Source organism: Ligilactobacillus ruminis DSM 20403 = NBRC 102161, from assembly GCF_900113455.1.
GTDB lineage: Bacteria > Bacillota > Bacilli > Lactobacillales > Lactobacillaceae > Ligilactobacillus > Ligilactobacillus ruminis.
Genome location: NZ_FOPI01000009.1, coordinates 1 through 56,821, shown reverse-complemented (window position 1 = coordinate 56,821; position 56,821 = coordinate 1). Strand labels below are relative to the sequence as shown.

61 protein-coding genes, 1 other RNA gene and 2 pseudogenes (1 of these 64 cut by a window edge) are annotated in these 56,821 nt (G+C 43.3%); 52 read left to right on the top strand and 12 right to left on the bottom strand.

Annotated elements, in window-relative coordinates; genetic code table 11:
* The 16 genes from BMZ95_RS03660 to BMZ95_RS03585 all read left to right on the top strand — a co-directional run.
* On the top strand, window positions 1-572 hold the 3' portion of the coding sequence (locus tag BMZ95_RS03660) for a phosphate ABC transporter substrate-binding protein PstS family protein (RefSeq protein ID WP_046921945.1). 316 nt of this gene lie to the left of the window's left edge; 572 of the gene's 888 nt are visible here — the last part of the coding sequence; its start codon lies beyond the left edge, outside the window; its stop codon occupies window positions 570-572.
* Window positions 559-1,476 carry a phosphate ABC transporter permease subunit PstC gene (pstC, locus tag BMZ95_RS03655; protein ID WP_046921946.1) on the top strand — a complete coding sequence of 306 codons (918 nt, stop codon included), beginning with the start codon at window positions 559-561 and terminating at the stop codon, window positions 1,474-1,476. The genes BMZ95_RS03660 and pstC overlap by 14 nt, the downstream gene beginning before the upstream one ends.
* Complete coding sequence (gene pstA, locus BMZ95_RS03650; RefSeq protein WP_014073922.1) at window positions 1,477-2,370, top strand: phosphate ABC transporter permease PstA; 894 nt, start codon at window positions 1,477-1,479, stop codon at window positions 2,368-2,370. It begins immediately after the preceding gene.
* A gap of 13 nt (window positions 2,371-2,383) precedes the next feature.
* A complete protein-coding gene (gene pstB / locus BMZ95_RS03645; protein WP_014073921.1) occupies window positions 2,384-3,184 on the top strand; it encodes a phosphate ABC transporter ATP-binding protein PstB in 801 nt (266 codons plus the stop codon).
* Between the two features lie 8 nt (window positions 3,185-3,192).
* Window positions 3,193-3,948 carry a phosphate ABC transporter ATP-binding protein PstB gene (pstB, locus tag BMZ95_RS03640; protein ID WP_014073920.1) on the top strand — a complete coding sequence of 252 codons (756 nt, stop codon included), beginning with the start codon at window positions 3,193-3,195 and terminating at the stop codon, window positions 3,946-3,948.
* Window positions 3,949-3,970: 22 nt separating this feature from the next.
* Window positions 3,971-4,633 (top strand): phosphate signaling complex protein PhoU, encoded by a 663-nt coding sequence (gene phoU, locus BMZ95_RS03635; protein ID WP_014073919.1) that lies wholly within the window; start codon window positions 3,971-3,973, stop codon window positions 4,631-4,633.
* 568 nt (window positions 4,634-5,201) lie between these two features.
* Window positions 5,202-6,068, top strand: coding sequence for a class II fructose-1,6-bisphosphate aldolase (gene fba, locus BMZ95_RS03630; protein ID WP_014073916.1), 867 nt, complete (start codon window positions 5,202-5,204; stop codon window positions 6,066-6,068).
* A gap of 170 nt (window positions 6,069-6,238) precedes the next feature.
* Window positions 6,239-6,628 carry a DUF2712 domain-containing protein gene (locus BMZ95_RS03625; RefSeq protein ID WP_046921947.1) on the top strand — a complete coding sequence of 130 codons (390 nt, stop codon included), beginning with the start codon at window positions 6,239-6,241 and terminating at the stop codon, window positions 6,626-6,628.
* A gap of 69 nt (window positions 6,629-6,697) precedes the next feature.
* Window positions 6,698-7,390, top strand: coding sequence for a hypothetical protein (locus BMZ95_RS03620; RefSeq protein WP_046921948.1), 693 nt, complete (start codon window positions 6,698-6,700; stop codon window positions 7,388-7,390).
* 133 nt (window positions 7,391-7,523) lie between these two features.
* A complete protein-coding gene (locus tag BMZ95_RS03615) occupies window positions 7,524-8,222 on the top strand; it encodes a hypothetical protein (protein WP_143454945.1) in 699 nt (232 codons plus the stop codon).
* 2 nt (window positions 8,223-8,224) lie between these two features.
* A complete protein-coding gene (locus BMZ95_RS03610) occupies window positions 8,225-8,965 on the top strand; it encodes a hypothetical protein (protein ID WP_046921950.1) in 741 nt (246 codons plus the stop codon).
* Window positions 8,962-9,711 (top strand): hypothetical protein, encoded by a 750-nt coding sequence (locus BMZ95_RS03605; RefSeq protein ID WP_041820070.1) that lies wholly within the window; start codon window positions 8,962-8,964, stop codon window positions 9,709-9,711. Before BMZ95_RS03610 ends, BMZ95_RS03605 begins: the two co-directional genes overlap by 4 nt.
* Window position 9,712: 1 nt before the next feature.
* Window positions 9,713-10,360 (top strand): ABC transporter ATP-binding protein, encoded by a 648-nt coding sequence (locus BMZ95_RS03600; RefSeq protein WP_046921951.1) that lies wholly within the window; start codon window positions 9,713-9,715, stop codon window positions 10,358-10,360.
* Window positions 10,350-10,856 carry a hypothetical protein gene (locus tag BMZ95_RS03595; RefSeq protein ID WP_046921952.1) on the top strand — a complete coding sequence of 169 codons (507 nt, stop codon included), beginning with the start codon at window positions 10,350-10,352 and terminating at the stop codon, window positions 10,854-10,856. Before BMZ95_RS03600 ends, BMZ95_RS03595 begins: the two co-directional genes overlap by 11 nt.
* 188 nt (window positions 10,857-11,044) lie before the next feature.
* Window positions 11,045-11,512 (top strand): Dps family protein, encoded by a 468-nt coding sequence (locus BMZ95_RS03590; protein ID WP_014073909.1) that lies wholly within the window; start codon window positions 11,045-11,047, stop codon window positions 11,510-11,512.
* A 12-nt stretch (window positions 11,513-11,524) separates the two neighbouring features.
* On the top strand, window positions 11,525-11,761 hold the full coding sequence (locus tag BMZ95_RS03585) for a cytochrome b5 domain-containing protein (protein WP_046921953.1): 237 nt from the start codon (window positions 11,525-11,527) through the stop codon (window positions 11,759-11,761).
* 58 nt (window positions 11,762-11,819) lie between these two features.
* On the opposite strand, the gene BMZ95_RS03580 is transcribed toward BMZ95_RS03585, so the two are convergent.
* A complete protein-coding gene (locus BMZ95_RS03580) occupies window positions 11,820-12,338 on the bottom strand; it encodes a DUF1836 domain-containing protein (protein ID WP_046921954.1) in 519 nt (172 codons plus the stop codon).
* Window positions 12,339-12,599: 261 nt separating this feature from the next.
* Here BMZ95_RS03580 and trhA point away from each other — a divergent pair, with 261 nt between their 5' ends.
* The 4 genes from trhA (at window position 12,600) to BMZ95_RS03560 (ending at window position 14,961) form a co-directional block, all read left to right on the top strand.
* Window positions 12,600-13,229: a PAQR family membrane homeostasis protein TrhA gene (gene trhA, locus BMZ95_RS03575; protein ID WP_046921955.1), complete on the top strand. Its 630-nt coding sequence runs from the start codon at window positions 12,600-12,602 to the stop codon at window positions 13,227-13,229.
* A 130-nt stretch (window positions 13,230-13,359) separates the two neighbouring features.
* On the top strand, window positions 13,360-13,698 hold the full coding sequence (locus BMZ95_RS03570) for an ArsR/SmtB family transcription factor (RefSeq protein ID WP_046921956.1): 339 nt from the start codon (window positions 13,360-13,362) through the stop codon (window positions 13,696-13,698).
* A 50-nt stretch (window positions 13,699-13,748) separates the two neighbouring features.
* Window positions 13,749-14,429, top strand: a complete 681-nt coding sequence (locus tag BMZ95_RS03565) for a ribonuclease H family protein (RefSeq protein ID WP_014073904.1) — start codon at window positions 13,749-13,751, stop codon at window positions 14,427-14,429.
* Between the two features lie 52 nt (window positions 14,430-14,481).
* Entirely contained in the window at window positions 14,482-14,961 is a 480-nt protein-coding gene (locus BMZ95_RS03560) for a universal stress protein (protein ID WP_003691723.1), read from the top strand.
* A 954-nt stretch (window positions 14,962-15,915) separates the two neighbouring features.
* On the opposite strand, the gene BMZ95_RS03550 is transcribed toward BMZ95_RS03560, so the two are convergent.
* Genes BMZ95_RS03550 through trpX form a run of 3 tightly spaced genes read right to left on the bottom strand, consistent with a single transcriptional unit; the run spans window position 15,916 to window position 18,562 of the window.
* Window positions 15,916-16,680, bottom strand: coding sequence for an ABC transporter ATP-binding protein (locus BMZ95_RS03550; RefSeq protein ID WP_046921957.1), 765 nt, complete (start codon window positions 16,678-16,680; stop codon window positions 15,916-15,918).
* Window positions 16,677-17,573 carry an ABC transporter permease gene (locus BMZ95_RS03545; protein WP_046921958.1) on the bottom strand — a complete coding sequence of 299 codons (897 nt, stop codon included), beginning with the start codon at window positions 17,571-17,573 and terminating at the stop codon, window positions 16,677-16,679. The genes BMZ95_RS03550 and BMZ95_RS03545 overlap by 4 nt, the downstream gene beginning before the upstream one ends.
* Complete coding sequence (trpX, locus tag BMZ95_RS03540; protein ID WP_046921959.1) at window positions 17,570-18,562, bottom strand: tryptophan ABC transporter substrate-binding protein; 993 nt, start codon at window positions 18,560-18,562, stop codon at window positions 17,570-17,572. The genes BMZ95_RS03545 and trpX overlap by 4 nt, the downstream gene beginning before the upstream one ends.
* Window positions 18,563-18,970: 408 nt before the next feature.
* On the opposite strand from trpX, the gene BMZ95_RS03535 reads away from it, so the two are divergent.
* The 4 genes from BMZ95_RS03535 (at window position 18,971) to BMZ95_RS03510 (ending at window position 23,895) form a co-directional block, all read left to right on the top strand.
* On the top strand, window positions 18,971-20,362 hold the full coding sequence (locus tag BMZ95_RS03535) for a L,D-transpeptidase family protein (protein WP_046921960.1): 1,392 nt from the start codon (window positions 18,971-18,973) through the stop codon (window positions 20,360-20,362).
* 832 nt (window positions 20,363-21,194) lie between these two features.
* Window positions 21,195-21,564: a transfer-messenger RNA gene (gene ssrA, locus BMZ95_RS03520) on the top strand.
* A 100-nt stretch (window positions 21,565-21,664) separates the two neighbouring features.
* Complete coding sequence (locus tag BMZ95_RS03515) at window positions 21,665-22,396, top strand: response regulator transcription factor (protein ID WP_046921962.1); 732 nt, start codon at window positions 21,665-21,667, stop codon at window positions 22,394-22,396.
* Window positions 22,393-23,895: a sensor histidine kinase gene (locus BMZ95_RS03510; RefSeq protein ID WP_056990444.1), complete on the top strand. Its 1,503-nt coding sequence runs from the start codon at window positions 22,393-22,395 to the stop codon at window positions 23,893-23,895. The genes BMZ95_RS03515 and BMZ95_RS03510 overlap by 4 nt, the downstream gene beginning before the upstream one ends.
* A 234-nt stretch (window positions 23,896-24,129) precedes the next feature.
* Here the strand turns inward: BMZ95_RS03510 and BMZ95_RS03505 are convergent, their stop codons facing one another.
* The gene (locus tag BMZ95_RS03505; RefSeq protein ID WP_014073891.1) at window positions 24,130-26,334 is read right to left on the bottom strand and encodes an LTA synthase family protein; all 2,205 of its coding nucleotides are present in this window, start codon (window positions 26,332-26,334) and stop codon (window positions 24,130-24,132) included.
* Window positions 26,335-26,584: 250 nt separating this feature from the next.
* Here BMZ95_RS03505 and BMZ95_RS03500 point away from each other — a divergent pair, with 250 nt between their 5' ends.
* The 3 genes from BMZ95_RS03500 (at window position 26,585) to BMZ95_RS03490 (ending at window position 29,872) form a co-directional block, all read left to right on the top strand.
* Window positions 26,585-27,448, top strand: a complete 864-nt coding sequence (locus tag BMZ95_RS03500; RefSeq protein WP_014073890.1) for a GRP family sugar transporter — start codon at window positions 26,585-26,587, stop codon at window positions 27,446-27,448.
* A 174-nt stretch (window positions 27,449-27,622) separates the two neighbouring features.
* Window positions 27,623-28,975, top strand: coding sequence for a glucose-6-phosphate isomerase (locus BMZ95_RS03495; protein WP_046921964.1), 1,353 nt, complete (start codon window positions 27,623-27,625; stop codon window positions 28,973-28,975).
* Between the two features lie 195 nt (window positions 28,976-29,170).
* On the top strand, window positions 29,171-29,872 hold the full coding sequence (locus BMZ95_RS03490; RefSeq protein WP_404802668.1) for a CPBP family intramembrane glutamic endopeptidase: 702 nt from the start codon (window positions 29,171-29,173) through the stop codon (window positions 29,870-29,872).
* Window positions 29,873-30,412: 540 nt separating this feature from the next.
* Here BMZ95_RS03490 and BMZ95_RS03485 read toward each other — a convergent pair.
* Entirely contained in the window at window positions 30,413-31,366 is a 954-nt protein-coding gene (locus BMZ95_RS03485) for a Gfo/Idh/MocA family protein (RefSeq protein WP_014073886.1), read from the bottom strand.
* 165 nt (window positions 31,367-31,531) lie between these two features.
* On the bottom strand, window positions 31,532-32,269 hold the full coding sequence (locus BMZ95_RS03480; protein ID WP_046921965.1) for an MIP/aquaporin family protein: 738 nt from the start codon (window positions 32,267-32,269) through the stop codon (window positions 31,532-31,534).
* A gap of 278 nt (window positions 32,270-32,547) precedes the next feature.
* Here BMZ95_RS03480 and cbpB point away from each other — a divergent pair, with 278 nt between their 5' ends.
* From cbpB to BMZ95_RS03465, 3 genes are all read left to right on the top strand, one after another.
* Window positions 32,548-33,048 carry a cyclic-di-AMP-binding protein CbpB gene (gene cbpB, locus BMZ95_RS03475; RefSeq protein WP_014073884.1) on the top strand — a complete coding sequence of 167 codons (501 nt, stop codon included), beginning with the start codon at window positions 32,548-32,550 and terminating at the stop codon, window positions 33,046-33,048.
* Window positions 33,049-33,071: 23 nt separating this feature from the next.
* On the top strand, window positions 33,072-33,779 hold the full coding sequence (gene dapD / locus BMZ95_RS03470) for a 2,3,4,5-tetrahydropyridine-2,6-dicarboxylate N-acetyltransferase (protein ID WP_014073883.1): 708 nt from the start codon (window positions 33,072-33,074) through the stop codon (window positions 33,777-33,779).
* Window positions 33,780-33,844: 65 nt separating this feature from the next.
* Window positions 33,845-34,984, top strand: a complete 1,140-nt coding sequence (locus BMZ95_RS03465; RefSeq protein WP_014073882.1) for an N-acetyldiaminopimelate deacetylase — start codon at window positions 33,845-33,847, stop codon at window positions 34,982-34,984.
* Between the two features lie 102 nt (window positions 34,985-35,086).
* Here the strand turns inward: BMZ95_RS03465 and BMZ95_RS11115 are convergent, their stop codons facing one another.
* Complete coding sequence (locus BMZ95_RS11115; RefSeq protein WP_046921966.1) at window positions 35,087-35,308, bottom strand: hypothetical protein; 222 nt, start codon at window positions 35,306-35,308, stop codon at window positions 35,087-35,089.
* A 148-nt stretch (window positions 35,309-35,456) separates the two neighbouring features.
* Complete coding sequence (locus BMZ95_RS03455) at window positions 35,457-36,347, bottom strand: mechanosensitive ion channel family protein (RefSeq protein WP_046921967.1); 891 nt, start codon at window positions 36,345-36,347, stop codon at window positions 35,457-35,459.
* 142 nt (window positions 36,348-36,489) lie between these two features.
* On the opposite strand from BMZ95_RS03455, the gene BMZ95_RS03450 reads away from it, so the two are divergent.
* Window positions 36,490-36,900, top strand: a complete 411-nt coding sequence (locus BMZ95_RS03450; protein WP_014073878.1) for a DUF948 domain-containing protein — start codon at window positions 36,490-36,492, stop codon at window positions 36,898-36,900.
* A 21-nt stretch (window positions 36,901-36,921) separates the two neighbouring features.
* Window positions 36,922-37,419 carry a hypothetical protein gene (locus BMZ95_RS03445; RefSeq protein WP_014073877.1) on the top strand — a complete coding sequence of 166 codons (498 nt, stop codon included), beginning with the start codon at window positions 36,922-36,924 and terminating at the stop codon, window positions 37,417-37,419.
* A gap of 510 nt (window positions 37,420-37,929) precedes the next feature.
* Here BMZ95_RS03445 and BMZ95_RS11580 read toward each other — a convergent pair.
* Together BMZ95_RS11580 and BMZ95_RS03435 are read right to left on the bottom strand one after the other, a co-directional pair.
* Window positions 37,930-38,046, bottom strand: a pseudogene (locus BMZ95_RS11580) (transposase); the annotation flags it as partial.
* Between the two features lie 73 nt (window positions 38,047-38,119).
* Window positions 38,120-39,223: a M24 family metallopeptidase gene (locus tag BMZ95_RS03435; protein ID WP_014073875.1), complete on the bottom strand. Its 1,104-nt coding sequence runs from the start codon at window positions 39,221-39,223 to the stop codon at window positions 38,120-38,122.
* Window positions 39,224-39,515: 292 nt separating this feature from the next.
* On the opposite strand from BMZ95_RS03435, the gene ccpA reads away from it, so the two are divergent.
* The 20 genes and pseudogenes from ccpA to BMZ95_RS03325 all read left to right on the top strand — a co-directional run bounded on the left by ccpA (window position 39,516) and on the right by BMZ95_RS03325 (window position 56,503).
* The gene (gene ccpA / locus BMZ95_RS03430; RefSeq protein ID WP_014073874.1) at window positions 39,516-40,523 is read left to right on the top strand and encodes a catabolite control protein A; all 1,008 of its coding nucleotides are present in this window, start codon (window positions 39,516-39,518) and stop codon (window positions 40,521-40,523) included.
* 59 nt (window positions 40,524-40,582) lie between these two features.
* Complete coding sequence (locus tag BMZ95_RS03425) at window positions 40,583-41,095, top strand: VanZ family protein (protein WP_014073873.1); 513 nt, start codon at window positions 40,583-40,585, stop codon at window positions 41,093-41,095.
* Between the two features lie 80 nt (window positions 41,096-41,175).
* On the top strand, window positions 41,176-41,907 hold the full coding sequence (locus BMZ95_RS03420; RefSeq protein WP_014073872.1) for a YebC/PmpR family DNA-binding transcriptional regulator: 732 nt from the start codon (window positions 41,176-41,178) through the stop codon (window positions 41,905-41,907).
* A 140-nt stretch (window positions 41,908-42,047) separates the two neighbouring features.
* Window positions 42,048-42,962 carry a ribokinase gene (rbsK, locus tag BMZ95_RS03415; protein ID WP_046921968.1) on the top strand — a complete coding sequence of 305 codons (915 nt, stop codon included), beginning with the start codon at window positions 42,048-42,050 and terminating at the stop codon, window positions 42,960-42,962.
* Between the two features lie 478 nt (window positions 42,963-43,440).
* Complete coding sequence (gene comGA / locus BMZ95_RS03400) at window positions 43,441-44,427, top strand: competence type IV pilus ATPase ComGA (RefSeq protein WP_014073869.1); 987 nt, start codon at window positions 43,441-43,443, stop codon at window positions 44,425-44,427.
* Window positions 44,381-45,427: a competence type IV pilus assembly protein ComGB gene (gene comGB / locus BMZ95_RS03395; protein ID WP_046921969.1), complete on the top strand. Its 1,047-nt coding sequence runs from the start codon at window positions 44,381-44,383 to the stop codon at window positions 45,425-45,427. Before comGA ends, comGB begins: the two co-directional genes overlap by 47 nt.
* A complete protein-coding gene (locus BMZ95_RS03390) occupies window positions 45,427-45,753 on the top strand; it encodes a prepilin-type N-terminal cleavage/methylation domain-containing protein (RefSeq protein ID WP_014073867.1) in 327 nt (108 codons plus the stop codon). Before comGB ends, BMZ95_RS03390 begins: the two co-directional genes overlap by 1 nt.
* A complete protein-coding gene (locus BMZ95_RS03385; protein ID WP_003691643.1) occupies window positions 45,750-46,205 on the top strand; it encodes a type II secretion system protein in 456 nt (151 codons plus the stop codon). Before BMZ95_RS03390 ends, BMZ95_RS03385 begins: the two co-directional genes overlap by 4 nt.
* Window positions 46,206-46,321: 116 nt before the next feature.
* Window positions 46,322-46,756, top strand: coding sequence for an IS200/IS605 family transposase (tnpA, locus tag BMZ95_RS03380; RefSeq protein WP_074786419.1), 435 nt, complete (start codon window positions 46,322-46,324; stop codon window positions 46,754-46,756).
* The gene (locus BMZ95_RS03375; RefSeq protein ID WP_074786416.1) at window positions 46,753-47,922 is read left to right on the top strand and encodes an RNA-guided endonuclease TnpB family protein; all 1,170 of its coding nucleotides are present in this window, start codon (window positions 46,753-46,755) and stop codon (window positions 47,920-47,922) included. Before tnpA ends, BMZ95_RS03375 begins: the two co-directional genes overlap by 4 nt.
* A gap of 171 nt (window positions 47,923-48,093) precedes the next feature.
* Window positions 48,094-48,381, top strand: a complete 288-nt coding sequence (locus BMZ95_RS03370; protein WP_014073864.1) for a hypothetical protein — start codon at window positions 48,094-48,096, stop codon at window positions 48,379-48,381.
* Window positions 48,374-48,850 carry a hypothetical protein gene (locus BMZ95_RS03365; RefSeq protein ID WP_014073863.1) on the top strand — a complete coding sequence of 159 codons (477 nt, stop codon included), beginning with the start codon at window positions 48,374-48,376 and terminating at the stop codon, window positions 48,848-48,850. Before BMZ95_RS03370 ends, BMZ95_RS03365 begins: the two co-directional genes overlap by 8 nt.
* Window positions 48,828-49,142: a CobD/CbiB family protein gene (locus tag BMZ95_RS03360; RefSeq protein WP_014073862.1), complete on the top strand. Its 315-nt coding sequence runs from the start codon at window positions 48,828-48,830 to the stop codon at window positions 49,140-49,142. Before BMZ95_RS03365 ends, BMZ95_RS03360 begins: the two co-directional genes overlap by 23 nt.
* 79 nt (window positions 49,143-49,221) lie before the next feature.
* Window positions 49,222-50,229, top strand: a complete 1,008-nt coding sequence (locus BMZ95_RS03355; RefSeq protein ID WP_046921971.1) for a class I SAM-dependent methyltransferase — start codon at window positions 49,222-49,224, stop codon at window positions 50,227-50,229.
* A gap of 117 nt (window positions 50,230-50,346) precedes the next feature.
* On the top strand, window positions 50,347-51,720 hold the full coding sequence (locus BMZ95_RS03350) for an amino acid permease (protein ID WP_046921972.1): 1,374 nt from the start codon (window positions 50,347-50,349) through the stop codon (window positions 51,718-51,720).
* 459 nt (window positions 51,721-52,179) lie between these two features.
* Window positions 52,180-53,763, top strand: a complete 1,584-nt coding sequence (gene asnB, locus BMZ95_RS03345; RefSeq protein WP_014073861.1) for an asparagine synthase B — start codon at window positions 52,180-52,182, stop codon at window positions 53,761-53,763.
* Window positions 53,764-53,843: 80 nt separating this feature from the next.
* A pseudogene (locus BMZ95_RS03340) lies at window positions 53,844-54,446 on the top strand (metallophosphoesterase).
* 54 nt (window positions 54,447-54,500) lie between these two features.
* Complete coding sequence (locus BMZ95_RS03335; RefSeq protein WP_014073860.1) at window positions 54,501-55,097, top strand: YutD family protein; 597 nt, start codon at window positions 54,501-54,503, stop codon at window positions 55,095-55,097.
* A 21-nt stretch (window positions 55,098-55,118) separates the two neighbouring features.
* Window positions 55,119-55,892, top strand: a complete 774-nt coding sequence (locus BMZ95_RS03330) for a TIGR01457 family HAD-type hydrolase (protein WP_014073859.1) — start codon at window positions 55,119-55,121, stop codon at window positions 55,890-55,892.
* Entirely contained in the window at window positions 55,877-56,503 is a 627-nt protein-coding gene (locus BMZ95_RS03325; protein WP_014073858.1) for a TIGR01906 family membrane protein, read from the top strand. Before BMZ95_RS03330 ends, BMZ95_RS03325 begins: the two co-directional genes overlap by 16 nt.
* A gap of 56 nt (window positions 56,504-56,559) precedes the next feature.
* On the opposite strand, the gene BMZ95_RS03320 is transcribed toward BMZ95_RS03325, so the two are convergent.
* Window positions 56,560-56,821: IS3 family transposase (locus BMZ95_RS03320; protein ID WP_143454944.1), on the bottom strand; the 262-nt coding region annotated here is incomplete at its 5' end.

The window sequence follows — 56,821 nt, the reverse complement described above, 5'->3', positions numbered from 1 at the left end:
TGGGGCTGGCACCTGTTACGAATAAGGAAGCAGGCATCACGAAACTTACGATGGAGCAGCTTCGCGGGATTTTTTCAGGAAAATACACGAACTGGAAACAGGTCGGAGGTAAAAATCTGGCAATCGTTTTGATCAATCGCGCGCAAGGTTCAGGAACAAGAGCAGCGTTTGAAAGCGCAGTGATGGGAAATGAAAAGATGGCCAAGGCACAGGAACAGGAATCAAACGGGACCGTTTCAAAGATGGTCGCGCACACGCCTGGAGCAATCAGCTATTTGTCATTTTCATATATTTCAAAAGACGTGCTCGGAATCGCAATTGACGGAGTGAAACCGACTGCCGGAAACGTTCAGACGGGTGAATGGAAAATCTGGTCGTATGAACATATGTATACTTACGGCAAACCAAATGAACAAACAAAGAAACTGCTTGGTTATATGAAATCAGATTACGTGCAGAAGAATCTGGTCAAGGCACTGGGCTACGTGTCGATTTCTGAGATGAAGGTCAAAAAAGATTCAAACGGCAAAGTCGTGCCGGTCAAAGAAGGTGAGCGGAATGGATCCGATTAGAGATAAAATATTGAAGCGTTCGAAGGAATCGAACCAGGATGTAATAGGAAAGATTTTGAGTTATGCGGCAATCATTTTGATTTTAGCGGTGGTTGTTTCAATTTTTGCATTCGTGTTTGCAAAAGGAATTGCGACATTTACGGAAAATCATGCGAGTTTAAAGGACTTCTTGACGGGAACCGACTGGAATCCGAACGTCAAAGGCGAAGACGGCAAGCCGCTTGTCGGGGCTTTGCCGATGATCGTCGGATCGTTTGCCGTTACGCTTTTGGCGGCGCTCTTTGCAACACCGTTTGCAATCGGGACGGCCCTTTACATGACGGAACTTTCGTCAAGCAAAGGTCGCGCGTTTATGCAAAGCGTCGTTGAGCTTTTGGTCGGCATTCCTTCCGTCGTTTACGGGTTTATCGGCTTAACCGTCGTCGTGCCGTTCGTGCGCAGTCACTTTGGCGGGTCGGGCTACGGCATTTTGTCGGGGGCGTTCGTTTTGTTCGTAATGGTTCTTCCGACGATCACGTCGATGACGGTCGACAGTTTGAAAGCCGTGCCGAAGCATTACAAATCCGCTTCGCTTGCTCTTGGTGCAACCGAGTGGCAGACGATCTGGCGCGTTATTTTGAGGGCGGCTCTTCCCGGCATCATGACGGCCGTCGTGTTTGGGATGGCGCGCGCATTCGGTGAAGCTTTGGCGGTTCAAATGGTCATCGGCAATGCCTCGCTTTTGCCGACGAGTCTGACGAATCCGGCCTCGACTTTGACCAGCGTGCTGACGATGGGAATCGGCAATACCGTCATGGGAACGGTCGCAAACAACGCATTGTGGTCGCTTGCTTTGGTCTTGCTTTTGATGTCGTTGTTCTTCAATATTTTGGTAAGAATGATTTCAAGAAAGGGGAGAATGTAATTGAATCCAAAAAAGACAAATACGCTTGCGTTGCTGATGATTCGCATCATCGCAGTAATCGTCGTCGTGATTTTGGCATTCTTGATAGGAAGAATTTTGATTCAAGGACTGCCGCACATCTCCTGGAAGTTTCTGACGACGTCATCCAAGGCCTTTACGTCCGGGGGAGGCATCGGCATTCAGTTGTTCAATTCGTTTTATCTGCTGATTTTGACTTTGATAATTTCGTTTCCGATTTCGCTTGGTGCTGGCATTTTTTTGGCTGAATATGCACCGAAAAATGCACTTACGAACGTCATTCGCATGGCAATCGAAATTTTAAGCTCGCTCCCTTCGGTCGTGGTCGGCCTCTTCGGCTTCCTGCTGTTTGTCGTTCAGTTCAAGCTCGGCTTTTCGATTTTGTCCGGTGCAATCGCATTGACGTTTTTCAATCTGCCTTTGCTGACGCGAAATATTGAAGATTCTCTGAATTCCGTGCCGAAGCTTCAGCGTGAAGCAGGGCTTGCACTTGGCCTGTCAAAATGGCATACCGTGATCAAGGTCATCTTGCCGGAAGCAATTCCCGGCATCGTCACCGGCATCGTTTTGTGTGCCGGCAGAATCTTTGGCGAAGCTGCGGCTTTGATTTACACGGCAGGACAAAGTGCAACGAGCGTCGACTTTACGAAATGGAATCCGTTCGATGCGTCAAGTCCTCTGAATCTGTTCAGACCGGCGGAAACTTTGGCCGTGCATATCTGGAAAATCAATTCTGAAGGCATCATGCCGGATGCGGAACAGATTTCGGCCGGATCCTCGGCCGTTTTGATCATTGCCGTCTTGATCTTCAACTTATCGGCACGTTTCTTGGGACAAAAGCTTTATCAGCATTTGACGGCGGCAAAACAGGGGTGAGAAGATGGATGCTTTGAAATATGACTTAAAAGATACCTATATTGTGCGGTTCAATCAAAAAGAAACCGAAATTGCGATGACGACGAATAATCTGCAGGTTTTCTACGGCAATAAGCAGGCCTTCTTTGACGGCAATATGCAATTTCCGAAAAACAGGATCACTGCTTTAATCGGAGCTTCCGGTTCAGGCAAATCCACGTTCCTGCGCAGCCTCAATCGAATGAACGACGACGTGGCGCGCGTCGAAGGTCAGATCATGTATCGCGGAATCGACATCAATTCAAGAAACATCAACGTTTACGAAATGCGAAAACACGTGGGCATGGTGTTTCAGCGTCCGAATCCTTTTTCAAAATCCATTCGCGACAACATCACGTTTGCGCTGAAGGAAAAAGGCTTGAAAGACAAGGTCGAACAAGACCGAATCGTTGAAGAAAGCCTGAAAGGTGCGGCTTTATGGGATGAGGTCAAAGACGATCTTGACAAAAGCGCCTTGGCCCTTTCAGGCGGGCAGCAGCAGCGCTTGTGCATCGCACGCGCAATTGCGATGAAACCGGATATTTTGCTGATGGATGAGCCATGCAGCGCGCTCGATCCGATTTCGACTTTAAAAGTTGAGGAAACGATGCTGAAATTAAAGGAAAGATACACGATCATCATCGTGACTCATAACATGCAACAGGCCTCAAGGGTCAGCGACTACACTGCATTTTTCCATATGGGACACGTGATCGAATACGACAAGACGAAGCATATCTTTACGAATCCGGCAATCAAGGCGACTGAAGATTATGTTTCCGGAAACTTCGGGTAGGTGGAATTATGAACGAAATTATTACGACAAAAGACGTTCATCTGTACTATGGCAAAAAAGAAGCGCTGAAAGGCATCACGCTTGATTTTCCGCAAGGCGGCATTCACGCTTTGATCGGTCCTTCCGGTTGCGGCAAATCCACGTATCTGCGCTGCTTGAATCGAATGAACGACATGATTGAAAACGTCAAGATCACTGGCGACATCAGGCTTGACGGAAATGACATCTATTCGCCGCAAACCGACACGGTTACGCTCAGAAAGCGCGTGGGCATGGTGTTTCAGCAGCCAAATCCATTTCCGTTTTCAATTTATGAAAACATTGTCTACGGGTTGAGGATTGCAGGCATCAAGGACAAAGAGGTTTTGGACGAACGCGTTGAAACAAGTCTCAAACAGGCGGCAATCTGGGATGAGGTCAAAGACGATCTGAAAAAAAGCGCCATGGCTCTTTCAGGCGGGCAGCAGCAGCGCATTTGCATCGCACGCGTGCTTGCCGTCAGACCTGAAGTGATTTTGCTTGACGAACCAACGAGCGCGCTTGATCCTGTTTCAAGCAGTTTGATCGAAGAGATGCTCTTGAAGCTCAAAGAAGAGTATACTTGTATCATAGTGACTCATAACATGCAGCAGGCCTCAAGAATTTCTGACACGACGTCATTTTTCTTGAACGGCGAGCTGATCGAAACGGGGCTGACCAAGAAAATTTTTGTGACGCCGGACAACAAAAAGACCGATGATTATTTAAGCGGACGTTTCGGATAATAATTGAGGAAGGGAGAAAAATATGCGACATATAGACACTCAAATCATGGCTTTGAGACAAGAATTCATCACGATGGGTCTTGAAGTTTTGGAAGCAGTCAAAAAAACGGTTACGGCTTTTGAAGAAGGCAACGAAAAACTTGCGCAGGAAGTGATCGACCACGATGAGGTCATCAACGGCAAAGAAACTCACCTTGAAAAGAAATCTGCTCAGGTAATTGCCTTGCAGCAGCCGGTGACGATGGATCTGCGCGAAATCATTTCGATTTTGAAAGCAAGCGCCGACTTGGAACGTCTGGCCGACCATGCCGTCAACATTTCTGAAACGGTGCTTGATCTGAAGCTTCACGAAAGAAACGAACAAATTGACGAGCTGTTGACGAGGATGGGCGAAAACGTCGCCAAGATGCTGCAGGATATTTTGGATGCGTATACTGAAGTCGATGACGGACATGCCGTCGAAATTGCCGAGAGGGATGCGACAAACGACGAAATCTATTCAAAGGTCAACACCTTATCCGTCAAGCTGCTCCAAACAAGCCCGGAAAATACGGGCGAAGGCATCGATTATCTGAAAATTGCGAACAGGCTTGAACGCATCGGTGACTACATTACGAATATTGCCGAGTGGATCGTTTACACGAAACGCGGAAAGATCGTTGAATTAGGCAAAAAAGATATTTGAGAAAACAGGCTTGCAGATCGGGCAGGCCTTTTTTGATAAATACAGTGATGCATAACTAATCTGAGTCAAGACCTCATTCAGATTTACGGACAAAGCCCTCATTTTTAGCGATATGTCCGTAAACGGCTTGCCAAATGCAGTGCCTGCTTAATCAGCGTACCACGGACATCATCTCCTTTTGGTCATTTTGATGCATGGAAATTCCCCCTTTTGGTTGTTAAAAAACTCCCCCGTTTCCTTAACGTTGCCTTGAGAACGACCTTTTGGCTGTTAAAAAGCGCATATCCAAACTCCAGGACGATTTGCGATTAACCGCAAAGCCATCCAGGGGCAATTTGCGGCATGATTTTCCTCCAGCCTTTTGTTTTGGTCAGAAGCTCTGCATTTGACAAGCACGACCAAAATCGGGCGGTTGTGAGATGATTCGGACAGTTTGAAAATTGTAAGTGCTTTTCAATGATAATCAGTGAAAATTCATAAAAACAGGTGCTTTGATAAGGGGAAATGTGTTAAAATGAGAGTGTACTCAGAAGAGTAATTTTACTGAAATCTTTTAGGAGGCTGTTTTATGTCATTCGTAAACGGTAACGCAATCTTTGGTGCAGCTCGTAAAGGCCACTACTGTGTTGGTGCTTTCAACACAAACAACTTGGAATGGACACGTGCTATTCTCAAGGGTGCTCAAGAAAAGAACGTTCCTGTTCTTATTCAAGTTTCTATGGGCGCTGCTAAGTACATGGGCGGCTACAAGCTTGTTCGCGACTTGGTTGCAAACGAAATGGAAGCTATGAACATCACGGTTCCTGTTGTTATGCACTTGGACCATGGTAACTACGAAGCTGCCAAGGAATGTATCGAAGCTGGTTACTCATCAGTTATGTTCGACGGCCATGATCTTCCGCTTGAAGAAAACTTGGCTAAGACAAAGGAAATCGTTGAATTGGCACACGCTCACGGCATGTCCGTTGAAGCTGAAGTTGGTTCAATCGGTGGTACAGAAGACGGCATCACTGGTGCAGGTGAACTTGCTTCCGTTGAAGACGCTAAAAAGATGGCTGCTACAGGCGTTGATTACCTTGCATGTGGTATTGGCAACATCCACGGCAAGTATCCAGCAGACTGGGCTGGCTTGAACTTCGATCGTTTGAAGGAAATTGCTGATGCACTTCCAGATATGCCACTTGTTTTGCACGGTGGTTCTGGTATCCCACAAGAACAAGTTGAAAAGGCTATTTCTTTGGGTATCTCCAAGCTTAACATCAACACGGAATGCCAATTGGCATTTGCTGATGCTACACGCAAGTACATCGAAGCTGGCAAGGATCAAGAAGGCAAGGGTTACGACCCACGTAAGCTTCTTGCACCTGGCACACAAGCTATCACAGATACAGTTGAAGAAATCATCGGCTGGATGGGTACACCATCAATCGACTAATTCTTTAGTTGATATGAGGAAAAGGGTCGCCTTTGGGGCGGCTCTTTTTTTGTGGGGAAAATTAGTAAAATTTGATATTGACAGCATAAATTAATCGAAATATAATTCAATTGTTAGATGTATTTCTTTTTTGGAGAATGTATTGAAATGAAAAAATAGGTTTAAAATTAATGATTTTGCTAACAATGTTGGTTGCGGCATTCGAAATTAGCGCAGGCGATTTGATTTCTGCTAATAATCACTCTGATACTCGGTTCTCCAGATATAATCCTGGTGATGGTGGCAATTTAGCTACTGGAGCGCGTAAAAAAACGGATGCAAGTTCAATGTATACTTACAATGACAGGTCTGACGGACCATATGTTGCAATGGCATATGCAGCTCGTGGACCTCGGGATATTAATAAGGCTAAAGGATTTTATAAGGCATACAAAGTTAGAAAAGGACAACGTGTGTATGTTAAAAATTTAGTCTACGAAAATGGGTATAGATATGGTGGCTTGTTAATTTCGCCATATTGTGGACATGTAAATATGCTTTGGAGTCCGGATAGCATTTAGTTAACTTGTAATCAGCAAGAGATACACCTAACATTTACTTGAAATTTAATCGCATTGGGGGGAATACCTGTGAGAAAAAAATACACGACTTTTACCATCATAGCTTTGTCGGCTTTCGTTTTGGCATTTGCTTTTGTCAGAAACGGGAATTTTTTGAATGATTTGTTGCCTGAAAGCAAGGCAAGCTATGGTAAAAAAGTTAAGCTTTCTAAGAATGTCAGGTCAAAGAGAAGAGGGGATTTTCTTGAAGTTGAGACCGATGATATGAAAACCGTCAAGATGAATGAATCTTATCAAAATGACGGTGTAGAATACCGAGTTCTTTCGGCTGTATCCAGCAAAAAATTAGTTAACATCGAACGAACGGACAGGAAATATTATTATGATGAGAAAATTTCGATGGATGCAAATAACAATTTGGTTGGTGATGATTCATACGTAACGTTGGAAATTTTAGCTAAAAATAAAAATAATCGTGATTATACTTTTCATCTTCCTAGTGCGCAGTTAAGGGTCAAAGGCGGCAAGGACACAATAGAAGATTACGAGGCAATGTTGATGAATCCCTTTGATGAGATGGGACATCTTAAGCTTGAGCACGGCAAGGAAAGAAAATTTTATATCGCATTTGTCGTTAAGGATACCGAGTTGAAAGATTATCATGACAGGTTGTGTCTGTTGATTGACGGAAAAGGCCAGCTGATAGGGGACTCAAAGCATTTAACGGAAGTTGATTTGAGAATTGACAAGGTGAAGGGGTAGTATTTTGGGAGCAATTTTTAAAGTTGATTTAAAGCGAGCATTTTTATCCAGGGGGTTTTTGATTGCAATTTGGGGTGGATGCATTTTATGCGTCTGGCAGTTTGCTGAAAGAATTCCCAGCATGTTGTTTATTATGAAACAGGTTGTTTCTGGAAATTCAGGGTATGATTCGCCCGATGTGCTTTATGGCAGTTGGCTTGGCGCGGCGTGCGGAGATGTTCAGAACAATTACTTTTTTTTGATTTTACCGCTTCTTGCAGTGCTTCCGATCGGGAGCAATCTTTATCAAGATATTCAAACAGATTATTTAAAACAATTGGAACTTCGAGTCAAAAGGAAACAGGTGCTATTTGCTAAGTGGCTGGCTGCTTTTGTTTCGGGAGCGGTTACCGTAACGTTGCCGCTTTTATTGAGCTTGTTGCTGTATATGAGTTTTTTGCCGGTCACAAAAATGTATTCTGGCGGAACGGCGGCATTAATGTTGGGGATATCGGATACCGATGCGATTGCGAACGTTCTTCTCCCTGAGCACCCGATGATTTATACGTTGTTTAGTTTATGTTTGATATTCATGATATCAGGTTTGTTTGCAGCTTCGTCGTTAATAACGGCATATGTTTCCGAGTATCGGGCGGTTGCACTGACGTTGCCGTTTGTTTTGAATTTGGCAATACTGACCGTATTCAAATCAGTCGGATGGTACGAAAAAAGCTTTACGGCATATATTCAGCCAGGTGGGACGGGGGCCATAGGTTTAGTCACGAACGTGATGACGATATTATTCTTATTGATCACCCTTCTTCCCGTTTTTTTCAGGTTGGGGGATGATTGATTTTGAAAAAATGCAGAGCAGAGACGTTGCTTATTTTTTTGAACGTCCTTTTGACGATTTTTTTTGAATTAAACAGTATCAAGAATTTTCAAAGTTATGAATTGAGCTACAGTGTTGCGGATGGGCTCGTTTCATGTTTGAACGTCCGCATTATCGGCATGTGCGGGATTTTATCAGCGATTGTTGCTGAGATAGTCATTTTTAAAAATGATTTCAAAATAAACTATGCAATCAGAAACAAGAGCCGGCAAAAAATATTTTTGAAACAGGTTTTAAGATTATTTTGGTTCAGTTTCTTTTCAACGCTTGCGGTCTATACGGCAACAATTTTGCTTTATTTGTTTTACAGCAACGTTCTGATCGATTGGAGCTATGGATCAAGCGTTTTTTACGCAACGATCAAACACGTTTCTCATGCAGATTTCTTGCTTGTTTTGGTGATGACCGTTTTTTGCTATTTTGTGGTGCTTTTTTCATTATTGTCAGTATTTTTGATGTTGCGTTGGATTTTCAAAAATTATCTTTGGGGATTTTTGATTTTTTTGATGATGATTGCATATGATTCTATCGTAATCGAAAAAGATCGTTTGATTTTTTCGGCAACGAAGCTGGTTTCTTATTACTCAAGCTGGAATAAGCCGTTCATGATGATAGCGGAATGGTTGTTTTTTATGACAGTATTGGTGATGGGCGTGTTTTTCTTCAGCAAATCGAGGTTCGTTAACAGGGGGGAACTTTGTTGATCAAGAAGTTTACATATGATTTGAGAGGTATTTTTTTGCAAAATCAAAAGTGGCTCATGATTACGTTGATGATAACTTTTTTGGTCTCGCTCGATGATTACGGCAACAAAGGAACGGCGGCAATTCTTGAGTTTTTCAGAGGAATACCAATCTACTGGAGAAATGACCTGCCGTTCTGTTTGATTTTAACTTTTTATCTCATTTTATATTCGGCAGTGCTTTATCTGGCAAAGGAAAGCAACGACAGCAAAACAAACGTCTTGCTGCATTTTTCAAGCAAGAAAATTTGGATTGAAAGCAAGCTTTTTTGTTTGACGATTTATGCGCTTGGCGATTTGGCGATGATTTATTTGGGATTGTTTTCTTTTTCCTTTCTTTTCCCCAAAAGGATTTCTCAAGGTAATTTGGCTCAAGCGATACCGCAACCAGAAATTATCAAATATCTTTTTATAACGGTTCCTGTCTGCTTGTGCTTTTTGCTTGCAATCGGAATTTTGGCATATTATCTCATTAATTTTGCTTCATCGCTGATGATAATGTTTTTGATTATAATAATGTCATTTTTCAAATTTTCTGAATGGAACCCGTTTACCTTTTTCATGTTGCAAAGAAGCACGTTCGTATCAGTTTCAGGAGTGAATTTTACAAAATCGTGGGTATTTATCGTGCCGCTTTGTGTAATTTATGTCGGGTTGATAATATTTGCCGATAAATTGGAGATTTTAAAAGAAAAAAAGAGGGATTAAGATGGAAATAGAGTTGTCAAACGTTACCAAAACAATAAAAAAACAACAAATTTTACGCGGCATAAATTTTAAACTGCAATCCGGAAACATTTATGGATTACGTGGCAAAAACGGTGCCGGAAAGAGCGTGCTGTTGAAATTGATTTGTGGAATCGATACGCCGACCGAGGGCGAAATCAGAATTGACGGCCAGGTTCTCGGGAAAGACATATCTTTTCCAAAAAGCGTCGGGGCACTGATTGAAAGCCCGAGCCTGATTGAAAATCAAACGGCGATGGGAAATTTGAAATCACTTGGCGCCATCAAGAAGATTGCGACTCAAGAACAGATGGAATCTTTGCTGCAATATTTTGGACTTGATCCAAAAGACAAGAAGAAAGTCAAGAAGTATTCGCTTGGGATGCGGCAGAAGCTTGGCATCATCATGGCGTTGTTTGAAAATCCGGAGCTGATTATCTTGGACGAGCCGCTTAATGCGCTTGATGAGCAAAGCAGCCAGCTGTTGTTGGAACTTGTAAAAAAATACAGAGCGGACGGCAGCTTGATTATTGTAGCATCTCATGATCGAGAAGAACTTGATTATTTATCGGACGTTGTTTTGGAGTTAAAAGACGGCAAGATAAAGGCAGGTCAGACAAATGAAAGCTAAAAAAATAATGGCAGGGTGCCTGCTTGTGTTATTCTGTATGATTTTTGCAAATATCCTGCGCGTCAATCTTTCGTATAAAGAACCGCAAAGACTTGACTATAAACTGAACGAAAAAGTTTCATTGGAAAACGGCGCAAGCATGAAGGTTGAATCTTTTAAATTTTTGAATACTGCAGAATATGAACGCTACATTAAGAAGAATTTTCCGAATGAAACAGTTGAAGGCAAGGAGGGCGTTAAGGCCATTTTAGTCAAAGTCAAAGAGCACGGAAAAATTTCTGGGGCAGGTGATTTGAAACAGATGCAGCTTAATGCCGGAAATTTTCAAAATGCATCGGCAATCGAATTTAACCAAACCAAAAAAGATATTTCAACGTATATTTACGAAATTCCCTCGTCCTTGATGACAAATGATCATTTCAAAAATGCTTCCAAATTGAAGTACCGGCTTGTAGTAAGATGTTATCCAAAACAAATTTTTGTCAATTTGAATTAAGTTGATTGTAATCCTCGTTGTTGAATGGGGATTTTTTTGTTGATAAACATGCATTTACTGTCAAAACTGAAAATGGTTCAGACTCTGCATTTTACAGACGGAAAGTCAAAATATTTGCTAGACCAGCGGTTGACAATTATAATGAAGGTGTAGTTGTAACCGATGTCACAAAAAATGAGGTGTTTAAGATGAAGTATCAAAAGACAAAAGAAGTTTTGAATCAATTAGTGGCCGATCTGAGTCAGATGGCAATGGTCATTCATCAGACTCACTGGTACATGCGCGGGACGAACTTTTTGAAGCTGCATCCTTTGATGGATGAGTTCATGGATGAAATCAACGCTCAGCTCGACGTGATTTCGGAGAGACTGATTACGCTTGACGGGGAACCGTTTTCGACTTTGAGAGAAATGGCCGATCATACGGGGATCAAAGATGAGAAGGGAACTTTTGGAAAAGGAACGCCGGAGCGCTTGGCAACGCTTGTCAAAGATTATCGCTATCTGGAAGAGCTTTATCAAAAGGGAATTGAAGTTTCTGATGAAGAAAAAGATTACAGCACTCAAGATATTTTCATCGGATTCAAGACTGAGATTGAAAAGAAGATTTGGATGATTCAGGCCGAATTGAATGAAGCTCCTGAAATTGACGCATAGAGGTGCAATATTATGAAAGAAAAAATTTTCACTGAAAAAGAGCTTGGAAAATATGACGGGCAAAACGGAAATCCCGCATACGTAGCAATTGACGGAGTCGTGTACGACGTGACTAACGTTTCGGCTTGGAAGGACGGCGTGCATCACGGAAACAAGGCTGGCCAGAACTTCAGCGAGATCATCAGGAAATCACCGCATGGCAAAAAGGTTTTGGATAAATTAGAAAAGGTCGGAAAACTGGCGGATTAAAAATTTTTCGAGCCAAGGAATTTGTGCAAAAAAATAGCTCTGTGCCTCGAGCACGGAGCTATTCGTTTTTTGATGACATGATTTTTTGACTGACCAACCGGTAAATAACGGCTCTGGCAGCCAGTTCCTCTGAAATTGAAACACATTCAAGCTTAGTTGCCGGCATTTTGATCGAAATCGAATCGTTTCCTGAATAAAGCGCATGCAGCGTTTGATTGAACCGATTGGAAAAATTGTCATAGGCAATTTGAACGCTTTCTTCATCACAAATGACTCTTTCGATACAGTTTCGAATCGTTTCGAGCGGATAGGTCGTTTTCAAAAGGCTGATGACGATCAGTTCAGCAATGTGTTCAGCCCTGTAACGCTTTTTTTCCGGGCGAGACATCAGTCCTTTTTTGACGTAGCTGTTGATCATTGAAGAGGTCAAAGGCGTTTCTGAAAAACACGCAAGATAGCGATTGCCGAGGCTGACGAGCTGTTCCATATAAAGCTCGAAGTCCGGGAATTCCTCCCATTTGGGCAGATGATGGTCGTCAAGATCGGACAACCAAAGTTTGATGTCAAAGTTTTCCATCGTTTTAAAACCTCTCGTTTGGCATATGAGCCTAATGAAAATTATATCATATTCGGGATTTTGATGTCAGCCGAATTTAAGGTTCTTTTCTTGATAAATGCAGTGAAGAGAGGCTGCTGATCTTTTTTGGGAGACGTGTTTTGGATGATTTTTGAGATCTTTTAATGGAAGCAAAAGTTGACCTAGAATGCCAATCTAGTTATAATCAATTTGTAGTTTATGATTGTGCTGAAAATGGGTGAAAAAGAAAGGGTGATGACAGTGGACAGAAAGCAACGGGTCATTAATGAAGTATGGAGTGCCATTACGCATGGCGTGGGGGCTGCGCTTGGAATCTGGATGCTTGTCTTATTGATCTTGAAAGGGGCTGAGACGCATGATTTGAAGACGATTATGGCGTTTATCGTATACGGAACAAGCATGCTGCTTTTGTATTTATTTTCGACTTTGTTCCATTGTCTGTATTTTACGAAAGCAAAACGGGTCTTTCAAATATTCGATCACAGCGGAATTTACCTGATGATTGCGGGAACCTATACGCCGTATTGTCTGCTTGCGATCAAGGGCAGCTTGGGGTATGCTTTGTTGTTTGTGGTCTGGGTGCTTGCGCTCGCAGGCATCGGTTATCATATTTTGGCAAGAAACCGTAAGCAGGTCGTTGAAACGATCATTTACGTCGTCATGGGATGGATGTGTGTTTGCGGTTTCAGACCGATGTACCTGTCGCTTGGCAAAAACGGACTGCTGCTCCTGTTTTTGGGCGGGGTCGTTTACACGCTGGGGGCTTTGGTATATAGTATAAAGGGCGTTAAATATGCGCATGTCTGGTGGCATATGCTGGTAATGATCGGCTCCGGATTGATGTTTTTGTCAATTTACTTTTACTTATGATTCACAGGAATGAGTAAATTTCAAAAGGTTGATGTAAAAGGGTTGTAAACGTTTGCTATTCTTTTATTTTAATGTTATTCTATATATGGATGAAGAGATAGGAAAGTGCCTTTTGAAAGGAGTGGTTTCTATGCCAACAGTTCAATTAACGCCCAACCAAAGTGTTGCTTTAGATAATTTTACCAATGAGTTTGAAGTAATCAACGCATTGGCGGATCGCAATCGTCAACGGATTATCGTTCTTTTGTGTGAAAATTTGAAGGATGGTTTGACTGTGACTGAGATTACGGACAGAATGTCGATCACTCAGCCGGCTGTATCCCATCACCTGAAAATTTTGCGTGAGGCAGGCTTAGTTAATTTTAAGAAGAACGGCTTGCAAAGCGTGTACTTCGTTTCACTGGATGAACCACTTTCCCAGCTTGAAACCGTGATTCATGATTTGAGAACGAAAATTACGGAAGAATAGATTATTAGGGCAAGATTTGGTCTTGCCCTGCTTTTTTTGGAGGAATTTTTTTGGCAGGAAAGTTTTATGCAGTTGCATCAGGCAGAAAGACCGGCATTTTTAAGACTTGGGCCGAGTGTCAGGCTCAGGTAAAAGGTTTTTCCGGTGCAAGATACAAGAGCTTCCAAACTTTGGAAGAGGCACAGCGGTTTGTTGACGGCAAATCCGAGCAGAAGCTAAAAACATCAGGTGCTGAAGCCAGCACTGGATTTAAACCGGAAATCGTAATTTATACTGATGGAGGTTCCCGGAATCACGGCAACAGGCTCGGTCAGCACGTCAAGTCGAATGACAAGGCCGCGTGGGCTTTTTTGGCTGTAAAAGGCGAGCGGGAAGTGGCAAAATCTGGCAGCGAATACGGTGCGACGAATAATCGCATGGAAATCATGGCCTTCAGAAACGCGCTGATGTGGCTTGATTATTATCGATTAAACGACAAACGTTTGCTGTTCGTGCTTGATTCGAAGTATGTGCTCGATGCTGTGACGAAACGCTGGCTTTTTTCATGGGCCAAAAAGGGATGGAAAACAGCCTCAGGAGAACCCGTCAAAAATCGTGAACTTTGGGAAGAAGTCCTGGAATTGCTCAAAAAGTTCAAGAATGCAAAGTATGTCTGGACCAAAGGCCATGCAGACAATTACGGAAACAATAAAGTTGACCGGCTGCTGAACGAAGAAATGGATAGAATGTAATTGATTTTGTGCTATAATAAAATCGTATTCAAACATTTAAGGAGTGATTATTATGGGCGAAAAGCTGAATGGTGATTTTGAAATCGAACCGAAAATCTTTACCAAGATTTTGGTGGCCGTTGACGAAGATGATTCGCAATCATCCATCAACGCATTCAACTATGCCGTGACAACGGCTAAACGCTTGAATGTTCCCTTGGGAATCGTTTCGATTCTTGAAGTCGGTGATTTCAACATTTTTGATACGTTGAGTCCTGAAGTTTTGGACGAAAGACGCGCACAGGTTGCTGATGACCTTGCTGGCTACGTCAATAAGGCACGCTCTTTTGGCGTCAAAGACGTAACGGCATATTCGGGCGAAGGCAAACCGGGCGTCGTCATCATCAATGATATTTTGCCGGACGTTAATGCTGATTTGCTTGTTTGTGGTTCCAAGACAAAGCCTCTTACAGGTCGCAAGAGGGTCTTCTTGGGATCACAAGCCAGCTATATGTCTCAAAATGCTCCTTGTTCCGTAATCGTTGTAAGATAAGGAACATTTGGATGATCAATGCGGAATTTTCGCGGATGAAGCGGAGATTCCGCTTTTTTGCATTGAAAATGCAGAGCAGGTTGATGCGATGTCGTTGCATTGCATCGGGAGAAGGAACGTGGAAAGCATTATTTGTTCTGATTTCGGTTCCGTGCGGGTTTGATTTAGGCGTGGGAGTAGACAAAAATTGAGAGAAGGGCTGAGTTTTTGTCTACTTGTGGCGTCGCGGGGGCCGGATTTTGAGTTGGTGGTAGACAAAAATTGAGAGAAGGGCTTTGTTTTTGTCTACTTGTGGCGTCGCGGGGGCCGGATTTTGAGTCGGTGGTAGACAAAAATTGAGAGAAGGGCTTTGTTTTTGTCTACTTGTGGCGTCGCGGGGGCCGGATTTTGAGTCGGTGGTAGACAAAAATTGAGAGAAAGGCTGAGTTTTTGTCTACTTGTGGCGTCGCGGGGACCGGATTTTGAGTCGGTGGTAGACAAAATTCGGTAGAAAAGCCCGTTTTTGTCTACTTTGGGAGGCGCGGGGGCCGGATTTTGAGTCGGTGGTAGACAAAAATTGAGAGAATGGCTGAGTTTTTGTTTACTTGTGGCGTCGCGGGGGCCGGATTTTGAGTCGGCGGTAGACAAAAATTGAGAGAAAGGCGTTGTTTTTGTCTACTTGTGGCGTTGCGGGAGCCGGATTTTGAGTCGGTGGTAGACAAAATTCGGTAGAAAAGCCCGTTTTTTGTCTACTTTGGGAGGCGCGGGGACAAGCATCTGCGGGCAGCCAGTAAGCCAGTCTTGGGCATTGATTGAGCAAGAGATACGCAGTGCCGTATTTGACAAAAAGTTTGTTTTCATGCATCAAAATTAAAAAATGCCGGACAAAATCTGTCGTCTTGCGACTTCCTTTGTTCGGCATTTAATTTATTTCAAGAGGAAAACGTGGCTTTTTTCAGCCCGTTGCCAGTCGATTCAATTAGTAAAAAATTTCAAAATCTCATCTTCCGTCAAATTGTCTTTTTCTTTGCCGCTTTTATCAAGCACGATTTTGCCGTCGTTTAAGATGATCATGCGATTGCCGTATTTCAAAGCGTCTTTTAAGTGGTGCGTGATCATGATGCATGTCAGCTGTTTTTCTTCGATCGTGTTTTGAGTAAGCTCCATCAGCTGCTGGCTCGTTTTGGGATCAAGCGCTGCCGTATGCTCGTCAAGCAGCAAAATTTCAGGATTGCCCATCGTGGCCATCAAAAAACTCAAAGTTTGTCTTTGTCCGCCCGAAAGGTCGCCGGTGAAAGTGTTGAGCCTTTCTGAAAGCCCGTTTGGCAATTTTTTGGTCAGTTCGCTAAATTCAGGGAGCGCATTGTTCAGACCGCGCAGTTTCAAGCGGCGCTTTTGGCCGCGACGCTTTGCCAAAAGAAGATTTTCTGCCACCGTCATTCGTGGTGCCGTGCCTGCTTTGGGATCTTGGAAGACCTGCGAAATGAAGCGGGCGCGTTTGACGACTGAAAGTTTCGTGACGTCGTTTCCGGCAATTTTGAGCGAGCCGCTTCTTGGGGAAAGCGAACCGTTGATGACGTTTAAAAGAGTTGATTTGCCTGCCCCGTTCGTTCCCAATAAAGTAATGAAGTCGCCTCTTTTGACGTTTAGGCTGATATTTTTTAAGATTTCTTTTTCTTCGGAAGTTCCTTCATTGACGCAGGTCGTGACGTTTTGCATTTCTAAAATATTTTCGCTCATGGGCGCTCGACTCCTTTTTTCAAAATGATGCTTGTTTTGAATTTCTTTTCAAATAACGGAAGCGACAGGCAGATTGCAAGCACGAGCGCGGAAATCAGCTTGAAATCGTTCGTGCCGAATCCGAGTTTCAAAACGATCAGCAAAACGAAACGGTATAAGATGCTTCCGATGACGACGGCAATCAGGCGAACCGTCAAGCTGAGGTTTCCGAATGCGACCTCGCCAATGATGATTGCGGCAAGGCCGATGACGATCGTTCCGATGCCCATGTTGACGTCCGCATAGCCGTTGTTTTGCGAGATGATGCCGCCACAAAGCCCGATCAAGCCGTTTGAAATCATCAAACCGAGGATTTTCATGTCGTTGGTATTGATGCCTTGCGAAAGTGCCATTTTTTCATTGTCGCCGGTTGCGATCAGCGACTGTCCCAGCTCTGTATTTAAAAAGAGGGCAATCAAGATGATGACGATGACGGAAAATGCAGTGCCGACAAAGACCGACGGGAAGTTTTCAGGAAGGCTGGTCAAGAAGCTGCAGGAAAAAAGCGTCTTCTTGTGCAGCAAGCCGACCGTGGCCTTGCCCAAAACGCGCAGGTTGACGGAGTAGATGCCCGTCATGACGAGGATTCCCGAAAGAAGAATCGGAATGTGCAGCTTAGTATAAAGCAATCCGGTGACAAGCCCGGTTAAAAGTCCTGCAAAAAATGCGAGCAAGGTGGCTTCGGCCGGGCCAAGGCCATGAGTGATCGCGCTGACGCAAACGGCAGCACCAAACGGGAAGGTTCCTTCGACCGTCATATCCGGGAAGTTCAAGATTCTGAATGTGATGAAAAGGCCGATTCCAAGCAAACCCCAAATCAGGCCCTGTCCGATTGCTGATACGATTAATGTCATTTGATGATGCTTCCTTTCTTTTGTGCTTGATTCAAAGCCGTCTTGGGAATGTCTAAGCCGAGTTCTTTAGCGTGCTTCAAATTGATGTGCGTTTGTCCGAGTTTGACATAGCGAAGCGCCATGTTGCCAGGCTTTTTGCCATCGAGAATTTCCGCAGCCATCTGCCCGGTCAGTTTGCCCAATTCGTACTGGCTGACGCTGACGGTGGCAATGCCTCCGTGCTTGATCATGGACGTGACTGAAGGAAAGACCGGAATTTTTTTTGCATCGGTGTTCTTGACAACGGTTGAAAAGCCGGAGGCAACGGTGTTGTCCGTCGGAATATAGACGGCTTCGACTTCAGAGGCCATGGTCGAGCTTACCTGGTCGATGTCGTTTGTCGAAGTAATCGTGTAGTCCTTGACCTTGATGCCTTCTTTTCTGGCCAATTGTTTGAATTCTTTGAATTCGGCAGTCGACGAGTCGTCGCTTGAAGTATGCAGACCGCCGATGACCTTGACGTTTGGCATGATCGTCTTGATAAGTTTGACCTGCTGGTTGACCGGTTCCTTGTGAATGACGCCCGTAATGTTTGCACCGGGATGTTTGATGTTCTTAACGAGTCCGGCACCGATCGGGTCGCTGATGGCGCCCATGACGACGGGCGTTTTGCCGTTGGCAACATTGGCGAGCGATTGAGCTGCCGGAGTTGCGATGCCGATCATGACGGCCGAATTTTCATTTTTGAAACGATCGCTCATCGTTTTCAGGCTGCTTTGGTCTCCTTCCGCATTCTGATAATCGAGCTTGATCGTTTTGCCGGGCACGTAGCCGTTTTCCTTCAAGGCGTCCACGATGCCGTGATGAATCGAATCAAGGGCGGGGTGCGTCATCAGCTGAAGGATGGCAACGGTCGGTTTTTCCTGTTTGGTTTCCTGCTTGCTTTCGTAAAGGAAGGCATAGCCTAAAAAAATAACGAGTGCTGAAATTGCTGCGATAAGTCTTTTCATATTGTTTTTCCTTTCTTGATAAAATTCAGTTCGTCAGATCGGTCTGCAGAAAAAAATAAAACCCTGCATTTTCCATGCAGGGACAAAAAAATGCCTGCATGAACGTGTTAATCCATGCAGGCTATGCTGAAGAAACCGGCACAGATACGATCTGACGAGGTCGTATCTGCACAGACAGAAGCAACTTCAATTACCGGCTTTGCCAACGAGTATTCAAGTTGATTACTGATTCTGTCATAACTGTTCTTCCTTTCCGTTGATGTTGGTTCAATTATAGTTTGGTTAAATTACAATGTCAAGCATTAATTCAAATTTATCTTGTTTAATGAAAACCTGCAACTTGATATGAATGTGTGTTTGTTATATTATGGTACTTGTAATATTTCTGTAATAATTAAGGAGATATATATGGATAAGAGTACAAAAAAACTCCAGATAGGACTGTGGTCGATTGTCGCAGCGCTTGTGGTCGGCCTTTGCTGCATGTGGTATTATCAGGCGCATCATTTCAATGAGAATGTGACGATCAACGGCATCAGCGTGGGAAAAATGACGGCAAAAGATGCTGCCGATCACTTGAAAAACGTTACGCTGGATAACACGGTTTATGTTGGAAACGATGTGATGTATCGCGGCCAAAAGACTTCTGCAGGTTTTTCTTCAAAAGACGATGGCAAGATCGAAAAAATTTTGAAGAAACAATTTACGTTCGTTCCGTCTTCGGTTCAAAAAAATTACGAGGTTGCCCCAAGCAACGTCAGCGATTATCGAAAGAAGGAATTGAAAAAGAAAGTCAAGGACGCTTTGACCAAGGCAAACTTGAAAAGAAAAGCCGCGATCGACGCATATGCCGTCATGAAGGACGGCAAGGTTTCGATTGTTCCGGCAGAAAAAGGAACGCAGTACGACGTGCCGAAAATCATGAAGGAGTATGACAAGCATCTTGCTGATTCGACTCTGCATTTAAAAGAAAGAATCTTGCAGCCATTGGCGGCATCAAGCAAGGTTGTTCAAGCAGAAAAGCAAAAGCTCGATTCGCTTGCCAAAAAGGAGACGACCTATAACGTTCAGGGCAAGACTTACGAAATGAAGGCTGCCGAGCTGTTGAATTCCGCACGCGTCATCAACGGAAGATACAGCTATGACGACACGGGACTCAGAAACAAGATTGATGAAATCAATGCGGCACAGGCAACGCTCAACAAGCCGCTGGCGTTTAAAACGACCGGCGGAAGCACGGTCAGCGTTCCGGCCGGGACTTATGGCTGGGAAATCGGCAAGGATGATGCGGTCGACAGCATTGAAACTGCTTGGCAAAACGGCACCAAAGAAATCAAGGCCGAAAAAGACATTTATGGCAAAGGATACTATACTTACGGAACGGGCTATGCGACGGCGCAAAATGGCGGAATTGGCGGAACATATGCCGAAGTTTCGATTTCGGAACAAAAGGTCTGGTTGTACAAAAACGGTCAGCAGGTTTATTCAGCGGACTGCGTGACGGGCAAGCAAAGCGCTAACGAAGGGACTCCGCGCGGCGTCTGGTACATAATGTACAAGCAAAGCCCGTCGGTTCTCAAGGGCAGCGAATCCGGAAAAGAAAACTATGAGGTCAAAGTCAAGTACTGGGCACAGTTTACCAGCAGCGGCTGCGGTTTCCACGATGCTTCGTGGCGCAGGAACTGGGATAAGAAAGCCTATATCAATGACGGGTCGGGCGGTTGCGTAAATCTGAAGGCTGATCAGGCCGCACCAATCTATAATCTCTTGGAGGTTAAAGAACCGGTCATCGTGTACTAAAAAATTTTGATGAATCGTTCGGACGTTTGGCGAAGATTTCATGGCGACGTCAGAAATAAGCAAAAAGAAAAGAGGCTGGGGAAAAAGTTCTGTTTTCCGCTTGAATTAAACGAAAAGACGAATGAAGGAGGTCTGGTTGAGACTGACTTTGTTCGTCTTTTTTAATTTTCAACGAAAAAACTGCTTTTTTCAAGCGGCAGTACTGCTCAACCAATCTATCCAAGATTTCACTCAAATTTACGGACAAAAGCTGCTTTTTGGAACGTTTGTCCGTAAAACCGGGTCCGAAACGAAACGTCTTAATTTTTAAGGACAACCGGCCATTTTTGTCCATTTTGTCCGTAATCGCCTTTTTTCGAGCAAGCTAATCACTGACAAAGGCTCCATTTTCATCGATGTATCCGTAAACGACGGTGATTTTGCCAACTGCAGCTCCTGTTCAATCAGCATGCTGAGCCATCAGGCAAAGTTACCACCAAATTATTTTTGGATATTTCCATCATGTCAGTTGCTTGTCACGCATACGCAAAACGCAGGATTAGATTTGCGCTTAATTGCAAATCATCCGGGGGTTTAATTTGAGGCAGATTTTTTCCAAGCCTCTTTTTTGATTAAAAGATATCTGTTGGCGCAAGTAGTTGTTTGAACCAATGTAAAAGAATAAGTAATTATTTTGATAATTTTTTTATGAAAATGAAGATGATTTATCTTCTTTTTGAAATTTGGGAAATTCGTGGAAATATTTTGTTGAGTTTTAAGTATAAATATGCTATTTTTGAATTTAAATAGCTTTCATTTATTGACATTTTATGCTATGATGAAGTTAATCAATGGGGATGTTTAGGATTCGACAGGTATAGGTCGGGCTCAAGTTGCGTCTGGTAGGTTGCGTCTACCCTAAAACGCTCAGTTAAATATAACTGCAAAAAATAACAACTATTCTTACGCTTTAGCTGCCTAAAAAACAGCGGGCGTAGATTCGCCCAGCATCGTCCATGTGCTGTCAGCGAGTCTTAAATTAAGTGGACTTACGCTCAAGGCTCCCATCTGAAGCCAAGAGAAGAGAATAATCAGGTTAGTCAATCGTGTGTGCCTGGTTGCACGGCTTTGCTATTGATGAAACTTAAATAGTGTGACTATGGGCGTAGAAGCTTGAGTTGCGATATGCTTGGACGCGGGTTCAATTCCCGCCATCTCCATATGACGAACGTCGACGATGTGCAACTGACTGTATGTTGTCGTCGTTTTTATTTAAAAAAGTGTGCAATAATAAATTTTTACACGTGGGGAGCGGTTTTATCTATGAAATTGTTAATGATAGAAGATAACAAGTCAGTGTCAGAAATGATGTCGATGTTTTTCCGAAAGGAGAAGTGGGACGTTGAATATGCTTATGACGGACTTGAGGCAATTGACATTTTCAAAAAAGATCCGGAAAGCTGGGATATGATAACGCTTGACCTTAATTTGCCAGGAATGGACGGACTTCAGGTCAATGCCGAATTACGAAAGATTTCGCCAACTGTTCCGATTATTATTTTAACCGCCAGGGATTCCGAATCGGATCAGGTTTTGGGACTTGAAATGGGCGCTGATGACTATATCGTCAAGCCGTTCTCACCGATTACGCTGATTGCAAGAATCAAAGCGCTTCATCGTCGTGCAGAGATGCCACCGCTTGGAAAGAACGGCATCGTGGCTGAAGAAAGCAATGACGGCTACGATGTTGTGACGTCTCATTTCAAACTCAATTCAAAAACACGCGAAGCATATCTTTCCGGCAAGCCAATCAACGATTTGACGCCAAAGGAATTCGATCTGCTCAAGACGCTTGCGCAAAAGCCGCGTCAGGTATTTTCAAGGGATCAGCTGCTTCAATTGGTCTGGGATTATGAATATTATGGGGATGAAAGAACGGTTGATGCCCATATCAAGAAACTGAGACAAAAGATTGAAAAAGCTGGTCCGCAAGTTATTCAAACGGTATGGGGAGTTGGATATAAATTTGATGATTCTGGAGTAGCTGATAAATGAAAATGTTTTATCAGCAGTTCTTGGCATTCTTCTTAATGATTACCATTACGCTGCTTACTTTGGGCATGACCTTTTTGGGGCTTTCTCGTTCCATGTTTTATCAGGATACCTGGGACAGATTACAAGATTATGCTTATGCGGTCAAGACTCAAGCAATGGACATCAGACAGGGAAAAGATTCAAAAGTCGTTGTCGATAAGAAAAAACTTGTGATTACGGAACAGATGCTTGCCGGGCGTCACATTAAAATCAGGATCTATACGGAACCTGATAAGCTCATTTTTCCTGATTCCAAGAAAGCAACGACCAAGATCAGTTCTAAATGCTGGTCCAAATTGAAAAGAGGCCAGTCCGTTCGAGCAAAAACGAGCGATTCGCGAGGATTTTTCAAGGACTCAAATCGTCAGCTGACAAACATCTATGAACCGTATCTTGACATCAAAGGGAATTTGAGGGCGGTCGTTTCGGTTGGAACCGTGATGAACGGTATTGAGGAAAACTTAAAAGAAATTAAACAGAATCTGTTATATGCGTTCTTTACCGCAGTCGTGTTGGGAACGATCGTCAGTTTTGTCTTGACGCATTATTTTACGAACAGAATCACTAAGATTCAACGAGCCACAAGACAGGTTGCCAACGGCGATTTTGATGTGCAGATTGATACATGTCATCATGATGAGTTGGATGATTTGGCTGAAGACTTTAACCTGATGACCCGGTCGTTAAAAGAATCTCAAGTCGAAATCGAGCGTCAGGAACAACGAAGACATGAACTGATGGCAAATGCAGCTCATGAAATGAGGACGCCTCTGACGACGATCAATGGTCTTTTGGAAGGGATGGCATATGGCGCATTGCCGGAAGAAGATCAAGAACAATGCATTAATTTGATGAGAAAAGAAACGACGCGTTTGATCAGGCTTGTGAATGAAAATCTTGATTATGAAAAGAGCAGGTCAGGCGAGCTTGTTTTGGCCAAGACCAATTTCGATGCGACGTCAGCCATTAATGACGTTGTCAGTCAGTTGCATAAAATGGCCGGAGACGTTGGCGACAGGTTCATCGTCAAACTTCCTCCGTTGCTTAACGTTTATGCCGATAAGGATCGTTTCATTCAAATCATCACGAACATCGGAAAGAATGCCGTGCAGTTCACAAGAGACGGCACGATTACGATTTCCGGAGAGAAGCATGGCAACGATACGATGATCAGCATTGCTGATACCGGAATCGGGATGACCGATGAGGAAATCAGCAGTATGTGGGAGCGATATTACAAGGCAGATCCGTCGCGAAAGGTTGCCAAATATGGCGAATCAGGCATCGGCATGGCCATCGTTCACCAGCTTTTGCAGCTTCACCATGCCAAAGTATGTGTTGACAGCGCACCGGGCAAGGGAACGACGTTTACCTTGCTGTTTCCTGGCGAGGCGATTGCAAGCGATGGCAGCGATCAGCCGCAAGATGGCGGCAGCGTCGTTGTTGACAGTTGCGATTGAGATTTTGAGGCAAGTCCTTCTTGATTAAACGAAATGCTGGACAAGGGAGTAGATTTAAGACTGCTTTTGTCCGGCATTTTTTCAATTTTGATATCTGGGAACAGACTGCATTTAAAAAAGCCGGACGAATTCAGTCGCAAATCGACCGAATTCGTCCGGCTTTTCGTTTAACTCAAGGGATAAAAGAGACTTTTTTCCCAGACTCTTTTAAACTGAGGCATATTTATTGTCAAATTATTTGGTTGAGGTTGCAACGCTCGTGTCTGATGATGCCGAGGACGACGAAGATGATGCCGCCGAAGGCAAATCCTCAGATGATGCTTTTTTATTTGCGCTTTCAAGGTTGGCTTTTTCAAAATCGCTGTTATCGACTTCCGGAGCATCGGTTTCATAATCGTTTAAAGTAGATTTGTCACCGTTTTGATGCCATAAGCTCTTGGAATTGTTGCCAAGAGTCTTTTCCAAATCTAAAAGCTTGCCATAGCAATTTTTGTAATTGTAGTCTGCCGGATTTACCGGCGTGAAACCTTCAGGAACGTAAAAACGCAAAAGATTTTGATTGTTGAGCGAGTCTGACAGCGCGAGTTTTTCGCTGACTTTCTTTTGAGCTCGGTCAATTTTTTCTTTGACTTCATCAGTCGGGTGGGTGACGACGTTGCCGGTTCCGTTTTCGTAAATGGTATTTCCGATAACGGTATAATGTGGAGTAATGAAGTTTTCATTGCGAAAGGCCACCGTTTGACTATGATCGGTTGAGAACAGGTCGGAACCAAACATCAAGTACTTTTTGGTGTCAATGCCGACAAGGTGAAGAAGCGTCGGCAAAACATCAATTTCACCACCATAGGTATCAAGAACCTTGCCGTCCGTCATGCCGGGAATGTGGATCATAAACGGCACGCGCTGAAGCTGAGCATTATCGTAGTCGCTCCACGTCGAACTGGATTTTCCAAGCAAAGGAGCAAGTTTCAAGTTGCGCGAATTGGAGATTCCGTAATGGTCGCCGTAAATGACGATGACGGAATTTTCGTACAGGCCTGATTTTTTCAGATAATCGAAGAATTCTTTAACGGCCTGGTCAAGATAATGCGCAGTCACGAAGTAATTGTCGACCGAACTGTCACCGGTATCGGCAGCCTTGAACGTTTTGTTTTGCGAATCAATCACGAACGGAAAGTGGTTGGAAACGGTAATGAACTTCGCATAAAACGGCTGCTGCAGATGTTCAAGATATTTAACGGAATCTCGGAAAAGCAGTTTGTCTTTGACACCGTACTCGGTCAAATTCTCCGAATCGGTATCATAATAGCTCGCATCAAAGAAATTTTGGTAGCCAAAGTTTTTATAAACGTTGTCGCGATTCCAAAACGAGCCTGAATTTCCGTGAAATACAGCGGAGGAATAGCCGCTTTGCTGGTTCAAGATGGCTGGTGCCGCTTCAAAGGTGTTGTCCGTTCCCAAAGCAGAGAACAGCGATCCTTGCGGCAGCCCGAATGCGCCCGTTTCAAGCATCGTTTCCGCATCCGAAGTTTTTCCTTGACCGACCTGGTTGAAGAAATTTGAAAAACTGTAGGTTTCCTTTCCGTTATACAAACTGTTTAAAAACGGCGTCACGGATTTGCCATTGAGTTTGTAGTTGATCAAAAACTGCTGAAAGCTTTCAAGGTGGATCACGATGATGTTTTTGTTTTTGGCAATTCCGAACATGCTTGGGTTAGGATGCGCATAATTTTTTTGCGTATAGGAAATCACCTTGCTCAAATCCGAGCTGTCAGCATTTGATCTTGCCTGGTTGTTTTTGGCTGTCTTAAGTCCGTCATAAACGGTAAACGTATCGATTCCCAAATACTTTACAAGATAGTTGCGGTCGAACGTTCTCGTCAGAAGCTGCGGACGATCGATTTCTCCAAGCGTAATGTTCAGCATCAAAAAGAATAATGAAAACGACGTCATGGCGACAGCCTGTTTGCGGACAATCGGGCGTTCGTCAAGTTTGATTTTTTTAAGCAGGAGCAAGATCAAAACAACGATCAGATCCCCGATAATGGCAATATCCTGTGGTTTAATCATTGAAAATGAACTCGTGCTCAAGCCTTGAGAAACGGATGAGTAGCCGAAGATGACGTTGATGGTCATGAAATCGGTGAATTCACGGTAATAAATAACGGAAATCAAAAGAAGCACTGAATTTGCCGTATAAAGCAAAAACAAACACAGATATGCCGGCAATGTTCGCTTAATGTAAAGGGCAATCGAAAAAATCAGCAGAGTCGTCGCAATCGGGTTTATCAATAAAACGAAATATTGATAAATTCCGCTGACCCCTAAGTGGAAGTCGACCAAGTAAACAAAGATTGTTTTGGCCCAGAACAGGAATGCGCAGAGCGTAAAAAAGCCCCAGCGCGTATTCATGAAATTTCTAAATTTTGTCCAGCTCACAAACGCAAACCGTCCTTTCTTTGAGTCTAAACCTAAGATACAATTTTACTCCTAATATTTCGGGATAGTCAATCAAACGCTGATATCTTAGAAAATAGTTAACTTTAAAATCAGCCAGGAAAAGTTGATGATAGGAAAACTCATCAAAAGCACATAGACTTTCAAGAACATAATCTTGAAAATTAATAGATGTTATTGTTAAAATGTTATAGCAAAGAGAATTTTTTATATAAGAGAGGTAAAGAGAATAATGTGGATTGCACTTGTTCCCATGCTTGCATGGGGAAGCATAGGACTTGTCAGCGGAAAGATGGGCGGCGACGCTCATCAGCAGACGCTTGGAATGACGTTTGGCGCATTGATTTTTGCCATCGTCACGACGATTTTTTCATTTCAGCATTTTTTGCAATATAACTCGTTTAAGCTTTGGGCCGTCGGAATCGTTTCCGGACTTTGCTGGTGCTTGGGGCAAAACAACCAATTTAAGGCAATGAAGGCCATCGGGGTTTCTAAAGCAGTTCCGATTTCGACCGGTGCGCAGCTTGTGACGACGACAATTGCAGGCGCTATTTTTTTCCATGAATGGACGACGACAAGACAGCTCGGATTCGGTTTTTTGGCGCTTTTGTTCTTGGTTTTGGGCGTCGTATTTACGTCTTTGCGCGACAAGAGCAAAGCTGACGATGACGGAATCAAAGAAGATCGAACGGAAGGGGCAAAGACCATAATCATTTCGACGATCGGTTTTTTGCTTTATACCGTTGTGGTAACGCTTTTTAGCGTCAATACCCAGGCAATGATTTTGCCGCAAGCGGTCGGAATGGTTCTTGGCGGCTTCATCTTTTCATATCGCAAGAACTCGTTTGAAAAACCGATGTACAAAAACATGCTGACGGGACTTTTCTGGGGTGCCGGCAACTTTTGCATGTTTCAGGCAACGACATTGGTCGGACTTGCGATCAGTTTTTCGCTTTCCCAATCCGGAATCGTAATTTCGACGTTTGGTTCGATTTTCCTGCTTGGCGAAAAGAAGACCAAAAAAGAAATGGGTTATGTCACGATTGGATCGATTTTGGTAATCATCGGAAGCATCATTTTAGGGATGCTTAAATAATGGCATTTTAATTTTATGCTGGATATGTGAACACTGGATTTGACATAAACTTTACAAAAAATTATAAGGATTTTTAAGTAAAAATCTTAAGATATCGGCGATTTTTACTTTTAAAAATCGAATAATATAGTATAATTGTAAGCGTAGATAAAATTTAAAAGGAGAGACTGGATAATGGCACATATTTCATTTGATAGTTCAAATTTGAAGAAGTTCGTTCAAGATAATGAATTGGGCGAAATGCAGGCAATGGTCACGGCTTGTGACGAAGAATTACGCAAAGGCACGGGTGCCGGCGCAGATTTTCGCGGTTGGCTCGATCTTCCCGTTGATTATGACAAGGAAGAATTCGATCGCATCAAGAAAGCTGCCAAGAAGATTCAATCCGATTCCGAGATTTTGATCGTTATCGGCATCGGTGGCTCATACTTGGGCGCACGTGCCGCAATTGAATTTTTGAATCATCAATTCTATAACCTGCTTCCTGCTGCAAAGCGCAACGCACCGCAAATTTTCTTTGTCGGCAACTCAATTTCCGGTTCATACGTTCACGACTTGCTGGATCTTGTTGATGACCAAGACTTCTCCGTCAACGTTATCTCCAAGTCCGGCACGACAACGGAACCTTCAATCGCATTCCGCGTCTTCAAGGAAAAGCTTATTGAAAAGTATGGCAAGGAAGGCGCAAAGGAACGCATCTACGCAACTACGGATCGCGCTCGCGGCGCTCTTAAGACGGAAGCGGACGCAGAAGGCTACGAATGCTTCGTAATTCCGGATGACGTCGGTGGTCGTTTCTCTGTTCTTACTCCGGTTGGCTTGTTGCCGATTGCCGTTTCCGGTGCAAACGTTGATGATTTGATGAAAGGTGCTGCAGACGCACGTGCCGACTATTCAGACTCCGACCTTGAAAAGAATGAAGCATATCAATATGCCGCATTCCGCAACATTTTGTATCGCAAGGGCTACACGACAGAAATCCTTGAAAACTACGAACCATCTTTGCAATACTTCTCCGAATGGTGGAAGCAATTGATGGGCGAATCAGAAGGCAAGGATCAAAAGGGCATCTATCCTTCTTCAGCAAACTTCTCAACGGACCTTCATTCGCTTGGACAATACATCCAGGAAGGTCGTCGCAATTTGATGGAAACTGTTATTCACGTTGACAACCCGACGCATGATACGGACGTTCCAAAAGAAGCAGAAAATCTTGACGGCTTGAAGTATCTTGAAGGACGCACGATGAACTTTGTCAATGACAAAGCTATGCAGGGCGTTGTTTTGGCACATACGGACGGCAATGTTCCTAACATGATCGTCAATATTCCTGATCAAACTGCCTACACGCTTGGCTACTTGATCTACTTCTTTGAAGTTGCTGTCGGCATTTCCGGCTACTTGAACGGGATCAATCCGTTCAACCAACCAGGCGTTGAAGCATACAAGAAGAACATGTTTGCTTTGCTCGGTCGTCCCGGCTATGAAGAATTGACGAAAGAACTCAATGCTCGTTTGGATAAATAAGCATTTGTTCAAAAATGACTAAGATAAACAACCAAGGTTTCGACCTTGGTTTTTTTTTTGTTGTTTTGTGCGCGGTTACGGGCAAACCGGAAAAAATTGGTATTTTACGTAAATTTGGCAGCATGTTCGCTACATATCAAGCGATATGATATAATTGAAAGAAACATCAAATCTGATCGGAAAAAGGTGATGCGATTGAAAAATGCAGTGGCTAAAATAGAACTTTATGGTTGGCGCGCAATCAAACTATGCTTAATGTTAGGATTGATCGAGCTGCCGCAATTTGCGCTTTCTTTGCCAAAATTATTGCTTAAATACGTCAATGGGCCAATCGTCTATATTTTGACTTGGATGATTTTTATCGGAGGATACGTCGCAGTGACGTTTATTCTGTTTACGTATTTGCAACGACGACATCCTGAAAGAAAGATCATTTGGAGACCAAAGGGAAAAGAAATCAACACGATCATCATCGGATTCATCGTTCTGATGTCTGCCAAGATGATCATCGGATCTTTTATGACGCAGCAAACCGCAAACGATGCAGCAATTGAAAAGCTGTTCAAAATTTCGGTGAATACGAGTTTTGTGATGTTCTTTATGACTGCTATTGCTGCTCCGGTGGTTGAAGAATTGGTGTTCAGGGGATTTTTGATGGATTATTTCTTCACCGATCAGCCGATTTTTGCAATTTTATTGAGCGGATTGATTTTCGGATCGATTCATTCATCGACGAATTTCATCAGCTGGCTGATGTACGTGGTGATGGGAATTATTCTGGCGGCAACGTACAACAAGGAAAAAAATCTGGCAGCCAATATTTCGCTGCATTTCTTAAACAATTTGCTTCCGTCAATCGTTTTTCTGTTGTCCAGTCTGCATCAGATGCTGAAATAAAAGAGATTGAAAAAACTATGTCTCAATTGAAAATCCGGATGATTTGCAATTAATTGCAAATTCAATCCGGTTTTTTCGTATGCATCCCAATTTTTATTCTGTGATGGAATCAACTAAAAAGAGTCTGTCGGCAAACTCTTGGAGCACTGATTTAGCGGCGCTTCATTTGGCAAAATACATGTATCAAAAAATGCCGGACAAATCCAGTCAAAGTCGACTGCATTCGTTCGGCATTCAGTCAACCACCATCGGCTAAAGTCGATGGCTTGTGAGCAGACACCCTTATATTGAGTATCTGAACTACAATTTGCATAGATACAGATGGTTTGACCAAACAGCCGTAGTTGTTTGGTCAGTGACTATCCAATTACCAATGCCTTTTACATTCCCAGGTTGCCATAGGAATGATATATCAATAGTTGTTAGATATTGGTTCTTAGTGATGCAGTTACTAAGTCAATTACTAGCTACAAGTGTTATATCATAGTGAGCCTATCCATCCCATGACTAAAGTCACGGGATGGATAGGCATAATTAAAATCAGTTAAGCGGATCGCCATACCATTGGCTATAAAGGCTGCTGATGATTTCAACGGTTTTGACCGTGATTTTTTTCGTGAGAACCGGACTTGACGTTTTTTGGGAAGAGATGCAGTCCGAAACGTGGTTAAGCACGTTGATGCCTGCATCAAGCTCATTTTGGTTCGTCAAGCGTTTGGTTACGTTTGGCGTCATCACGATGACGGCGTCCGGATCAAGGTAATTTTGAATGACGATTTTGCCATTTGTACCGACGATCGTCAATTTGTCGTCAAGGTCAAAGTCAAGACTGATGACGTTGTTGACCAAAACGTTTCCGCAACGAAAGTTCAAAGTGCAGCGGGTATCTGCTTCGCCGACCTTGTTGACGCCAAGTCCTGACCAGTCAGTCGGTTCAGTCTCCAAGAGAAACGGAATCAAGGTGAGCGGATAAGCTCCTCCGAGGTTTAATGCTCCGCCTCCTCGTTCAAGCGAGCGCGTCCAAGCAGCATCATATGGAAGGTGGGTGCGACTTTCAACGTAGCAGATTGTTCCGATTTCTTCATTTGCAATCATTTCTTTGATACGGGCATAAGCCGGCAGAAAAACTGTCTGTTGTGCTTCCATCAAAAAGCAGCGCTGTCTTTCAGCAAGCAGAAACAATTCGTTTGACCCGACTTTGTGTTTGGTGAATGGGCTATCGATCAAAACGTGCTTTTTGTTTTCAAGCGCAAGTTTTGCTCCTTCATAGTGATTTGCGTTTGATGTCGGAACAAAAATTGCATCAACGTCGGGATTTTGGCAAAGTTCCGAATAGCTTTCAAAAACCGGGACATTGATGAGATTTTGCTTTGCCTTTGTTTTTTCGCAGGCAAGCGCAACGATTTCACTGTTCGGATTCGACGCTACCGCTTTGACGAACCAGCTCGAAGATTCAATTGGACCCAGGATACCATAACGAATTGACACGGTCATCACCTTCACTTTCAGTAATCATATTAATATTGTAGCAGAATTTTAACAGAAATTATAGCAAAACCCAGTCATCACCATGTTGAAATGCAGAGAAACGGCAGTACTGCATTTAACAAAAAAAGAGACCGAGAAAAAATCTCGATCCCAGATGTCTGAATGTTAACATTAAAGTCCGAAGATAGCCTTATAAAGCAATGCACCGCAGATGCCGGCCAAAATAGGCGCAACGACCGGAATCCATGAATAATCCCACTGTGAGCTGCCTTTGTGCGGAATAGGCAGGAATTGGTGAACCAAACGCGGCGCAATGTCACGAGCAGGGTTCAACGCAGGACCTGTCGGGCCACCGAACGAAGTAACGATAACCATTACCAAAAGTCCGATGCCGATGAAGCCAGCGCCTTGGTTGCCGTGTTCAAAGACTGGCGAGTGCGTGATTGCAAGAGCACCGAAGACCAGGGTAAACGTTCCAAAGAATTCGTTGACAAAACCGTTGAGCTTGTTGCCCGTAGCATCGCTCGTCGAGAACGTGCCCAAAATGGCATCGGAATTTTCCGTCATGTCATAGTGAGGCTTGAAACAGATCCATACGACCAATTGACCAACTGCAGCCCCGATTAATTGTGCTGCGATATATGGAAGTACTTCGTGCCACGGGAATGCGCCCGCAAAAGCCAAGCCAAGAGTAAATGCCGGGTTGATGTGGTTGCCTGAAACAGAGCCAAACATCAACGCAGGAATCATAACGGCAAAACCGTAACCGACAGAGATCGTGATCCAACCGCTTTTTGTTCCCTTCGTCCCCTTTAACTCAACGTCGGCAACCGAACCGTTGCCCAAAATAATCATGATAGCCGTGCCGAAAAATTCAGCGGCAAGTCTTGTTGCTAATGAAAAAGTCATTTCATCCTCCAAAATTTATAAAAAATAAGTGATACACTCTAACAATAATAATCATAGAAAAAACTATTGTCAATAAGGTTTTCAATGATTTTCAACAATTTTTGGCGAAAAATTTAAGAAAACGGAAAAGCATAATTAATATGCAATAAGATTGCCGGCTCTTTTGCATAAGGAAAAAGGCACTAAAATTATATCTTTACTAAGAATTCTCGTTATTGATGTTATTTTCGCCAAAATAAACTACAATGGTAATATAAACGAATTTGGGATGTGAAATTATGATCGCAAAAGCTGCACAGAGGATGATCGAAGAACGTGAATCCAAATTCCTGATTCCTTCTGAAATCGTTGCAAACGTTCAGGAAGACAATCACTTGGATCACGCTTTTCTCGTGCTTACCAAGGTCAAATATGCCAAGATTCCCGTTTTGGACAGCGAACAGCACTTCAAGGGCTTGCTTTCCTTGGCAATGATTACGGATACGATGCTTGGACTCAACGGAATCGATCCGAGCAGACTCAGCAGGATGAAAGTCAAAGAAGTGATGCAAAAAGACGTTCCGGTAATCACCTTGCCTTATAACATTGAAGAAATCATGCATCTTCTCATCGATCAACCTTTTTTGGTGGTCGTTGATGACGAAGGGTGCTTTACCGGAATCGTAACCCGTCGTGAGATCATGAAGAGCGTCAACTACATGATTCACAATCTTGAAAAACAATATTTGGTTGATGAAAAAATAGGCACAAAAGCAGATTTAAGTTATAATGATAAGTAAATGATGCAAAGGAAGTGGAATTGATGCCAAAATTAGATGCACGTGACATCATCAAAACAATTGCCGAATCAAAAAAGAAGACTCCCGTCAAGGTCTACGTCAAAGGTGACCTGGCCTCGCTTGAGGTTCCTGAAGAGCTCGATGCTTATTTTGGCGACAAGGCCGGCGTTTTGTTCGGCGACTGGAAAGATGCGGAAAAATTTTTAAAGAATCATTCTGAAATTACCGGATATCACGTTGAAAACGACGGACGCAATACCGGCGTTCCGTTGCTTGACAAGAAAAAATTCAACGCTCGAATCGAACCGGGCGCCATTATTCGCGATCAAGTCGAAATCGGTGACAATGCAGTCGTCATGATGGGGGCCGTAATCAACATCGGCGCAGAAATCGGACCGGGCTCGATGATCGACATGGGTGCCGTTTTGGGCGGACGCGCAATCGTTGGCGCAAACTGCCACATTGGTGCGGGAACCGTGCTTGCCGGCGTGGTCGAACCACCTTCTGCTCAACCGGTCGTTATCGAAGACGACGTTTTGATTGGTGCCAATGCGGTTGTTTTGGAAGGCGTTCGCGTCGGCAAAGGTGCCGTTGTCGGTGCCGGTGCCGTCGTGACGAAAGACGTTGCGCCGCATACGGTCGTAATGGGGATGCCCGCAAGGAAAGTCAAGGACGTTTCCGAAGTTAAAGAAGACAAGATCGAACTTGTCGATGATTTGCGCAAGCTCTGATATTTTTGAAATGCGGCCCCTGCAATGGGGCTTTTTTAGATATTTATACGGAAAAGGTGACGAAGATGGCACTTTCAGAAAAAGAATTAATTGAAATCAGAAGAAAATTGCATCAGATTCCTGAAATCGGAATGGAAGAATTTGAAACGCAAAAAATACTTTTGGCAATTATTGAAAAATTTCCACATGATTTCATGAAAATTAAAACATGGAAAACAGCGATTATCGTGCATTTGACAGGATCAAAAGGACAAACAACGATCGGATACCGGACGGATATCGACGGATTGCCGGTTGAAGAAAAAACCGGCTTGCCGTTTTCATCAAAGCATAAGGGGCGGATGCATGCTTGCGGACATGACATTCACATGACCGTCTGCCTGGGTATTTTGAGCTATTTTGCAGAACATCAGCCGAAGTGCGACATGACGTTTATTTTTCAGCCGGCAGAAGAAAATGCAAGCGGCGGCAAGCAGCTTTACGAAAGCGGGGCGCTTGACGAATGGATGCCTGATGAAATTTACGCATTTCATGACAACCCGCAGCTTCCGGCGGGAGCAATCGGCTGCTGCATGGGGACTCTTTTTGCCGGAACCTGCGAAATTCATGCCAAGTTCATCGGAAAGAGCGGACACGCTGCATTTCCGCATCTTGCAAACGATATGGTCGTTTGCGGCGCTCAGTTCGTAAATCAGATTCAAACGATCGTCAGCCGCAACATTGATCCGATTGAATCGGGCGTCGTGACTCTTGGTCACTTTGAAGCGGGAACGACGGGCAACGTGATTGCCGGATCATGTCAAATCGACGGGACGATTCGCGCTTTGACTCAAGTCAACAATTTGAAGATTCAAAAACGCGTGCGCGCGATTGCAGAAGGCGTGGCCAAAAGTTTTGACTGCGAGCTTGAACTTGATCTGCATCAGGGCGGATATCTGCCGGTTGAAAACAACGATGAAACGACGAAAAACTTTATTTCATACATGAAAGAAAATAAAGACGTTGAATTCATCGAAACAAAGCCGGCCATGACGGGCGAAGATTTCGGTTTTTTGATTTCCAAGATTCCGGGAACGATGTTTTGGCTTGGCGTAGATTCGCCTTATTCGCTGCATTCAGAACATCTTGCGCCAAAAGAAGAAGCGATTCAAAAAGGCGTCAGTGCCATGATCGGTTTTCTTGAAGATCGTCAGCGGCAATTATAAAAATAGGCTTTTGATTAAATGCTGGACAATACGGTCGATTTGTGACTGATTTTGTCCGGCATTTTTTAAACACAGTGCTGCTCAACTAATCCAGCCAAAATCTCATGCAAAATTACGGAAAAAAGCCGCTTTTTGGAGCATTTGTCCGTAAAATCGGGTCCGAAACGTCTGAATTTTTACGGACAAACGGCTGGTTTTGCCCATTTTGTCCGTAATCGCCATGAGCAAGCCATTTATGGACAAATGCTCATTTTTATCGACGTGTCCGTAAACGGCAGTGATTTTGCCAAATGCAGCGCCTGATAAATCAGCACGCTGAGCCATCAGTCGAATTTACCGCCAAACTGTTTTGGGGTTATTTTCATCTTGGAAGGCGATTGTCATGCATACGCAAAAAACCGGATCAGATTTGCGATTGATTGCAAATCTGATCCGGTTTTTCGATTGAGGCATCGTTTTTCAACAGAAAAAGCTATTTTGTCAAAGAAAGCGGTGACGTCGGGATATTGAAGCCATGTTCTTTCAAATCGTCGAGATAGCGATCGCGCAAGGTGCGTGAGATGGCATACTGGGCACCATTTTTGGCGTATGCGACGACGCGCAGGACAAGATCTCCGGAGCCGAGGTCAACTGTTCCGAGAATTTGCGGCATTTTAGTCAGATCTTCCAGTGTCGGAACGAGTTCTTCGTTTGCATCCGCAATGATTTTTTTCATTTCGTTCACGTCTTTTGAAGGATCGAGCCGAATATCGACCAAAACGCGCATGTCATTGCGAGACATGTTGCTGACAATGGTAATGCTTCTGTTTGGGATGAAGTGAAGCGTTCCGTCATAGCCGATGATTTGAGTCGTTCTGAGTCCGATTGCTGAAACAGTTCCTTCAATCGTGCCGATTTTGACGTCATCGCCAACTGAATATTGCTGTTCAAGCAAAATGAAAAATCCAGTGACGACATCGCTGACGAGTCCTTGGGCGCCAAGGCCCAAGGCAACGCTGACGATTCCGGCGCTGGCTAGAAGCGTGCTGACAGGAACGCCAAAGATGGACAAAACTGCATACAGGTAGAAAAATAAAATGCAGTAGTGGAAAATATTTTGACTGAGAGTATAAATCGTTTCGAGTCTTCCTCGAGAAACGGTGCTGCTTTTGGCACGAGCTCCGGCAAAGCTTCTTTTGATCAGCTTTTTGCCGATTGAATGAATCAAGAAGAACAAAACCGAAATTACAGCGAGGGAGAAAATGGTTGAAAGAAAGCTTGAAATCATCTTGTTCCAGTCGAAATTTTCAATGTAGTTTGTCAGAATATGCGTATTTTTATCAGCAGAATTCGTAAGTTTAATGTCTGCAAGAAACGAAAACATCACGTGCACCTCATTTCAAGTTAGTTCACTAGCCATTATATCAAAAATAGTTAAGTTAAACCTAAGCAAGGCCCAAATAAATTGAAGTTTTGACCAATGAATGATATTCTAAAGACATAAGAAATGTTAAGGAGGGTTTGTGATGGCGATTACATTTGGGCAAATAGCGGGTTTGATTGCCGCAATTGCATTTGCCGTTTTAGTTGTCTTCATGTGTCGCGTGCTGGCGCACTTGGTTCAGACCGTAAAAGAAATGAATAAAACCGTTGAACTTTTGACGCAGGACGTTGACAAGCTTGCCAACAACGTTGACAGAATTATGGATAAGACTAACACGTTGATGGAAGATGTAAATTCAAAGTCCAAGAAACTTGATCCGCTTTTCCAAACTGCGGCTGAACTAAGCGAAAGCATCGCTGATCTTAATCAGGCCACGAGAAAAACTGCGGAAAAAATTTCTGAATCGGCATCTGGTGCCGGCAAAGTAGCCTCTGCATTTAAAATGGGCAAAACGGTGTTAGGCTTTGTTTCTCGTCACCTCAACAAAGATTAATTCAGAATAGGAGCGATTCATATGGGTAAAAAAATGCTGCTTGGACTCGGTGCGGTTGCAGGCGCTTGTTTCATGGTTTCCAAAAAACTGACTGAAGAACAGCGCGAAAAGATTGCAATGAAAGTCGATGAGATCATTTTGGACGGGCGCGACAAGGCCCTCAAGTATGACTGCTATGCGCGCGAATTCATTAAAGAAAATGATTTTGGCGGTTTGAAGGATCGAATCATCGAAAAGACCAAAAAGTACGCAAGCGACAACAAGTCGGTCGATGATGCGCTTGAATCATTGAAAAGGGCCACGAAAGATCTGAAAGATCATCTTGAAGAAACCGGCAAAAATTTGAAAGATTTGGCCGACGTTGAAACAGAAGACGTTGAAATCGGATATGACGAGCCGGAAGACGACTGGAACGACGATATCGTCATCAACGGCAATACGGACTCTGCATTTGGCGAGGCTAAAAAAGCCGGCGATGAAAATGCGACGATAACTTTTTATCCGCACAAAAAAGATTAAAAAAGAGACTGGAAAAACCCTGCCTCAAATTTAAAACCCGGCTGATTTGCAATTAACTGCAAATCAGCCGGGTTTTTGGGTCTTTGTCAAAATGGTGTTGATGACCTCGAAAACTTCACTTCAGAAATGGAGTGGAGCTTTTTTGTTCCCGTCGGTTTCTTCTGTGTTTTTTCAAATTGGTACAGTTACGTATCAACACCGCCTGCGTTTCCGCTGGCGTGGATTCATGTATGAATTCCTGCCGTTGATTCGCAAAGCTCGAACGCGCTGCGACCTAACTGGGTTTCACCTCGCAGCCCGTTCCGCCCAGGTACTCTCACTTGGCAGGCTCGCCTGCTGGCGTTCGAGCAGGCCTGGTGCTCGCGGGCTAAGCGCTCGGTTCAACACCTTGTCTCTGCCTCGCGCTCCACGACTTTTCCCGGTTGCGGTTGACATCACAATGCTTACCCGCCGGAAACTACGGTTGGAGGAAGTGTATTCAGAGAGGCTGTCTCAAAAACACTTCCAGCGTCAGCTTCTGATCAGCGCAATGCGTTTTCTGAAGTTATCAAGATTCCTGAATCCAAAGCAACTGCGTTTCAGACTCTTGATTCTGCGGTTTATTCCTTCAACCGAACCGTTGGAGAAATCATACTCGAAGAACAGCTGTCATGTTCTTCTTCAAGATGAAAACGGGACTTTTTTCCCAAGCTCTTTTTGACTAGTCAAGTTCAATGACGCGCAGTTCTTTTGACGTATGCGTAAACGGATCGCAACCGGTGTCCGTAATGTGAACGCAGTCTTCGATGCGGACGCCCGAAAATCCGGGAACGTAAATTCCGGGTTCGATTGAGAAGCACATCCCAGGCTCCAGGACGAGATCATTTCCTTCCATGATTGACGGGAATTCGTGGTCGCTTTGTCCGATGCCGTGTCCTAAGCGGTGAATGAAGTACTGACCGTAGCCGGCTTTGTCGATGACGTCGCGTGCGACTTTGTCCAATTCGGCAGCAGTAATGCCCGGTTTAGCGGCATCTTGTGCGGCAAGCTGAGCTTCTAAGCAGACGTCATAAATTTCTTTCGAACGATCATCGATTTTGCCAAAGGCAACGGTTCTTGAAGCATCTGACATATAGCCTTCAGAAACGACGCCAAGGTCAAAGAGGCAAAGCTCGTTTGGCTTGATCAGATCTTTTAACGGAGCTCCGTGAGGGTCGGCAGCATTTGCACCGCTTTGAACGATCGTATCAAAACTCATATGCATGATGCCTGCTTTCATCATCGCATATTCGATTTCGGCAACGACCTGTTGTTCCGTTCGTTTGGTCGAAAGTGCGGCAAAACCGGCTTCAAATGCTTTGTCGGCCCAGTCTCCGGCAACGTGCAGCTTTTTGATTTCGTCAGGCGTCTTGATAAGTTTTTCGCGTTCGATCAACGGAGAAAGGTCACCGACGAATTCTGCTTCATTAAATTGCGTCTTGATTGCTTCATAGCGCGCAACGGTCAGATTGCTCTTTTCAATTGCCCATTTCTTCGGATTCTTGCCGAGGTCTTCGATGTGTCCTTTAATAAGGGCGAACGGATCTTCATGATCCAGGTAGCCGTAAACCGGGTACTTCCAACCGGCTTTCTTAACTGATCCGACTTCAAGTGCCGGAGCAAAGATAAACGGATCTTTATCCGGGAAAATAAACAGCGCCAAAACACGTTCAATCGGGTCGCTTGAAAAGCCCGAAAAATATTCAACGTTCTTCCAGTCGCTGACATAAGCGATGTCATAGTTGTTTTGTGCCAACCAATTTTGAACAGTTGTGATGTGTGACATAAAATCTCTCCCTTAAAATTTAAATATAAACAACCTAATTATAGCACAGCTGGCTTTCTTCAAAGCATCAAGCACGGACTTTTTGCGCGGATTTTTTCAGAAAAATACAGTGCTTTTTTAAACGGTCAGTTTGAAACAGCGTATGGACGATTTCAGAAAAACCAGGTGAAAATATAATGAAAACTTATGAAAAACATCTTTGAAACGCTTGCAATTATAACAAAACTCTGTTAAATTAAATATCGTTAGACTGAAAACATATATGAAAATATATTTAAGGAAAGGGTTCACCATGGAAAAGCAAACAATTACAATTTATGATGTTGCTCGCGAAGCAGCCGTTTCGATGGCAACAGTGTCACGTGTCGTTAACGGAAATCCCAACGTCAAGCCTGCAACTCGCAAAAAAGTTCTTGAAGTAATCGATCGTTTGGATTATCGTCCCAATGCCGTTGCACGCGGTTTGGCAAGCAAGAAGACGACGACGGTCGGCGTGATTATTCCGGACGTGACGAACGTTTATTTCTCTTCTCTTGCACGAGGCATCGATGACGTTGCTGCAATGTACAAGTACAATATTATTCTTGCCAATTCTGACGGCAATGAACAAAAAGAGATTCAAATGCTCAATACTTTGCTTGCAAAACAAGTCGACGGCATCATCTTCATGGGCAATAATTTGACTGATGAACTCCGCACGCAGTTTGCGCGCTCAAAGACACCGATCGTTTTGGCTGGTTCGGTCGATCCGAAAGAAGAAGTCGAAAGCGTTCATATCGACTACGTTGCTGCAGTCGAAGAGGCTGTCAACGATCTCGTAAATCACGGCAACAAGCGAATCGCATTTATTTCGGGTCCGCTTGACGAACCGATTAACGGTGAGTATCGTCTCAAAGGGTACAAGAACGTTTTGAAGTCAAACGGCATCGAATTTGACGAAGAGCTTGTTTTTGAAACTGACAGCAGCTATCGTTCCGGTGAAGTTTTGTGGCCAGCGCTTTCTTCTGCAAACGTAACGGCTGCTTTTGTCGGCGACGATGAACTTGCCTGCGGCGTTTTGAACGGTGCAAAAGATGCCGGCGTCAAAGTTCCTGAAGAATTTGAAGTCGTTACGAGCAACAACTCCAAGCTTACGGAAATCGTTCGTCCGCAGCTTTCATCGATTACGCAGCCGCTTTATGATATCGGTGCCGTTTCCATGCGTCTGTTGACGAAGATGATGAACAACGAAGAAGAAGAAGGAGCACAAAAGACTGTCGAGCTTCCTTACGGCTTCATCAAACGCGCATCAACGAAGTGATTGAGCAAAGAGTTCAAGACTGGAAATTTTTCCAGTCTTGTTTTTGAACGGTGAAAGTAATGAAAATTAAAGTGCAAAAACAAGACGCGTTCATCATTCTTGCATTCGTCATGATGCTGATTTTGTTCATTTCATCATCAATGACTTATCATCAGCAGACTTCCGTGCCGTTTTTAGAGAAGTATTTGACGGGAAAGCCTTTTGAAACTTTTTTGGAACGTTTTTCGCTCGATTATTCCGGTTCTGAAATCAGCATTCAAGCAGTCGGCTATTATAAGTTTCTTGAATTTTTCATCAGAAAAGGAGCACATTTCGGAACGTACTTTCTTTTAGGAAGTTTTCTTTATCTGGGAATCAAAGATCGCATGAACGTAAAGTGGTTGGCAGCATTTTTGTGCGTGTTGGCTTCCCTTGGATATGCGGCAACCGATGAATTTCATCAAATGATTACCGGTGACAGAACACCGCTTTTTCAAGACGTGATGCTTGACGGAACCGGGGCTTTATGCGGCATTCTGCTCTGCATTTTATGTGAGCTCATCTATTTACGGGTCAAAAGAAAAGAGAATTGAGTTGCGCCAATGATGATGATTTGGTAAGATTACTTTGGTGCATAGGCACCATTTAATATATTCGGAAAGAGGTATTACAAATGTCAGGACATTCAAAATGGCATAACATCCAAGGCCGTAAAAACGCCCAAGATGCAAAACGTGGAAAGATTTTCCAAAAGTTATCACGAGACATATACATGGCGGCAAAGAGTGGCGGTCCTGACCCAGACGCTAATCCGCAATTGCGCTTAGTTATGGATAAGGCCCGTGCCGCCAATATGCCAAAAGACAATATCAAGCGTGCTTTGGACAAGGCAACTGGTGCAAACGGCGCAAACTACGAAGAAATTACTTATGAAGGATATGGTCCTGCAGGGGTTGCCATTTTGGTACACGCTTTGACGGACAATCGCAACCGTACAGCTTCTGCAGTTCGTGCAGATTTCAACCGCAACGGCGGAAATCTTGGCGAAACAGGCTCCGTTGCGTTCATGTTTGATCGCAAGGGATACATCGCGATTGATCGCGAAGACCTTGACGTCGACGAAGATTCAATGCTCGAAGATGCTCTCAATGCCGGTGCCGATGATCTTCAAGCTTCAGAAGAAGTCTTTGAAATCTATACGGATCCTCAAGCCTTTGAAGACGTTCGCAACGAACTTCAAAACAAATATGATCTTGATACGGCTGAAATTACGATGGTTCCGCAAAATACGGTACCGGTTCCGGCAGACAAGGTTGAACAGCTTCAACGTCTGATCGATCGTCTTGAAGATGAAGACGACGTTTCTGAAGTCTTCACTTCTGCCGAATTCCCGGATGAAGACTAATTAATAAAAATAATAAAAAGTCGAGGATTTCCTCGGCTTTTTTGTTTAAAGCAGCGTTTAGATCCGTGAATGCTGCTTTGCCAAATAACGCAAAATGTTATATGCTAGTAAAAGGTTTTAACATTAACGGAGGAATTAAGATGGTGAATAACGTTACGGTTTTGGGAAGTCTGAATGTCGACACGATATTGAGAATTGCTCGCTTGCCTAAGCCCGGTGAAACGATGCCGATGTCTGACAAAAATAATGCTGGTGGAGGAAAGGGCGCAAATCAGGCGATTGCCGCTGCACGTTGCGGAGCATCCACTGCATTTATCGGCAAAATCGGAGACGATGAAAACGGGAAAATGATGCTTGGGCTGCTGAACGAAAGCAACGTTTCAACTGAATACGTCGAAACTTCAAGCGAAGGAACCGGGCAGGCCTTCATCTTGCTGCAAGATTCAGGTGAGAACAGCATCTTGATTTATGGAGGTGCAAACCAGACAATTTCTGACGAAGATATTGAAAATGCGCGTGAAGTCATCTGTTCGGCAGATTTTTTGGTGACTCAGTTCGAAACGCCGATTTTGCCTGCTGCCAAAGCATTCGAGATGGCTAAAGAATCCGGAGTCGTGACGATTCTTAATCCCGCTCCGGCTAAACAGGTTCCGCAAGAGCTTTTGCAGCATACTGACTTGATTACTCCAAACGAAACCGAGGCTGAAATTTTGACCGGCGTTCACGTGGATAATCCGGCTTCGCAGCACGAAGCTGCCGTCAAGCTTCAAGAACTGGGCGCAAAAAACGTGATTATCACGTTGGGATCGAAGGGCGCATTTTATCGAGTCGGTGAAAAAGAAGGATTCGTCCCGGCATTTAAAGTTCGTGCAATCGATACGACTGCCGCAGGTGACACGTTCCTCGGGGCACTTTCTTCGCAACTTAAGAAGGACTTTTCAAATATTGAAGAGGCAATCGTTTTTGCAAGCAGAGCTTCATCGTTAGCCGTTCAAAAACTGGGTGCGATTCCGTCGATTCCGACAAAAAAAGCAGTTGAAGATGCTTTGAAATAATCAGCAATCAGGAGTCCAGGAAAAAAGTCCCGTTTCTTGCCTGAATTAAATGAAATACCGAACGAAGACGGTCGATGTGCGACTGACTTTGTTCGGTATTTTTTAATTTTTACGCGTAAAAAACTATCTTTTCAAAGGTGACACTGCGTAACCAATTCAGTCAAAATTTCATCCATATTTACGGACAGAGGATAATTTTCATTGATGTGTCCGTAAAAGGCAGTGATTTTGCTAAATACAGCGCCTGCTCAATCAGCCTGCCGAGCCATCAGTCAAAATTACCGACACGTTTTGTTTCGGGTTATTCCCATCATAAGCAAGCGATTGTCATGCATGCACAAAAAAACCGGATTAGATTTGCGATTGATTACAAATCATCCGGTTTTTCAATTTGAAGCATAATTTTTCCCGGCTTCTGTTTTTTGCAAAATTTTAAGGATGATTTGCGTCTTTATTTATTAGGAAGGAGGGAAAGAACATGGACAGCGTGCTTCATAAGATTTTAACGGATGCAATGGATAAAAAGGCCAGCGATGTCAGCTTTTTGCCACAAAAAAACAGTTATATCGTCAAGTTTTGCGTTGCCGGCAGGTTTGAAGCTTATGACGAATTTGATCTTGAACGGGCGAGTCAATGGATTGGATTTTTGAAATACAGAGCCGACATGTCGCTTGCTGAACAAAGAAGGCCTCAGCTCGGATCTTGGGAGCTTGAACATAATGGTCAGCCGGTTTATTGTCGATTATCAACGGTGGGTGATTTTTTAAATAGAGAATCGCTGGTCGTGCGTTTGATTTATCAAGAGGAATTGCAGAAAACAAAAAAATGCTTTTATATCGATCAATGGGACAGACTGTTTTCGGCGTGTCAGAAAAGAGGGTTGATTTTATTGTCCGGTCCGATGGGCAGCGGAAAGACGACGACCATGTATGAGCTTGCAAGAAAAATGACCGACAAGCAAATCATGTGCATTGAAGATCCGGTTGAAATTGCCGAACCGCGTTTTTTACAGGTTCAGGTTAACGAAAAAGCCAAGATGTCTTATTATGACTTGCTGAAAGTTGCCTTGAGACATCATCCGGATGTTTTCATCATTGGCGAAATCAGGGACGAACTGACTGCCAAAACAGCTGTCAACGCCGCATTAAGCGGGCATCTCGTGTTGAGTACCGTGCATGCGACGAGCGTTTACGGCATTTGGCAACGAATGATAAATCTTGGAATCAGTCCGGAAGAATTGGAACAGACAATGCGCTTGGCCAGCTATCAGCGTCTGATTCCGAGGAAAAACGGCGGCTCAAGCGTACTATTTGATTTTTTGGATATTGATGAGCTTGAAGAAAGCATTCGCGAAAATTCAGGCAAAAATCGGCAAATGACTAAAGAATGGGGGGAACGACTTGGAATCTGTGTCAAAAATGGTGAGATCGCAGAGGAAACGGCCAGCATGTTTTTACAAGGCTAAACGTTGGCGATCAAAAGAGCAGGCAGCTTTCTTCAGATTTTTGGGAGATATGCTGTCTTCAGGATTTTCAATGCAGCAGTGCCTGAAATGTCTCAGCATGATGGCTGAAAAAAGAAATGATGATATCGGTCTTGTTGAAGCAAAACTTGCTGAAGGTTCTGCATTGTCAGAGGCTTTGAAAGATCAGATTGACGTTTCGGCATATTTTCAGTTGGCAATCGCTGAAAAACACGGGAATGTTGAAAAAAGCATCAGGCAGCTTGGGGCATGCCTTGAACGCCGGGTAGAACAACAAGCGCGTCTGCGAGGGATTTTGGTTTATCCGATAATTTTGTTCGTCTTCTTAGCGGCAATTTTTGCGTGCATGAAGTTGTTTTTGATGCCCGAATTAAAGCGATTTGAAGCATCCGGAGGAAACGAGACGGTTTTTGATTGGCAAATTTTTTTGAAATGTGGGATTTTGGCGCTGATTTTGCTTTTGATCGCATATTTGTCCAAGGCATTCTATTGGTGGAGCAGACAAAAGGCTTTGACAAGACACCATTGGTATTGCGAATTGCCTTTGATTGGCAAAATTTATCGACAATATTGCTACTATTATCTCTCATTTAATTTAGGGATGTTTTTTCAAAGCGGTCTTGATTTCAGAGAAATTTGCGACTTGTTGCGACAGTTTGAAGAAAAAACGCTGCTTTATCAGTTGGGAGAACAGATTGATCTGTTCTTGAATCAGGGCAAATCACTGAATGAGATTGTTTCTTCCTATCCGTTCATGCCAAAGGAATTGAGCGCTTTTTTTGCTTCCGGGGAAACCAAAGATGAGATCAGCACAAATCTTTTGGTCTATTCTGAAGCTGCTTATAAGAAACTGGTTCGCCAGATTGATGGTCTGATATCGCTTGTTCAGCCGGTTTTATTTCTTGTGATCGCGCTCATTATTGTTGGATGTTATTTGTCGATGCTTTTGCCGTTGTATTCCAGTTTAGGGGGAATGTATTAATGTTTAAAAAAAATCAGAGCAAAAATAAATCTGCATTTACGTTAGTTGAAATGGCAATAGTACTTTTTATCATAAGTTTATTGATTTTGCTGATTGTTCCTAATCTTTCAAAGCAAAGAACGCATGCCGACAAGGTCAATACCGAAGCACTTCAGACCGAGCTTAATTCGCAGGCTCAGCTTTATGCCGACGACAAGAACGTCGCAATTGAAACAGTCAACGTTAAAATGCTTGAAAATGATAAATATTTGACAGAAAAGCAGGCTGAAAAAATGCAGGCTAAGCATTTAGAGCCGGAAACCTACGGAAAAAGCGAAAGCAAATGAAAAAAGCCGGTTTTACTTTAATTGAATCATGTTTGGTGCTTTTGATTGCGGCAATGGTCATTGCAATCGGAATTTTTCCTCAAAAGCAGACTGTTGAACGGCATCAGGAGAAAATTTTTTATGAAGAATTAAAGAACGGCTTTTCTTATGTGGCAATGAAAGCTTCCGTCAAAGGAACTCCAGGTCAAATCAGCTTTATGGTTGATGAGCCGCAACGAATCGTATTTTCATGCGGTCAAATGTCAAAATCACAGCGGGTAATCGTGAAATTACCTGAAACAATTAGATTTGACGAACCAAAAAACGTAGTGTGCGGCATTTCTGACAAAGGTTCGCTTACGCCGGCAACCGTGCGTTTTTCTTCCAGCTTGACCAAAACTTCATATCGGTTGACGCTTCAGTTGGGGTTTGGCGCACAATACCGAATTACGCCCGTGAGAAGCAAAAATTGACGCAAAATTTGTCGGTAATTTTTGAAAGTGTGCAAGGAAACACGTTCTTTTAAGGACGTGATGAATTGCCTGTTTTTTTGTCCTTATGACACACGAATACGAACATATGTGTTGTAATGATTGATATAAACAGACTTACGTATGGTAGAACATCGGTTTACAATCTTAATTATCATCTCATTTGGGGAATTAAGTATCGCAATAAAGTGCTGAAAGGACACGTCGAAACAGTGAAGCGAACCTTATATGAAATTGCTTCAAAATACGGCTTTACGATTGCTCACATGGAGATTGGAAAAGATGACCACATTCACTTATTGGTGAGCGCACTGCCTGAATTGTCGGTAACGAATATTATGCGCTGGCTGAAGGAAATTTCAGCATGGCAATTGTTCAGGAAATGTCCGGAATTGCAAACCAGTCACCGGAAGAAGCAGGATCGTCATCTGTGGTCACCGAGTTACTATGTTGAAAGCATCGGCACAGTTAATGAACAGGCTGTTGCCAAGTACATTGATGACCAGCGTCGAAAAGTGGTGAACTTGAAATGAACAAAGTCATTAAGGGGATTAAGCTGCGATTGTACCCCAATCAATCCCAGCGGGAACAGTTATGGCAAATGTTCGGCAACGACCGTTTTGTCTGGAATCAGATGCTGGGAATGGCTAAGGAACGCTATCAGAACAATCCAAACAGTCTTTTCGTCAATGAGTATGGCATGAACTATCTTTTGAAACAGCTCAAGTGCGAGTATGCTTTTCTCAGGGAAAGTGATTCCACCAGTTTCCTGGTGGTGAACCACAATCTTGCTCAGGCGTTCAAAATGCTGTTCAGGCATCGGGGCGGTTATCCGCATTTCAAGAACCGGCACTCCTTACGCCAGTCCTATACAGGACGTTCGACCTGTAAGGTGCTCGCCCGGCGAAGAATGCAATTGCCCAAACTGGGCGGCATTCGTACAAGCAGGACAGGTCTTGTCGGTGATGCTAAAATCAAGCGTTACACCGTCAGCTATGAACCGACAGGCCGTTACTATCTGTCATTGCAGGTTGAAACTGAGGTTAATCAGCTGCCTGAGACTCATCAGTCGGTCGGACTGGACATGGGCCTCGCCGATCTGGTGATTAGTTCTGACGGTGTCAAGTACGGTACCTTTAACGCAGAATGGCTGGAAAAACAAGCCGTTAGGTGGCAACGTAAGTATGCCAGACGTCGTTACCTTGCTCAATGCCAGGTGTGGAAGTGGAATCATAACCGCTTTGATCATCTGGAAGAGCTTGATGATTATTCCAACTGGCAGCGGGCAAGGGTCAATAAAGCCCGCTGCCAGAAACGGATTGCCAATAAGCGCAGAGACTACCTTCATAAGCTGACAACTGACTTAGTCAGGAACTATGACGTGATTGTAATCGAAGATTTGAAAACCAAGAATCTGCAGAAGAATCACCACATGGCCAGGTCAATTTGGCATCAATTCCGCGCAATGCTGGAATACAAGTGCGCCTGGTACGGCAGACAATTAGTTGTAGTGAAGCCTGACTACACCAGTCAAACCTGTTCGAACTGTGGCTTTAGCAGCGGAAAAAAACCGCTGGAAGTCCGCGAATGGACGTGTCCGAAGTGCGGCATTCACCACGACCGGGATGTTAATGCGGCAGTTAACATCCTGCACAAAGGGTTAAAAGCCATTGGCCAGGGACTGGCCCTGGTAAAATAACGAAGTTCTGTAAGTCAGGTGGCTGGAATACCAGCGCAACATCCTGAATACTACTTCGTGTTCCCAGAAGCTCGGTCATTTATGGCCGAGTAGTTCACGAAACAGGTTAAATATTGAGGAAGGGATGGCGAGCAGTTTCCGGATGAAAAAACAGGTCTCGCAGAAAAATAGATGAAAAAAGAAGGATTTTTGATGATTGATGCCTTGTTTGGACTGAGCGTTACGGCAATGTGCGTTTGGCTTTTTTGCTACTGTCAGTCGATAAGCATCAAGCAGGAAAATCGGGCATATGAAGAAATGCAAACGGCGCTTTCTTTGCTTAAACAAAGCAATCGCTTGGAATCGCGCTATTTGTATCGTTACGATTGCGGAGAGGCGGATGATTGTGATTTTAAAAAAATCAAAGCGGGTAACAAAATGCTTGTTTTGGAAGAGAAAAACGGCATTCACGATGATTGAAACAGTGATGGCATTGTTGGTGACTCTTTCTGGGGTCGTTTTGTTATTCGGAGTGATGCGAGCCTGCAAGTTGCAATTGGACGAAAAAAAGATGACCAATCGCTTTCAGTATTCCAGAGTTTTGAACGTTCTTTACTCGGGTCAGCTTGATTTGACGGAATTGCTGCTGCAGGATTCGCAGAAAAGATGGACTGTGATGTACTATAGTTCTAAAACAAAAAAGTACTATGATCTTGAACGTTATTCATTAAGAAGCGCGCTGGTGATGGAGGCTTATGATGAATCTTCAGGCAAAATGCCCTTGATGTATGATGTTGAAAATTTCAAAACGGATGCATCTAAGGGAAAGTGGCCTGTGCTTACTTTGACCATGAAAGACGGAAATGTTTTCAGACACGTACTGATGCTTCCGACAAAATGTTCAAAAGACGGGAAGGATTTTTTTGATGAAACAAAGTCGACGGATTGATGGAACGTTTTTTGCGACCGCGCTGATCTTGTTTGTCTTGATAGCAAGCGTTTTTTGCATCAAAACAACAATTTATCGGGAACGCATTCATGATTATCAAGAGCAGGCAAGCTATTATGAAGCAAGAGCAATGGCTAAAATGGCTTTGGCAAACGAGATAAAGCATAATCAGATTTTTCGTTTCAATACCGGAACCGTCAGTCGAAACTATTTAAAGCTTACGGTAGAACTGAATGACAAGAAGACATACCAATTTAGCGTGCCAACGCGTTTTGCCAACTTCAAAAAGTAGTTTTGGTTGCATTTTGGACTGCAAATAGTTAAACTGTATCGAGTGAGAAACTATGTTTGAAGGAACGAGGGAATAAATTTTGGCACTGGCTGATATCGAAAAACAATATGATTTGATGAATGAAGCTTGCGAATTGCTGCAAGCAAAACTGCAAGACGATTGCTTGGATGCTTTGATTGAAAATTTTGACAATCTTCTGAATGACGGAAAAGTCCATGTCGAAGACGGCATTCCTGATGAAAAAACTGCTTCAAAATTAGCTGAGATTTATCGTGCCGTTCATTTGGATGAAATCAGCACGGAAGATCGCAGACTATTGTTGCAGCTCAGTCTGCTTACGGCATACCGCAAGGAAAAGATTCAGGCCAATCATCAGATGACGCCTGATTCGATCGGCTTTTTAACGGCTTATTTATTGCAGCAGGTTTACGAAAAAAAAGATGAAACGAATTTTTTGGATCTTTGCATTGGGACGGGAAACTTGGCGGCAGTCGTTATCAATGCATTGAAAAATAACGGCTTCAAAAACATTCATGGGTTCGGCATAGACAACGATGACACGCTGCTGACAATCGCAAGCATTGAATCTCAGCTTTGCGACCTTGATTTGAATCTTTATCATCAAGACGCTTTGGATAAAAGTTTGATTCCTCAGGCAGACGTGATCGTAAGCGATCTGCCCGTCGGTTGGTATCCGCTTGACGAACGTGCCGAAGGGTATGAAACGCATGCAAAAGAAGGTCACTCATTCGTCCATTTTCTTTTGATCGAACAAGCACTTGACAATTTGAAAGAAGGAGGAATCGGGATGTTTTTGATTCCTTCCTCCATGTTTGAATCAAAAGAGTCGCTTCCTTTGCTGAAGTTTATTCAAAAAAATGGCTATCTGCAAAGTTTGATTAATTTGCCAGGGGCGATGTTTGCGTCGAAAAAGTCTGAGAAGGCTATTTTGATTCTGCAAAAAAAGGGTGCCAAAAGCAAGCAGGCAAATCCGGTTTTGTTAGGCGAATTTCCGCTCGTCAAAGACACGAAGAATTTTGAAAAATTCATGGCTGAGGTTGCTGTTTGGAAAGAAAAGAATTTCTGAGAAAGCTCTAGCGTGAATTATGTTCATCAATAAGTGAGTAAGTTGAATTTTACTAAAACCAAAAATTGCTCTATACTGAATAGATGTATTATTCAGTTTTTGATTGGAGAATTAATAATGGCTGAAAAAGACAAATACTCACGTGGATTGAAATCGCGTCACGTTCAGCTGATTGCGTTGGGTGGAACGATTGGAACCGGACTTTTTCTTGGATCCGGTAAGTCGATTCACTCGGCAGGTCCTTCGATTGTTTTGGCATATCTGATTACGGGAGTGATCTGCTTTTTGTTGATGCGTGCGATGGGAGAATTGCTTCTTTCGGATCTAAGTACGCACTCGTTTATTGATTTTATTGCTCGCTATCTTGGCGAAGACGTTGGCTTTGTCACCGGATGGACTTATTGGATCTGTTGGGTAACGATTGCGATGGCGGACGTTACTGCAAGCGGGCTGTATGTCAAATACTGGTTTCCGAGCGTTCCGCAGTGGCTCCCTGGATTCATTATCCTGGTGGTGCTGCTTTTTGCGAACCTGATTACCGTTGCTTTGTTCGGTGAGACGGAATTTTGGTTTGCACTGATTAAAATCGTTGCAATCGTTGCGCTGATTTTGGTCGGAATAGTATTAGTGGCAATTGGTTTTAAGACGCCGCAAGGACATGCTTCACTGACTAACCTGGTTGATTACGGCGGGATTTTTCCAAAGGGAATCAAAGGGTTCATCATGTCGTTTCAGATGGTTACGTTTGGATTTATCGGGATTGAAATGATTGGCGTGACTGCCTCTGAGACAGAGAATCCTAAAAAAATCATCCCCAAGGCAATCAATGAGATTCCGCTCAGAATCATCATTTTCTATGTTGGATCTTTGCTTGCTTTGATGTCGATTTATCCGTGGAAGTCGATTACGATTTCTCAAAGTCCGTTCGTGCAAGTGTTTGAAAACGTCGGAATTGCAGCGGCGGCAGGCATTATCAATTTTGTCGTTTTGACGGCAGCTGCATCGGCGTGCAACAGTTCAATTTTCAGTACGGGACGGATGATGTTTTCATTGACGTATAAGGGAAGCTCAAAATTTGAAAAAAAGATGAGCACTCTTTCGAGAAGACAAGTGCCGGCAAATGCGATCAAGTTTTCAACTTTGGTAATTGCGATTGCTGTTTTGGCAAATTTCGTGGTTCCGAATACAGCACTTTTCCAATTTATCTCAAGCGCTGCGACAACATGTTTCTTGTTCATTTGGGGAGCAATTGTCGTTGCGCACTTAAAATACAAAAAGAGTTTGAAAGAGACAAAAAAATCTTCCGAAGCGAACTTTAAGATGCCGTTTTATCCGTTGTCTGATTATCTGGTTTTGGCATTCTTGGCTTTTGTGTGCGTTGTTATGTGTCTTGAAAAAACAACGCTGATTGCTTTGGGTGCATCGATTTCCTGGTTTGTCGTACTGATTTTGATCAGGAAACATCATCATCTGACGGTTCAAGGCAAATAAAATATTTTTTGTCATGTGGCTGGGAAGAACTATGTCTCGAATAAAAGCCCTGGATGATTTGCAATCAATTACAAATCATCCGGACTTTTGTATATATAGGATAATTTGCTGTTATGACGGAAATAAGCAAAAAATTCTGTTTCATTTGGCAAAATACATGTATCAAAATTGAAAAATGCAGGACAAAATCAGTCGACTTGCGCTTTTTCCCGTTAGACATTTCAGTTAATTGAAGATGGAAACTGGACTTTTTTTCAACCTCTTTTTGATTAGAGTTGAAAGAATAATGTCGAGCAAAGACAGGAAATGTTTTTTTGAGTATTTTCTGTGAATTTTTAATCCAAATTTAATTAGTCATTCAATAATGACAGAAAATGTGGTAAAATAAAAACACTAACTGTTAAAATTGATTCATAGTTAGCGAATAAAGATATTTTTTCAAGAAGGAGGAAGTTAATTATGTGTGGTTTTTTGAGCATTGATTCCAGTGAATACCCAATGGCGATCTTTGAAAAAGCTTTACATGAATTAGACGATCGTGGTCCTGACATGACCAGAACGCAAGAAGCAAACGGAGCGGTCTTTGGCTTCAATCGATTGTCTATTATGGATTTATCAGAAAAGGGGATGCAGCCATTTAATAATAATAATTGCACACTGGTTTGCAATGGCGAAATCTACAATTATCCTGCCTTGAAAGAAAATCTGGCAGATGACTATGAATGTCAAAGTCACAGCGACTGCGAAGTGCTGTTGCCTTTGTATCAAAAATATGGCTTGGACATCATGTGCAAGATGCTTGATGGTGAATTTGCTTTTTCAATCAAGGATGGCAACACCGGCAAAATGCTTGCCGGTCGAGATCCGATGGGAATTCGTCCGATGTTTTACGGCTATACTGAAAAGGGCAAGGTTGCTTTTTCCTCAGTTGCCAAGGCTCTTCTTCCGGTTTGCCACGATATCAAGCCGTTTCCTCCGGGATGCTATTATGACGGAGAAAAAATCGTTCGTTACAACGATTTGGGCGATGTTAAGCAATACGTTGAGGATGATGTGGATTTGATTGGTGTCAACTTGCGCGAAAAGTTGGTTGAAGCCGTCGACAAACGCTTGCAAAGTGATGCTCCCATCGGTTTTTTGCTTTCCGGTGGCTTGGATTCGGCACTTGTTTGTTCAATTGCGCAAAGAATCATGGACAAGCCGATCAAAACGTTTGCAATCGGGATGGACAGAAATCCGATTGATTTAAAGTATGCCAAAGAAGTTGCTGATTACCTCGGTACTGACCATACGGAAGTCATTATGACGAGAGAAGACGTTTTGGGACATCTGAAAGAGGTCATAAGAAAACTTGAAACGTGGGACATTACGACGATTCGTGCTTCGCTCGGGATGTACATCGTTTGCGAGTACATCCATCAGAACACGGATTTGAAAGTTATTTTGACCGGTGAATGTTCTGATGAAATGTTTGGTTACAAATATACCGATTTTGCACCGTCTCCCGCAGAGTTTCAGCAAGAGTCTCAAAAGCGTGTTCGCGAACTTTACATGTATGATGTGTTGCGTGCTGACCGCTGCATTTCATCAAATTCGCTTGAAGGCCGCGTTCCGTTTGCTGATACCGATTTCGTTCAATATGCGATGAGCATTGATCCGGCTAAAAAGATGAACGTTTATGGCAAAGGCAAATATCTTTTGCGTCATGCTTTTGACGGTCAGGACTATCTGCCTGAAGAAATCCTGTTCCGTGAAAAAGCCGCCTTCAGTGATGCTGTCGGTCACAGCATGGTTGATGATTTGAAGGAATATGCCGAAGGGTTGTATTCTGATGAGGACTTGGAAAAAGCAAAGAAGAAATATTCGTATAAAGCGCCGTTTACGAAGGAATCGTTGCTTTATCGTGATATTTTCGAAGAATACTATCCGGGCCAAGCAGCCTGGATCAAGGATTACTGGATGCCAAACAAGAATTGGGAAAACTGTGACGTTGACGATCCAAGCGCGCGCGTGCTTAAGAATTACGGTGATTCCGGAAAATAAAAATTAGGATTTTATTCGGGCCTGGAAGCAGATTTCAGGCCCTTTTTTAAATGCAGAGCACTGGATTTGACGGAGGGTATATGAACTATTTTACTGCCGATACGCACTTTTTTCACAAAAGCCTGATTCACGATCGAATATTTTCAAACAGAGATTTTTTGTGCGTTGAAGAAATGAACGAGCAGATCATGGACGCATGGAATGAAGTCGTTTGTGATCAAGATACGGTTTATCATTTGGGCGACATTGCTTTGGTTGACGGAAAAACCAAAGCATACGAAAAAGTTGACCAGTTGTTGAAGAGACTGAATGGTCAAATTGTTTTCGTCAAGGGAAATCACGATTCGCGCGCAATGTTCAAATATCTTGAAAAGCATAACGCAACATTGAAGAACGAGCGCAAAAAGTATCTGTTCAATGATGTTGGTCTGATTTTGAAATTTGACAAGAAGTAGTTTTTTTTGACGCATTATCCGCTGATTGTCGGAAACAAAGGAAATCGCATAAATCTTCACGGACATATTCACCGAAGCACCGTCAACTTATCGACATGCCTAAACGTTGGCATCGACTCGCCTGAAGCAGATTACCTTATGGGCGAACGCCCATTTGGACAGCCTTTTTCTGAAACGGAGATTTTGAAGATGATTAAAGCAAAGAGAGACGATTTCGGAAAGAGATAGGCGTGTTCGTGTGGTATAATTAAGTGATACTATTTTGGAACGGGAGGAATTTTTTTGAACAGCAGCAAACGCGAACGACGTGAAGATCAGCTGATGAAGAAGGCTGAAAAATTAGCCGAATACGCAAGCGAAATCGTGATGCAAAGCGATACGCAAATGCTGATAGACGGACATCCGTACGTTTTGGTCAAAAACTATCGGGACGGCTTTCGAACAGACAAGCTGAAAGAGCGTTTCAGCCAAATTCTGACCAAATATGACTATATCGTTGGAGATTGGGGATACAATCAGCTCAGGCTGCGTGGTTTTTACGAATCAGGAAGCAAAAAGGGGACACCATCGCAAAACATTGATCGCTTGATGGACTATCTCTATGAAAATTGTAATTTTGGCTGTGCCTATTTTGTCTTGCATAATCTTGACGTTCAAAAACCGACCCCCGTTCCCAAAGAGGAGCGGCGCAAGAATCGTGTCAGCTCAAAGCATCGCAAACGCAAACGGCAACGTCAAAACAATGTTTATGAGGAAAAAGTCTATGAAGTTCATAGCAGAAAACCTAATCGCAACAGTGACAAGAGAAACAAAATGAAGGCAAAGACCGTGGGCAAAAACTCGCGCATTCGCCATTTTACGATCAGACAGAAAGATTAAGAATTAAGAGGTTGATTTGAAATGAAGAAGTATGCTGGCTACATGATTGATTTGGACGGAACGATTTATCGCGGCAAAGAGAAGATTCCTGCAGCAAAACGATTCATCGAACGCCTGCAAGAACATGACATCCCGTTTTTGTTCGTTACAAACAACAGCACGCAGGCACCAATCAAGGTCGTTGAAAACCTTGCAAATAATTTTGACATTCACGTGAAAGAAGAAAACGTCTATACGTCAGCTTTGGCAACGGCTGATTACATTGCTGACCTTAACAAGGATAAGCGCAGCGTCTACGTAATCGGAGAAGTGGGGTTAAAGCAGGCTATTTTGGATAAGGGATTTCGTTTTGAAGAAACAAATCCTGATTATGTCGTCGTCGGCCTTGATTACGATGTTACCTATCATAAATTCGAGCTGGCAACTCTTGCAATCAAGCGCGGGGCAAAGTTTATCGGTACGAATGCCGATACCAATTTGCCAAATGAACGTGGTCTTGTTCCCGGGGCAGGTTCGGTGATTGCTTTGGTTGAATGTTCGACGCAGCAAAAAGCAACATATATCGGAAAACCGGAAACGATCATCATGGAAAAGGCGCTTGAACGTTTGGGACTTCCAAAAGATGAGGTTGTCATGGTCGGCGACAACTATATGACGGACATCAAGGCAGGCATCAACTTCGGAATTGATACGATGCTGGTCTATACCGGTGTTTCAACTCGCGAACTCGTCAGAAAGCAAGAGATTGCTCCGACGATTGAATTGGGGTCTTTGGATGAATGGAAAGTAGGTTAAAATTTCATCTGAAAAATGCAGTGCTGCTTTTGGCAATCGTTTCGCTGAGCGTTGCAATCACCATCAATTTTCGGCCATTGTATGCTTTTTTTGTCAATCGCTATCATTTGTATCAAGAGGTCGGATTGACCAAAAAACAGCTGCTTTCTGAATACGGTACGCTTCTGAATTACCTTAACTTTCCGTGGATCAAGCATTTGCAACTTTCGATTCCGATGTCTCAAAGTGGGATGAAGCACTTTGCCGATTGCAAAATATTATTCGTGTTTGACTATGCGGTTTGCCTTTTAACGGTTCCTTTTGCGACATTTTATGTCAGAAAGCTCGTCAAAAAAAGACAGACGTGGCGCTTGATTAATCCAATCAGATGGTGTTTCGTCGTTATGTTTGCGCTTGGACTTTTTTTGGTGACGGATTTTGAAGATTTTTTTGTCAAATTTCATGAGATGTTGTTTAGAAACTCCGATTGGATGTTTGATCCGGAAACTGACCCGATTATTTTGGCGTTGCCCGCTGAATTTTTCATGGCGTGTTTTATTTTATTCATAATATTGTTCGTCATTTTCCAAGTAATTCTTTTAGGACGCGGAAAATGGGAAATCAGACATTGATAAAAAGCCCTTGCCGTTTTTGAAGTGCAATAAAAAAGTTAGACAAAATTAAACAATTAAGCTGTCATGGCATGATTTCGGTATTCTACCGGAGTCATGCCTTTTGTTTTTAAAGAAACCCGTTCGTAATTAAAGAAATGGATGTAGTCTTGAACCATCATTTTAAATGCAGTAATGTCTTCAAATAATGGTAGCCCATCCAGCAACTCAGTTTTCAGTATGTGGAAAAAGCTTTCCACTGGTGCGTTATCCAGACAATGTCCCTTACGAGACATACTTTGAACAAAGTGATGGTTAGCCAATCTTTGAGTATAGTAA

Coding starts and splice junctions, on each gene's coding strand:
- pstC (WP_046921946.1), top strand. CDS start 559: ATGGATCCGATTAGAGATAAAATATTGAAGCGTTCGAAGGAATCGAAC.
- pstB (WP_014073920.1), top strand. CDS start 3,193: ATGAACGAAATTATTACGACAAAAGACGTTCATCTGTACTATGGCAAA.
- phoU (WP_014073919.1), top strand. CDS start 3,971: ATGCGACATATAGACACTCAAATCATGGCTTTGAGACAAGAATTCATC.
- fba (WP_014073916.1), top strand. CDS start 5,202: ATGTCATTCGTAAACGGTAACGCAATCTTTGGTGCAGCTCGTAAAGGC.
- BMZ95_RS03625 (WP_046921947.1), top strand. CDS start 6,239: ATGATTTTGCTAACAATGTTGGTTGCGGCATTCGAAATTAGCGCAGGC.
- BMZ95_RS03615 (WP_143454945.1), top strand. CDS start 7,524: ATGAAACAGGTTGTTTCTGGAAATTCAGGGTATGATTCGCCCGATGTG.
- BMZ95_RS03600 (WP_046921951.1), top strand. CDS start 9,713: ATGGAAATAGAGTTGTCAAACGTTACCAAAACAATAAAAAAACAACAA.
- BMZ95_RS03595 (WP_046921952.1), top strand. CDS start 10,350: ATGAAAGCTAAAAAAATAATGGCAGGGTGCCTGCTTGTGTTATTCTGT.
- BMZ95_RS03590 (WP_014073909.1), top strand. CDS start 11,045: ATGAAGTATCAAAAGACAAAAGAAGTTTTGAATCAATTAGTGGCCGAT.
- BMZ95_RS03585 (WP_046921953.1), top strand. CDS start 11,525: ATGAAAGAAAAAATTTTCACTGAAAAAGAGCTTGGAAAATATGACGGG.
- BMZ95_RS03580 (WP_046921954.1), bottom strand. CDS start 12,338: ATGGAAAACTTTGACATCAAACTTTGGTTGTCCGATCTTGACGACCAT.
- BMZ95_RS03570 (WP_046921956.1), top strand. CDS start 13,360: ATGCCAACAGTTCAATTAACGCCCAACCAAAGTGTTGCTTTAGATAAT.
- BMZ95_RS03560 (WP_003691723.1), top strand. CDS start 14,482: ATGGGCGAAAAGCTGAATGGTGATTTTGAAATCGAACCGAAAATCTTT.
- BMZ95_RS03550 (WP_046921957.1), bottom strand. CDS start 16,680: ATGAGCGAAAATATTTTAGAAATGCAAAACGTCACGACCTGCGTCAAT.
- BMZ95_RS03545 (WP_046921958.1), bottom strand. CDS start 17,573: ATGACATTAATCGTATCAGCAATCGGACAGGGCCTGATTTGGGGTTTG.
- trpX (WP_046921959.1), bottom strand. CDS start 18,562: ATGAAAAGACTTATCGCAGCAATTTCAGCACTCGTTATTTTTTTAGGC.
- BMZ95_RS03535 (WP_046921960.1), top strand. CDS start 18,971: ATGGATAAGAGTACAAAAAAACTCCAGATAGGACTGTGGTCGATTGTC.
- BMZ95_RS03515 (WP_046921962.1), top strand. CDS start 21,665: ATGAAATTGTTAATGATAGAAGATAACAAGTCAGTGTCAGAAATGATG.
- BMZ95_RS03510 (WP_056990444.1), top strand. CDS start 22,393: ATGAAAATGTTTTATCAGCAGTTCTTGGCATTCTTCTTAATGATTACC.
- BMZ95_RS03500 (WP_014073890.1), top strand. CDS start 26,585: ATGTGGATTGCACTTGTTCCCATGCTTGCATGGGGAAGCATAGGACTT.
- BMZ95_RS03495 (WP_046921964.1), top strand. CDS start 27,623: ATGGCACATATTTCATTTGATAGTTCAAATTTGAAGAAGTTCGTTCAA.
- BMZ95_RS03485 (WP_014073886.1), bottom strand. CDS start 31,366: ATGACCGTGTCAATTCGTTATGGTATCCTGGGTCCAATTGAATCTTCG.
- BMZ95_RS03480 (WP_046921965.1), bottom strand. CDS start 32,269: ATGACTTTTTCATTAGCAACAAGACTTGCCGCTGAATTTTTCGGCACG.
- cbpB (WP_014073884.1), top strand. CDS start 32,548: ATGATCGCAAAAGCTGCACAGAGGATGATCGAAGAACGTGAATCCAAA.
- dapD (WP_014073883.1), top strand. CDS start 33,072: ATGCCAAAATTAGATGCACGTGACATCATCAAAACAATTGCCGAATCA.
- BMZ95_RS03465 (WP_014073882.1), top strand. CDS start 33,845: ATGGCACTTTCAGAAAAAGAATTAATTGAAATCAGAAGAAAATTGCAT.
- BMZ95_RS11115 (WP_046921966.1), bottom strand. CDS start 35,308: ATGGCTCAGCGTGCTGATTTATCAGGCGCTGCATTTGGCAAAATCACT.
- BMZ95_RS03455 (WP_046921967.1), bottom strand. CDS start 36,347: ATGTTTTCGTTTCTTGCAGACATTAAACTTACGAATTCTGCTGATAAA.
- BMZ95_RS03450 (WP_014073878.1), top strand. CDS start 36,490: ATGGCGATTACATTTGGGCAAATAGCGGGTTTGATTGCCGCAATTGCA.
- BMZ95_RS03445 (WP_014073877.1), top strand. CDS start 36,922: ATGGGTAAAAAAATGCTGCTTGGACTCGGTGCGGTTGCAGGCGCTTGT.
- BMZ95_RS03435 (WP_014073875.1), bottom strand. CDS start 39,223: ATGTCACACATCACAACTGTTCAAAATTGGTTGGCACAAAACAACTAT.
- ccpA (WP_014073874.1), top strand. CDS start 39,516: ATGGAAAAGCAAACAATTACAATTTATGATGTTGCTCGCGAAGCAGCC.
- BMZ95_RS03425 (WP_014073873.1), top strand. CDS start 40,583: ATGAAAATTAAAGTGCAAAAACAAGACGCGTTCATCATTCTTGCATTC.
- BMZ95_RS03420 (WP_014073872.1), top strand. CDS start 41,176: ATGTCAGGACATTCAAAATGGCATAACATCCAAGGCCGTAAAAACGCC.
- rbsK (WP_046921968.1), top strand. CDS start 42,048: ATGGTGAATAACGTTACGGTTTTGGGAAGTCTGAATGTCGACACGATA.
- comGA (WP_014073869.1), top strand. CDS start 43,441: ATGGACAGCGTGCTTCATAAGATTTTAACGGATGCAATGGATAAAAAG.
- comGB (WP_046921969.1), top strand. CDS start 44,381: ATGGTGAGATCGCAGAGGAAACGGCCAGCATGTTTTTACAAGGCTAAA.
- BMZ95_RS03390 (WP_014073867.1), top strand. CDS start 45,427: ATGTTTAAAAAAAATCAGAGCAAAAATAAATCTGCATTTACGTTAGTT.
- BMZ95_RS03385 (WP_003691643.1), top strand. CDS start 45,750: ATGAAAAAAGCCGGTTTTACTTTAATTGAATCATGTTTGGTGCTTTTG.
- tnpA (WP_074786419.1), top strand. CDS start 46,322: ATGATTGATATAAACAGACTTACGTATGGTAGAACATCGGTTTACAAT.
- BMZ95_RS03375 (WP_074786416.1), top strand. CDS start 46,753: ATGAACAAAGTCATTAAGGGGATTAAGCTGCGATTGTACCCCAATCAA.
- BMZ95_RS03370 (WP_014073864.1), top strand. CDS start 48,094: ATGAAAAAAGAAGGATTTTTGATGATTGATGCCTTGTTTGGACTGAGC.
- BMZ95_RS03365 (WP_014073863.1), top strand. CDS start 48,374: ATGATTGAAACAGTGATGGCATTGTTGGTGACTCTTTCTGGGGTCGTT.
- BMZ95_RS03360 (WP_014073862.1), top strand. CDS start 48,828: ATGAAACAAAGTCGACGGATTGATGGAACGTTTTTTGCGACCGCGCTG.
- BMZ95_RS03350 (WP_046921972.1), top strand. CDS start 50,347: ATGGCTGAAAAAGACAAATACTCACGTGGATTGAAATCGCGTCACGTT.
- asnB (WP_014073861.1), top strand. CDS start 52,180: ATGTGTGGTTTTTTGAGCATTGATTCCAGTGAATACCCAATGGCGATC.
- BMZ95_RS03330 (WP_014073859.1), top strand. CDS start 55,119: ATGAAGAAGTATGCTGGCTACATGATTGATTTGGACGGAACGATTTAT.
- BMZ95_RS03325 (WP_014073858.1), top strand. CDS start 55,877: ATGGAAAGTAGGTTAAAATTTCATCTGAAAAATGCAGTGCTGCTTTTG.